At 65.5% G+C, this 57671-nt stretch carries 48 protein-coding genes and 3 pseudogenes (2 of these 51 running past the window's edge); 20 read left to right on the forward strand and 31 right to left on the reverse strand.

All coding sequences use genetic code 11. The features are described 5' to 3' along the window. Positions 1-168: the 5' end (the start) of an ABC transporter substrate-binding protein gene (locus tag U5760_RS10825; protein ID WP_322011641.1), read on the reverse strand. Its footprint begins 432 nt before the window's first position; 168 of the gene's 600 nt are visible here — the first part of the coding sequence; it begins with the start codon at positions 166-168; its stop codon lies off the left edge, out of view. A gap of 178 nt (positions 169-346) precedes the next feature. On the opposite strand from U5760_RS10825, the gene U5760_RS10830 reads away from it, so the two are divergent. The 3 genes from U5760_RS10830 (at position 347) to U5760_RS10840 (ending at position 4699) form a co-directional block, all read left to right on the forward strand. Beyond that, positions 347-2977 (forward strand): MMPL family transporter, encoded by a 2631-nt coding sequence (locus U5760_RS10830; protein ID WP_322011643.1) that lies wholly within the window; start codon positions 347-349, stop codon positions 2975-2977. Beyond that, positions 2974-3954 (forward strand): VacJ family lipoprotein, encoded by a 981-nt coding sequence (locus U5760_RS10835; RefSeq protein ID WP_322011644.1) that lies wholly within the window; start codon positions 2974-2976, stop codon positions 3952-3954. The genes U5760_RS10830 and U5760_RS10835 overlap by 4 nt, the downstream gene beginning before the upstream one ends. 397 nt (positions 3955-4351) lie before the next feature. After that, entirely contained in the window at positions 4352-4699 is a 348-nt protein-coding gene (locus U5760_RS10840) for an HdeA/HdeB family chaperone (RefSeq protein ID WP_322011645.1), read from the forward strand. A 199-nt stretch (positions 4700-4898) separates the two neighbouring features. Here U5760_RS10840 and U5760_RS10845 read toward each other — a convergent pair whose 3' ends face one another. The 12 genes from U5760_RS10845 to U5760_RS10900 form a co-directional block, all read right to left on the reverse strand. After that, positions 4899-6287: an MFS transporter gene (locus tag U5760_RS10845; RefSeq protein WP_322011646.1), complete on the reverse strand. Its 1389-nt coding sequence runs from the start codon at positions 6285-6287 to the stop codon at positions 4899-4901. 79 nt (positions 6288-6366) lie between these two features. Further along, positions 6367-8055, reverse strand: a complete 1689-nt coding sequence (locus U5760_RS10850; protein WP_322011647.1) for an alpha-keto acid decarboxylase family protein — start codon at positions 8053-8055, stop codon at positions 6367-6369. 17 nt (positions 8056-8072) lie between these two features. Beyond that, positions 8073-10148 (reverse strand): DUF4387 family protein, encoded by a 2076-nt coding sequence (locus U5760_RS10855; protein ID WP_322011648.1) that lies wholly within the window; start codon positions 10146-10148, stop codon positions 8073-8075. A gap of 135 nt (positions 10149-10283) precedes the next feature. After that, positions 10284-11210 (reverse strand): LysR substrate-binding domain-containing protein, encoded by a 927-nt coding sequence (locus tag U5760_RS10860; RefSeq protein ID WP_322011649.1) that lies wholly within the window; start codon positions 11208-11210, stop codon positions 10284-10286. 204 nt (positions 11211-11414) lie between these two features. Then, positions 11415-11903, reverse strand: a complete 489-nt coding sequence (locus U5760_RS10865) for an acyl-CoA thioesterase (protein ID WP_322011651.1) — start codon at positions 11901-11903, stop codon at positions 11415-11417. Positions 11904-12017: 114 nt separating this feature from the next. After that, a complete protein-coding gene (locus U5760_RS10870; RefSeq protein WP_322011653.1) occupies positions 12018-12731 on the reverse strand; it encodes a phosphorylase in 714 nt (237 codons plus the stop codon). Between the two features lie 2 nt (positions 12732-12733). Next, on the reverse strand, positions 12734-14767 hold the full coding sequence (gene shc, locus U5760_RS10875; RefSeq protein WP_322011655.1) for a squalene--hopene cyclase: 2034 nt from the start codon (positions 14765-14767) through the stop codon (positions 12734-12736). Next, complete coding sequence (gene hpnE / locus U5760_RS10880) at positions 14764-16035, reverse strand: hydroxysqualene dehydroxylase HpnE (RefSeq protein WP_322011657.1); 1272 nt, start codon at positions 16033-16035, stop codon at positions 14764-14766. Before hpnE ends, shc begins: the two co-directional genes overlap by 4 nt. Continuing rightward, positions 16035-16886, reverse strand: coding sequence for a presqualene diphosphate synthase HpnD (hpnD, locus tag U5760_RS10885; protein WP_322011658.1), 852 nt, complete (start codon positions 16884-16886; stop codon positions 16035-16037). The genes hpnE and hpnD overlap by 1 nt, the downstream gene beginning before the upstream one ends. Positions 16887-17237: 351 nt before the next feature. Next, positions 17238-18182: a diguanylate cyclase gene (locus tag U5760_RS10890; protein ID WP_322011660.1), complete on the reverse strand. Its 945-nt coding sequence runs from the start codon at positions 18180-18182 to the stop codon at positions 17238-17240. Further along, positions 18179-18802: a chemotaxis protein CheC gene (locus U5760_RS10895; RefSeq protein WP_322011661.1), complete on the reverse strand. Its 624-nt coding sequence runs from the start codon at positions 18800-18802 to the stop codon at positions 18179-18181. The genes U5760_RS10890 and U5760_RS10895 overlap by 4 nt, the downstream gene beginning before the upstream one ends. Continuing rightward, entirely contained in the window at positions 18795-19163 is a 369-nt protein-coding gene (locus U5760_RS10900; protein WP_322011662.1) for a response regulator, read from the reverse strand. The genes U5760_RS10895 and U5760_RS10900 overlap by 8 nt, the downstream gene beginning before the upstream one ends. Before the next feature lie 256 nt (positions 19164-19419). Here U5760_RS10900 and U5760_RS10905 point away from each other — a divergent pair, with 256 nt between their 5' ends. From U5760_RS10905 to U5760_RS10915, 3 genes are all read left to right on the forward strand, one after another. Next, positions 19420-19704 carry a hypothetical protein gene (locus U5760_RS10905; protein ID WP_322011664.1) on the forward strand — a complete coding sequence of 95 codons (285 nt, stop codon included), beginning with the start codon at positions 19420-19422 and terminating at the stop codon, positions 19702-19704. 47 nt (positions 19705-19751) lie between these two features. Then, positions 19752-22031, forward strand: coding sequence for a hybrid sensor histidine kinase/response regulator (locus U5760_RS10910; protein ID WP_322011666.1), 2280 nt, complete (start codon positions 19752-19754; stop codon positions 22029-22031). Between the two features lie 141 nt (positions 22032-22172). Continuing rightward, a complete protein-coding gene (locus U5760_RS10915; RefSeq protein WP_322011668.1) occupies positions 22173-22865 on the forward strand; it encodes a hypothetical protein in 693 nt (230 codons plus the stop codon). 3 nt (positions 22866-22868) lie between these two features. On the opposite strand, the gene U5760_RS10920 is transcribed toward U5760_RS10915, so the two are convergent. From U5760_RS10920 to arsC, 3 genes are all read right to left on the reverse strand, one after another. After that, positions 22869-23423, reverse strand: coding sequence for an NAD(P)H-dependent oxidoreductase (locus U5760_RS10920; RefSeq protein ID WP_322011669.1), 555 nt, complete (start codon positions 23421-23423; stop codon positions 22869-22871). A 294-nt stretch (positions 23424-23717) separates the two neighbouring features. Next, positions 23718-25094, reverse strand: coding sequence for a gluconate:H+ symporter (locus tag U5760_RS10925; protein ID WP_322011670.1), 1377 nt, complete (start codon positions 25092-25094; stop codon positions 23718-23720). A gap of 67 nt (positions 25095-25161) precedes the next feature. After that, on the reverse strand, positions 25162-25530 hold the full coding sequence (arsC, locus tag U5760_RS10930; RefSeq protein WP_322011671.1) for an arsenate reductase (glutaredoxin): 369 nt from the start codon (positions 25528-25530) through the stop codon (positions 25162-25164). Positions 25531-25999: 469 nt separating this feature from the next. On the opposite strand from arsC, the gene parA reads away from it, so the two are divergent. The 3 genes and pseudogenes from parA to U5760_RS10940 all read left to right on the forward strand — a co-directional run. Beyond that, on the forward strand, positions 26000-26662 hold the full coding sequence (gene parA, locus U5760_RS10935) for a ParA family partition ATPase (protein ID WP_028226940.1): 663 nt from the start codon (positions 26000-26002) through the stop codon (positions 26660-26662). Between the two features lie 24 nt (positions 26663-26686). Continuing rightward, positions 26687-26801: pseudogene (locus U5760_RS31645) on the forward strand (chromosome partitioning protein ParB); the annotation flags it as partial. A gap of 92 nt (positions 26802-26893) precedes the next feature. Next, a pseudogene (locus tag U5760_RS10940) lies at positions 26894-27754 on the forward strand (ParB/RepB/Spo0J family partition protein); the annotation flags it as partial. A 140-nt stretch (positions 27755-27894) separates the two neighbouring features. Here U5760_RS10940 and U5760_RS10945 read toward each other — a convergent pair. Next, a complete protein-coding gene (locus U5760_RS10945) occupies positions 27895-29250 on the reverse strand; it encodes a replication initiation protein (RefSeq protein WP_322011674.1) in 1356 nt (451 codons plus the stop codon). Positions 29251-31160: 1910 nt separating this feature from the next. Between U5760_RS10945 and U5760_RS10950 the strand changes: the two genes are divergently transcribed. Then, positions 31161-32363, forward strand: a complete 1203-nt coding sequence (locus U5760_RS10950) for a DNA-binding protein (RefSeq protein ID WP_322011675.1) — start codon at positions 31161-31163, stop codon at positions 32361-32363. An 85-nt stretch (positions 32364-32448) separates the two neighbouring features. Here U5760_RS10950 and U5760_RS10955 read toward each other — a convergent pair whose 3' ends face one another. The 3 genes from U5760_RS10955 to U5760_RS10965 all read right to left on the reverse strand — a co-directional run bounded on the left by U5760_RS10955 (position 32449) and on the right by U5760_RS10965 (position 34715). Further along, positions 32449-33444: a site-specific integrase gene (locus tag U5760_RS10955; RefSeq protein ID WP_322011676.1), complete on the reverse strand. Its 996-nt coding sequence runs from the start codon at positions 33442-33444 to the stop codon at positions 32449-32451. A 117-nt stretch (positions 33445-33561) separates the two neighbouring features. Further along, positions 33562-33957 (reverse strand): DUF2471 family protein, encoded by a 396-nt coding sequence (locus tag U5760_RS10960; RefSeq protein WP_322011677.1) that lies wholly within the window; start codon positions 33955-33957, stop codon positions 33562-33564. Positions 33958-34043: 86 nt separating this feature from the next. After that, on the reverse strand, positions 34044-34715 hold the full coding sequence (locus tag U5760_RS10965; protein ID WP_322011678.1) for a helix-turn-helix domain-containing protein: 672 nt from the start codon (positions 34713-34715) through the stop codon (positions 34044-34046). A gap of 144 nt (positions 34716-34859) precedes the next feature. Here U5760_RS10965 and U5760_RS10970 point away from each other — a divergent pair, with 144 nt between their 5' ends. Together U5760_RS10970 and tdh are read left to right on the forward strand one after the other, a co-directional pair. Next, entirely contained in the window at positions 34860-36059 is a 1200-nt protein-coding gene (locus tag U5760_RS10970; RefSeq protein ID WP_322011679.1) for a glycine C-acetyltransferase, read from the forward strand. Positions 36060-36077: 18 nt separating this feature from the next. Further along, the gene (gene tdh / locus U5760_RS10975) at positions 36078-37106 is read left to right on the forward strand and encodes an L-threonine 3-dehydrogenase (RefSeq protein ID WP_322011680.1); all 1029 of its coding nucleotides are present in this window, start codon (positions 36078-36080) and stop codon (positions 37104-37106) included. 10 nt (positions 37107-37116) lie between these two features. Here the strand turns inward: tdh and U5760_RS10980 are convergent, their stop codons facing one another. Continuing rightward, on the reverse strand, positions 37117-37776 hold the full coding sequence (locus U5760_RS10980; protein WP_322011682.1) for a YceI family protein: 660 nt from the start codon (positions 37774-37776) through the stop codon (positions 37117-37119). Positions 37777-37941: 165 nt separating this feature from the next. Between U5760_RS10980 and U5760_RS10985 the strand changes: the two genes are divergently transcribed. The 3 genes from U5760_RS10985 (at position 37942) to U5760_RS10995 (ending at position 39829) form a co-directional block, all read left to right on the forward strand. Then, the gene (locus U5760_RS10985; RefSeq protein ID WP_322011683.1) at positions 37942-38634 is read left to right on the forward strand and encodes a TetR/AcrR family transcriptional regulator; all 693 of its coding nucleotides are present in this window, start codon (positions 37942-37944) and stop codon (positions 38632-38634) included. Further along, entirely contained in the window at positions 38627-39106 is a 480-nt protein-coding gene (locus U5760_RS10990; protein WP_322011684.1) for a nuclear transport factor 2 family protein, read from the forward strand. The genes U5760_RS10985 and U5760_RS10990 overlap by 8 nt, the downstream gene beginning before the upstream one ends. A gap of 195 nt (positions 39107-39301) precedes the next feature. Beyond that, on the forward strand, positions 39302-39829 hold the full coding sequence (locus U5760_RS10995) for a hypothetical protein (protein WP_322011685.1): 528 nt from the start codon (positions 39302-39304) through the stop codon (positions 39827-39829). Positions 39830-39879: 50 nt separating this feature from the next. Here the strand turns inward: U5760_RS10995 and U5760_RS11000 are convergent, their stop codons facing one another. Continuing rightward, entirely contained in the window at positions 39880-40806 is a 927-nt protein-coding gene (locus U5760_RS11000; RefSeq protein ID WP_322011686.1) for a LysR family transcriptional regulator, read from the reverse strand. A 98-nt stretch (positions 40807-40904) separates the two neighbouring features. Here U5760_RS11000 and U5760_RS11005 point away from each other — a divergent pair, with 98 nt between their 5' ends. After that, complete coding sequence (locus U5760_RS11005; RefSeq protein WP_322011687.1) at positions 40905-42335, forward strand: aldehyde dehydrogenase family protein; 1431 nt, start codon at positions 40905-40907, stop codon at positions 42333-42335. 87 nt (positions 42336-42422) lie between these two features. Here U5760_RS11005 and U5760_RS11010 read toward each other — a convergent pair whose 3' ends face one another. Further along, positions 42423-43847: a PLP-dependent aminotransferase family protein gene (locus U5760_RS11010; RefSeq protein ID WP_322011688.1), complete on the reverse strand. Its 1425-nt coding sequence runs from the start codon at positions 43845-43847 to the stop codon at positions 42423-42425. Positions 43848-44166: 319 nt separating this feature from the next. On the opposite strand from U5760_RS11010, the gene cyoA reads away from it, so the two are divergent. The 4 genes from cyoA to cyoD are packed head-to-tail and all read left to right on the forward strand — an operon-like array spanning position 44167 to position 47990. After that, a complete protein-coding gene (gene cyoA / locus U5760_RS11015; RefSeq protein WP_415914084.1) occupies positions 44167-45027 on the forward strand; it encodes a ubiquinol oxidase subunit II in 861 nt (286 codons plus the stop codon). A 6-nt stretch (positions 45028-45033) separates the two neighbouring features. Beyond that, positions 45034-47025: a cytochrome o ubiquinol oxidase subunit I gene (gene cyoB, locus U5760_RS11020; protein WP_322011691.1), complete on the forward strand. Its 1992-nt coding sequence runs from the start codon at positions 45034-45036 to the stop codon at positions 47023-47025. Positions 47026-47028: 3 nt separating this feature from the next. Next, on the forward strand, positions 47029-47619 hold the full coding sequence (gene cyoC, locus U5760_RS11025; RefSeq protein ID WP_322011693.1) for a cytochrome o ubiquinol oxidase subunit III: 591 nt from the start codon (positions 47029-47031) through the stop codon (positions 47617-47619). Further along, positions 47616-47990 carry a cytochrome o ubiquinol oxidase subunit IV gene (cyoD, locus tag U5760_RS11030; RefSeq protein ID WP_322011695.1) on the forward strand — a complete coding sequence of 125 codons (375 nt, stop codon included), beginning with the start codon at positions 47616-47618 and terminating at the stop codon, positions 47988-47990. The genes cyoC and cyoD overlap by 4 nt, the downstream gene beginning before the upstream one ends. A gap of 333 nt (positions 47991-48323) precedes the next feature. Here cyoD and U5760_RS11035 read toward each other — a convergent pair whose 3' ends face one another. From U5760_RS11035 to U5760_RS11070, 8 genes and pseudogenes are all read right to left on the reverse strand, one after another. Then, the gene (locus tag U5760_RS11035) at positions 48324-49265 is read right to left on the reverse strand and encodes a DUF1571 domain-containing protein (RefSeq protein ID WP_322011696.1); all 942 of its coding nucleotides are present in this window, start codon (positions 49263-49265) and stop codon (positions 48324-48326) included. A gap of 60 nt (positions 49266-49325) precedes the next feature. After that, complete coding sequence (locus U5760_RS11040) at positions 49326-51101, reverse strand: AMP-binding protein (RefSeq protein WP_322011697.1); 1776 nt, start codon at positions 51099-51101, stop codon at positions 49326-49328. Between the two features lie 124 nt (positions 51102-51225). Beyond that, the gene (locus U5760_RS11045) at positions 51226-52272 is read right to left on the reverse strand and encodes an alpha/beta fold hydrolase (protein WP_415914075.1); all 1047 of its coding nucleotides are present in this window, start codon (positions 52270-52272) and stop codon (positions 51226-51228) included. A 74-nt stretch (positions 52273-52346) separates the two neighbouring features. Next, positions 52347-53270 (reverse strand): alpha/beta fold hydrolase, encoded by a 924-nt coding sequence (locus U5760_RS11050; RefSeq protein WP_322011739.1) that lies wholly within the window; start codon positions 53268-53270, stop codon positions 52347-52349. A gap of 8 nt (positions 53271-53278) precedes the next feature. Beyond that, a complete protein-coding gene (locus U5760_RS11055) occupies positions 53279-54178 on the reverse strand; it encodes a metal-dependent hydrolase (protein WP_322011698.1) in 900 nt (299 codons plus the stop codon). A gap of 59 nt (positions 54179-54237) precedes the next feature. After that, positions 54238-55167 (reverse strand): annotated as a pseudogene (locus U5760_RS11060) (SDR family NAD(P)-dependent oxidoreductase); the annotation flags it as partial. A gap of 36 nt (positions 55168-55203) precedes the next feature. Continuing rightward, positions 55204-56793: a flavin-containing monooxygenase gene (locus U5760_RS11065; RefSeq protein WP_415914076.1), complete on the reverse strand. Its 1590-nt coding sequence runs from the start codon at positions 56791-56793 to the stop codon at positions 55204-55206. Between the two features lie 277 nt (positions 56794-57070). After that, positions 57071-57671, reverse strand: the 3' portion of a protein-coding gene (locus tag U5760_RS11070; protein ID WP_322011699.1) for a MerR family transcriptional regulator. 347 nt of this gene lie beyond the right edge of the window; the window shows 601 of its 948 coding nt (coding positions 348-948); the start codon falls outside the window, past its right edge; the stop codon is at positions 57071-57073.

The following is a 57671-nucleotide window of genomic DNA, read 5'->3' on the forward strand; positions in this document are numbered from 1 at the left end:
CACCTGGGTGATCTTCCCCATGTCGCCGCCGCGCGCCTGCGGGTCGGCCTGCATCGCCTTCACGGTGCCTTGCACGGCATCCTTGACGATGCTGTCCGGCGAACTCTGGGCATAAGCCGCACCCGACACGAAGGCGGCGGCGAGAAATGCGGTGAAATAACGTTTCATACGCTCATCGGGACAGTAAGATTCAAGCGCCGGGACGCGGCGAGTGGCGACCCGGCGGACCCAGTATAACGGCTTTGCCTGCCCGCCTTGTGTGTACAAGGCGCGCCGGGAAGGGAGAGGCCGGTATACTGACGCGCTTCGCCAGAAAAACCGTCATGGACAGGGCCCCCTCGCCTGTATGCTGAAGCCATTCATCATCCACCTCGTCGCCTGGTCAGTGCGCCGCGCGGCGTGGGTCATCGCACTCGCGCTCGTACTGGCCGCGCTTAGCGGCGTGTACGTCGTCAAACATTTCAAGATCAATACGGATGTCAGCGGGCTCGTCGAGAACGACGCGCAATGGTCCGCGCTCGGCGACGCCATCGACAAAGCCTTCCCGCAGCGCGGCCAGTCGCTGCTCGTGGTGGTCGAAGCCGACGCGCCCGAACTCGCCGACGCCGCCGCCGACAAGCTCGCCGACGCGCTCAGGCAAGATCCGCGCGAATTCAGCGAGATCTCGCAGCCCGCGGGCGGCCCGTTCTTCGAGCACAACGGCCTGCTATTCCCCTCCACGGCCTCGGTGCTCTCGACCACGGGCCAGCTCGTGCAGGCGCGCCCGCTCGTCAACCAGTTGGCCAAGGACCCGAGCCTGACCGGCCTTGCCGGCACGCTCACGACCACGCTGCTGCTGCCGCTCACGATCGGTCAGGTGAAACTGCCCGACATGGCGCACCTGCTCGGCACCGCCGCCGACACGGTCGACGAGGTGCTGGCCGGCAAGCCGGCCGCGTTCTCGTGGCGCGCGCTCGTCGACAAGGACGCGGCGAAGAAACCCGCGTTCGCGTTCGTCACAGTGCAGCCGGTGCTCAACTTCGCGGCGCTGAAGGCCGCCGCGAGCGCCTCCCAGGCGATCCGCAACACCGCCGCCTCGCTGCACCTCGACAGCGAGTACGGCGCCCGCGTGCGCCTGACCGGCGAGCAGCCGCTCGCCGACGACGAATTCGCCTCGGTGGAAGACGGCGCCGCGTTCAACGGCGCGATCACGGCCGTCGTCGTGCTCGTGATCCTCTGGCTCGCGCTGCGCTCGGGCAAGCTGATCGGCGCCGTGCTCGTCACGCTCGTGATCGGCCTCGTCATTACGGCCGCGCTCGGCCTCATGATGGTCGGCTCGCTCAACATGCTCTCGGTCGCGTTCATGGTGCTGTTCGTGGGCCTCGGGGTGGACTTCGGCGTGCAGTTCGGCGTGAAGTACCGCGAGGAGCGCTACCAGGACGAACGGCTCGACGCGGCGCTCCTCAAGACGGCGCGCGTGATCGGCGTGCCGCTCACGCTGGCTGCCATCGCCGTGGCCGAGAGCTTCTTTTCCTTCCTGCCCACGGCCTACAAGGGCCTCTCCGAGCTCGGCCAGATCGCGGGCGTGGGCATGTTCGTCGCGTACTTCGCGAACATGACGGTGCTGCCCGCGCTCATCAGCGTGTTCAAGCCGCACGGCGAGAAGGCCTCGCCCGGTTTCGCGTTCCTCGCGCCCGTGGACAAGTGGCTGGCCGATCATCGCAAGCCGGTGCTCATCAGCACGCTCGTGGTGGTGGTGGGCGCCACGCCGCTGCTCCTGCATCTGCGTTTCGACTTCAATCCGCTGCACCTGAAGGACCCGCACACCGAGTCGATGGCGACGCTGATTGCGCTGAAGGATTCGCCGGTGATCTCGATCAACGACGTGAGCGTGCTCGCGCCGTCGCTCGACGCCGCGGACAAGATCGCCGCGAAGCTCTCGAAGCTGCCGGAAGTGGGGCGCGCCACCACGCTCAGCTCGCTGATCCCCGACGACCAGCAGCAAAAGCTGATGCTGATTTCGAGTGCGGCGCAGCAATTGCTGCCTGCGCTCACGCAGCAGCCGGCTGCGCCCGCCACCGACGCGGTGCGGGTGGACACGCTCAAGCGCGCGGCAAACCAGCTGGCGCTGGCCGCCGGCGATCATCCGGGTCCGGGCGCCGCCGAAGCGCAGCATCTCTCGGCCGCGCTCACGAAGCTCGCGAACGCCGACGCCGCCACGCGCGATCGCGCCGAAAAGGCCTTCAGCCTGCCGCTCAAGCTCGCGCTCGCGCAGCTCGCGCGTCTCTTGCAGCCCTCGCCGGTCACGCGCGAGACGCTGCCGCCCGAAATGGTGCGCGACTGGGTGGCGCCGACGGGCCAGGCGCTCGTGGACGTCGCGCCGCGCGTGCCCGCGGGCGTCGATCCCAACGACGACCAGATGCTCGCGCGCTTCTCGCACGCGGTAAAGGCGGCGGAACCGGGCGCCATCGGCGGCCCGATCTCCATCCTGCATTCGGCGAACGTCATCATTCTCGCGTTCCTGCAGGCAGCGGCGTGGTCGGTGCTGCTCATCACGGTGCTGCTGTGGATCACGCTGCGCCATTTCGGCGACGTGCTGCGCACGCTGATTCCTCTACTGGTTTCGGCGCTCGTGACGCTCGAACTGTGCGTCGTGCTCGGCATCCAGCTCAATTTCGCGAACATCATCGCGCTTCCCCTGATGCTGGGCGTGGGCGTCGCGTTCAAAATCTATTTCGTGATGGCATGGCGCTCGGGCCAGACGGGCCTGCTCCATTCGAGCCTCACGCACGCGGTGCTGTTTTCCGCCGCCACCACGGCCACCGCGTTCGGAAGCCTGTGGCTTTCGCACCATCCGGGCACCTCGAGCATGGGCAAGCTGCTCGCGCTGTCTCTCTTCTGTACGCTGATTGGCGCCGTGGTCTTCCAGCCGGTGCTGATGGGCAAGCCGCGCGTGACAAAACGCACAAGAACGCAACTCCAGGGGATCGACCGATGAACAAAAAACAAGCCGCGCTCACCATGGCGGCGGCGAGCCTGACGATCCTCGTGACGTCGGGCTGCGCCACGGGCCCCAACCGCAAGCCAGAGGATCCGTTCGAACCGGCGAACCGCGCGATCTTCAAGTTCAACGACGTGCTCGACACCACGGTCGCGCAGCCGATCGCCAAGGGTTACCAGAAGGTGACGCCGCAGCCGCTGCGCCAGGCGATCACCAACTTCTTCTCGAACCTGGGCGACGTGAGCAACTTCGCCAACGACCTGCTGCAGCTGAAGATCACCGACGCCACCGAAGACCTCATGCGCCTCGCCATGAACACGACGTTCGGCATAGGCGGCCTGATCGACTTCGCGACGCCTGCGGGCCTGCCCAAGCATCACCAGGACTTCGGCCTCACGCTCGGGCGCTATGGCGTTCCGGCGGGCCCGTATCTCGTGCTGCCGCTGTTCGGGCCCAGCTCGGTGCGCGACGGCATCGGCATGGGTGTGGACGTGAAGTTCAACGTGCTCAACTACATCGAGCCCGCCGTGCGCAATCCGCTGTACGTCGCGCAGTTCGTCAGCGCGCGCGCGGACCTGCTGGGCGCGACCGACCTGCTTTCGCAGGCGGCCCTCGACAAGTACTCGTTCGTGCGCGACGCCTACCGGCAGCAGCGCGAATCGCTGCTGCGCGGCTCGCAATCGGGCAACCAGGCGCTGCCGAACTATGGCGATCCGGGGCAGTCGGGTAGCTCGGGGAATTCGAACGGACTGCCGAATTATGAGGATCCGGGCGATACGGGCGGGGCGGGCGACAATAACGGCCTGCCGAATTACGAGGATCCGGGTGAATCGAGCGCCGCGGCGCCGGCTGCAGCTTCGGGAGCGGCTGCTCCACTGGCTGCGTCGGGCGCTGCGGCGCAGGCGCCTGCCGCCGCATCGACCGCCAACGCCATTGAGAAGCCCGCTGCGCCGGCTCCGGCCTCGGCGCCCTGACCTACGCGGCGAAGCATGCCCGGTCAGATCGCCCCTCAACGAATGTTGGGCGCCTGGCACGCCGGGCTCGAATTTGCAGCTCGCTGTTTGTCAAATTCCGGGGAGCGCGCCACCGCCTCCCCCTCTCCCCACTCGTAGAGACGATCTTCGAGTCGCTCGCGCCGTTGACCTCCCCACCCCGCGGCTGTTGAAACCAACACGACGCACCGCCTCGTAGATCCGCACATTTAGCGCAAAGTTAGCAATGCGAATCGTCAACTGCCCACACGATCTGGCTGGGCGTGACGACATCATTCTCAGCTAACTCTGGGTCTTTACGATAAGAACCCACAACGCACCCGCAAGGTTCCGTTGCTTCCATTCCCTGTTCCACTCACCGACTTTCAGGAGAACTGAAATGAAACGCCTTACCGCTGCTGCCCTCGTTACCGCCATTGTTGCCGGCCTCTGTGTTTCCCCACTCGCGCTCGCGGACACCACTCAACCCGGCCCGGCCGTTTCGCCCGCAAAGATGACCTGCTCCGACTTCCTCGCCGTGGACGACGCCTACAAGCCGGCGCTCGTCTACTGGGTCTCGGGCGTCGACAAGCTCGGCGTGAGCGAGACCGTGACGACGGTCGTGGATGTCGGAACGCCGGTGGCCGCCGTCGTCGGCGAATGCCAGAAGACACCCCACGCAACCCTGGCAAGCAAGGTGCGCGACCTCTACAAGAGCGGCCGCCTCGCGCTGTTCCAGCATAACTAGGCTGCGGGTACGCCCGTTTTCTCAGGAGCGCTCATGAAGCTCGACGATGAGCAGAAAAACGCCCTGATCCAGACCTCGAAGCAAACGCCAACTCCATCAAAGCGATGGCGTTTCCGATACGCGATATTCCGCCGTCGATAACGCGTATGGGTCGCTTCGAGTTCGAGTGGTGCTTATACCGGGCCGGCTGGCCCGGGACTTAATGGTCGGGCTTTGGCGCGGCATCGCTGCCAATCGCGTCGCCAGCCCCGCCGATATCCTCTAGCGGACGCGACAGGGTCTCCACATTCACCACGAGCACGGCCCCGATCAGGAGAACCAGCAGTCCGCATACGATCATCAGAACGCCGGTCAATCCCGCGTTGCGGTAGGCCACCACTGCCGCGAATGGCATCGCGATCGACGCGGCCCTTCCGCACAGGCTGCAAAAACCCGTGCCACGAAGCCTGATGGCGGTCGGAAACAGTTCCGGCACGTAGGTGTAGACACCCAACGCGACCAACGCATAAATGGCGGTCACGAGCGCAAATCCGACGATCAGAATGACCGCATTGCTCTCGAGTGTCGGATATATCGTGCCTAGTACGACGATCGAGACGCTCGTCGCCACAAGCGACTGCTTTCGGGGCACGCGGTCGGCAATCCAGAACGCGACAACGCCGCCCAGGGGCGCACCCAACGATATCGCCATTGAAAATCCCAGCGATTCGACGACGGAAAGCCCTTCCTTGACCATGAAGGTCGGCAGCCACAAGATGAAGTTGAAGACCGCGGCAAGCGTCGAGATGGCAATCAGCGCCCCCAGTATCGTGCGGGGCAGCAGGGTAGACGCGAACAGTGCCGAAACGGGCACTCGCGCGGGCGATGCCCGTTCGACGCCTGCGACCGGCGGCAGCGCCCCGCGCTCCTTTTGCACTGTGGCCTCGATGGCAGCGAGCGCCTGCTCGGCCTCTTCCTTGCGCCCCACGGATTCGAGCCAGCGCGGCGACTCCGGCATGCCCTTTCGGGCCACCCAGACGGCCAGCGCGCCCAGCCCCGCAATGGCGAACATCCAGCGCCAGCCGAACGCCGGGATCACGAAATAGCCGACCACCGTCGACGCGAGAAACCCGCTGTTGATAATGATCGCGAGCAATGCCATCGATCGCCCGCGATGCGACGGCGGAATGAATTCAAGTAGCGCACCCGACGCCACCACGACCTCGGCGCCCAGTCCAATTCCCATCATGAAACGCAGTACGGTCAGCGTTTCAATGGAAGGCGCGAACACAGCCCCGAGGGACGCCAGGCCGAATATCAGCAGATTGAACTGATACGAATACCGACGCCCAAAACGATCCCCGACGAGGCCCGCAATCAGGGCGCCGAACAACATGCCGGCAAAGCCCGCGGACAGAAACCCCGCATTGGCGTCGATTGTGGAAAATGCCTCGTCGACCATTTTGGCCATCGCGCCACCAGCGAGGTAGACATCGAAAGCATCCACGAACACGCCCGCGCCAATCAGGCAAAGCAATCTTCTGTGAAAGCCGCTGATGGGAAGCCGGTCGAGTCGCGGACCGGCATTCACGGTAGGTACGATGCTCATCGTGTGTCCTGTGTGCCGATCGAGCGTCCAGAACCATAGTAGGCGGATGGATCGGCGAATCGACCTTGGCGCGAACCGGCTATCGCCCCTGCCGCGCTGCAACCTGGTTCGCGACCCCTGCCGCACGGGCCAGTTCGCGCAGCAACGGCGGCACGTCGAGTTGCGGCACGACGGCCTCGATCAGCGTCAGCCGGTCGGGGAGCCGGTCGGCGTCCCGCAGCGCATTGCGCAGTTGCCCGACAGTCGACACGCGCGCGCTGAAGCTGTCACGCCCCTTGCCGAGCGCGCCCGGCAACGCGGTCCAGTCCCAGTGCGCGATATCGTTGTAGGCAGCTTCCGGCCCATGAATCGCGCGCTCCACCGTATAGCCGCCATTGTTGATCACGAGAACGAGCGCATTCACGTGCTGCCGGATCAAGGTGCCGAGTTCGGCGATCGTGAGCTGCGCAGACCCGTCGCCAATGACGAGGACGGGACGGCGTTGCGGCGCAGCGAGGGCAGCGCCCAGAAGCGCAGGCAGCGTGTAGCCGATCGACGCCCAAAGCGGTTGCCCGATGAAGAGCACGTTTTCCGGAAAACGGTGCGCCCCGAGGCCGTAAAACGACGTGCCTTGTTCGGCGATCACCAGATCGCCAGGACGCAGCGACTCGCTCACGACGCTCCATAGCGTTTCCTGAGAGAGCGGATCGTGCCCGGCCGCCTCGGGCGCGGCGCACGCCGGCACGTGACGGGCCTCGCGCGCGGCAAAGGGGCCACGTCGTGCACAAATCGTGCGCAGCACGTCAAGCGCGTCCGCCAGCTCGATCGGGCCGTAGGCTTCGCCCGCGACGCTCGACGAATGCGGTCCGACGTCGATCAATCGCTCGACGCGCAGATGCTGCGTGAAAAAACCGCTCGTCAGGTCGGTGAACCGCACGCCGGCCTGAATCAGCACATCCGATTCCTCGATCGCTTCCCGTACCGAAGGCGCGCTCGCCGCGCCGTTGTATATGCCCACGTACGCGGGATGTGCCTCGTTCACCACACGTCGCCCCCACAGCAGGGTCGCATGCGGTATGTTGCCCGCGTCGATCAGGGCGTGCAGCCTGTCTTCCGCTCCCAGCCTGTGAACCAGCACGTCGGCCAGCAGCGCCGCCGTGGATGCCTTGTCCAGCAATCCTCCGGCGGCATCGGCGAAGCGGCTCAACGCGCGGGCATCCGTCATTCTGGCGGCGCCCGCGAGCGGACCCGCGGGCCGGCTCGCCTGAACCTCCGTCAAGTCGGCAGGCAGCAACAGATAACCGGGACGACGATGCGCGAGAACGCTGTGCAGGACGCGATCGATCTCGGCACACGCGTTGTTTGCGTCGAGCGTGGCATGCGCACAGACCACCTCTTGCGTCATTCGCGCGAAGACGCCGAAATCGCCGGTGCCGAGACTATGGTGGGTTCGCGCATGGGCGGCTTGCGCCGCGCCGGACGGCGCCCCGACAATGTGAACAACGGGCACGTGTTCCGCGTAGCTGCCGGCGATCGCGTTGATCGCACTCAATTCGCCGACGCCGAACGTGGTGCACAGCGCGCCGATACCGCGCACGCGCGCATAGCCGTCCGCCGCGTAGCCCGCGCCGAGTTCGTTAGCACAACCAACCCATTCGATGCGCGGGTTCCGCTCGATATGGTCGAGCATGGCCAGGGTGAAGTCGCCCGGCACACCGAAGATCCGGTCGGCGCCAAGCCAGGAAAGACGGTCGAGAAGATAGTCGACTACGGTATAGATAGGGGACATGCGGATTCTCCGTCGCTTCACGCCGTCTGCTGCACGCTGTCGGCATACATCGGAACGACCATGCGCTCCAGCAGGGATTGCTGCTGGGCACCGAACACATCGCGCTCGTCGAGCGATCCCGAAATGATCGGCCGCTCCACGCTGATCTTGATCGCGTTGCAATGGTCGACGAAATAGGCGCCCACTACGGACGCGGGTTCGTAGCCGAGTTCCTCGGCCACGTTGCGCGCGCAGAACAGGTTCGATCGCAGCGCCGCTTCGTACGCCTCCCGCGACGAGAACAGCACGTCGAACGTCAGGCGGTTGATGCCCGCATCCTTGCTCCGAATCACGCGGGCGATGTCGAGCAGGCGCTGGCTGCCGGCGGGTCTGCCGGACGGCACGACGTCTTCGATCACCGAAAGCGTCCGGTCGTCGAGGTTGTTCGTGCCCGCCGGTTCGCCGATGTCGAAATAGTCGGCCCGGCGTTCTTCGACGTGGACCCACTTGCGGCCGTTCGCAAGGTAGCAATGCACGGGAAAGAGCCGGTTGCGGATCACCTCTTCGTTCTGCAGCAAATGGAAAAGCGTCCATTCGTACGCGTCGGACGCGTCGAGGTCGACGAGCGAGTCCGTGCCGATCGAGGCAATCGATGCCAGACGCGCGATTTCCGCGCGATGTCGACGCTCGAGTGCATCGGCATTTGTGTCTACCGTGCGCAGCAACGCGACAGGACATTCGGCGTGCGCTTCGACGAATTCATAGTCGGCCTCGGCGAGCGCATCGGGAAATTCGTGGCGCACGAGATCGATGACGCCGCAACGGATCGACGGATAGTTCGCGATGAACACCGGGTCCCGCGTGGCGCTCGGCACAATCGCACCGTAATGGCCGTCGGCGTAACGGAAGCTCACCAGATTCGGCGACAGCGGATACGCGATATTGCCCGCCGTCGACTCGCGGCCAGGATAGCCGTAGTGGACCAGGTAGTGGGTCAGCAAACTCGCTAGCTTGTCGGCGGCCTCGGCCGTGCGCGCCCGTGTCTGAACGATGATGCCGAGCTCCTCCTCCCCGGCCGCGACGGGCCTCTCCTGCACGCCATTGCGGCCGTAGACCAGCACGTCGTCGGGAATCGCGTGCAGATCGGCGGCATTCAGATGGATCAGCGACACCTTGCGCATGCCGACGCGGCGCGCGCCTTCGAGTTTGATGCTCAACGGCCAGGGCTTGCCGGTGCGGTAGAAGCGGCTCTTGCGAATCCCCGCGGCGCGCTCGCTGACGGCAAAGAACTCGGTGTCCTTCATGGCCAGCACGCCTTCGGGATAGAACTGCAACTGCGGATGCGTTTCTTCGTAGAGCGAATGTGCGGCAATCGAATAGGGGGTGCAGCGACGGTTCTTGTCCGGTGCGATGAAAACCGCGCTGCCATCGTCGTAGACTTCCGCCACGAGGCAATCGGACGGCGACCCGGGATCGCACGCGAGCGCGCCGCATTCGAGCACATGACCCACGTGATACGCGAGCCCCGGCGCAATGCCGCGCCGGATCATGTCCGCGGCAAAGAGCGCCACATCGCAGGAACGGCCCGCAAAGATGTACTTCGCGCCGCTCTCCAGCGCGGCAAGCAGCGGGTGAATGCCCATTTGCCCGACAATCGTGCTTTGGCGCAACGCCGCTTCGTCGAGCGCCGGACCCGCGCCGACCGGGCGCAACGCGCCGGCCCGCAATTCGTCTATCGCGATCGCCGGATCGAGATCCGACGGGATCACGGCAACCTTCGCATCGCGGACGTCGAGTTCCTCGAACACTTCTTTCGCGACCTCCAGCATCCATTCGAGATTGCGGCTGCCGCCCGCCATGCCGCAACTGCCGAGAATCACGGGTCCGTCGATACGCTTGCCGGCCTCGACCATGTTTCGGAAATCGTTTAGTACCGCTTCACGTTCGAAATACTGCTTGCCGGTGCCGAGATAATACGGCCCCGCATCCATCGAACCCGCATCCGAGATGACCGCGTCAATCCGGCCGGCCATGGCCTGTTGCAACGATTCCCGCGGAAATCCATAGCCCAGCGCACCGCACGCGGACACCACCCGATAGATCAGCTTCGCCATTCAATCTCTCCCGCAACGCATCGGACAACGACATGTCGCCCTTCTGATGTCACGGTCTTGAGTCTGCGCGAATTCGATCCTCGGGAAAAATACTGTCTCGCGATACGGCCATAAGCGGCGGCGATGGCCCGGAAATCAGCTCTCGATCAGCTCGGCGCCGGGGATGGGATGTTCCTGCAGAAATCTCGCCACGAAGGCGGCCATGAAGTCGCGGACCGCTTCACCCGCGGCGGTCAGCGGCGTGTCTCCGGATGAAACCAGCGAAGCCGTGAGGGAAAGCGGCGGCTCTATCGCAAGTGCGACGAATTCGCCGTTGCTCGGAAGCTGGTCGGTCCGCCCGAGCGGCAGGATGGTGTCGCCAACGCCCGCTTGAACGGCGGTCAGCACGCCCGTAATCAGGTCGAGCTCGGCTGCGACATGCGGCTCGATGCCGGCCCGCTTCAGTGCGCGGTCGACCGCAGCGCGCGTGACGTTGGGGGAATAAGGAAGAACGAGGGGAATATCGGCGAGTTCGGCCACGGTGATGCTCGAACGGGCGATGGCGCCGTTTGCACGACGCACGAGGAAGAGCCGTTGATGAAAAAGCGGCATGCGCACGCACGAATCGACGGGGTCGTCCTCGAAAAGGAGGATGAGGTCGTGCGTATGCTCACGCAGACTTGCCGCCAGCCGGGCGCTGCCCACCGCAGCGAGCTGCAGCCGCACCATGGGCAGGACCGCGGCACACGCGGCGATCATCGGACCGCCCATGATCGCCGCGAGCGTGGAGGACATGCCGACGCGCACATTGCCTTCAACCGCGTCGCCCTGATTGCGCACGATCTCGGGCAGGCGATCGACTCGCCGCAGAATCGCGCGGGCTTCGGCGTACAGCCGCTCGCCCGCCGCAGTCGCGCGAACGCCGCGCGCGCTCCGTTGCAGCAGCGTCACGCCGAACGCCTCTTCGAGCTCCGCGATCTGCTGACTCAACGCCGGCTGGGCGATATGCGCGAGCTGGGCGGCGCGCGATATGCTCCCGGCGTCCACGATCGTCACGAAATTGCGCAACTGCTTAAAATTCATGCCGCTCTCCTGCAAGGTGGAATCGCGCGCATTGCACAAGACTGCGACGGCCATGCAAGCTTACCGCATGATAACGTCGGACTCCGAAGCGGCCTGGCTTGCCCAATCCCGCGGCCGCGCCGCCGTTTCGCGAAAACAAAAAACCCCCGGCAAACACCTGTCTGCCGGGGGTTTTGCTTTCAGCCTTCGCGAGCGGCGACGGCGTTAATGCACCGCGTCCTGTTCGAGTTCCTCGTGCTCCTCGCGCTTCTTGCCCGGGCCGACCGCTTCGATCGCGTCCGCCGCCGTCTGCACACCCTGGCGATAACGCTCGTAGGCCTCATCGGCGTAGCGGATACGCTCGCGGCCGTGCGGCGCCGGCTTGCCGTCTTCGCCCAGGTTCACGAACACCATCTTTTCGATCGTCAGGATGCTCTTGCGCGTGATCTTGTTGCGCACTTCGCAGCGCAGCGTGATCGACGAGCGGCCGAAGTCCGTAGCCGTCATGCCCAGTTCGATGATGTCGCCCTGGCGCGCCGAGCTCACGAAGTTGATTTCGGAGATGAACTTGGTCACGACACGCTGGTTGTCGAGCTGGCAGATGGCATAGATCGCGGCTTCTTCGTCGATCCAGCGCAGGAGGCTGCCGCCGAACAGCGTGCCGTTCGGGTTCAGGTCTTCAGGCTTGACCCACTTGCGAGTGTGAAAATTCATGGCTGCCATTCCCTTCGAATGTGATCTGTCCCCGGACCAGAATGCGGACCAAGGGTTAACACCTAGATATTACCAGAGATAAGGGTTTTCCCTAGTTTTTCAATATCCAGGGGATCACACGGGAAAAAGCGCGCGGGAGGTCACCAGCACACGCCGGGCAGTGGCGAGCGTCTGGCGTGCGGCCTTCGCGTCGGCGGCGACGCGCAGCAGGCCGCCCAGCTGGGAGGGATCGCGAGCCAGCTCGCGCAGGACCGGCAGCACCGCCGTGGAGCCGTCGTCGCGCAGGCCGGCCATCGCGGCCTTCGGCAGGCTGCGCCAGGCCGGATCGACAATCGCGCGGCACACCGCGAACGGCAGGCCGCGCGCAGCGGCCGCCGCCGCGGCCAGATGCGATTCCATGTCGACGGCAAGCGCGCCGCCCGTCGATTGATGCAGCGCCGCCTTGCCGTCCGCGCCCGTCACTGGCGCCGCGACCGCGGCTTCCACGCCGCGCCGCACGCGAGCGGCGAGCGGCGAGTCCGCCAGCGCGCGGGCGAGCCGCTCGGCCCATGTGGCGTCGGTGGCGATGCGGCCGAACGGGCCGTCCACGGCATCGGCAATCACGAGCGTGCCCGGTTCCAGGTCCGGCGCCAGGCCGCCCGCCGTGCCGAAACTGATGACGCCCGAGGCGCCGCGCTCGAGCGCCGCCGTCAGCGCGCGCTCGAGCAGATCGGCGCGCGCCGCATAGACGGCGCTCACGCCGTCACGCCCGTCGCCTTGCGCGATGGCCGCTTCGAATGCCATGCCCGCGACCGCGATCACGGGCCGCGCGGACGCCGTTCCGGTCATCGTCACATCCCGACCGTGACGAGCGTCGTGCCGCTGCGCTTGAGGCTGCGGTAACGCGCGAGCGCCCACAGCGGGAAGAACTTGCGATAGCCGTGATAGCGCAGATAGAACACGCGCGGAAAGCCCGTGGCCGTGAAGCGCGTTTCGTCCCAGAGGCCGTGTTCGCGCTGGGTGTCCTGCAGCCAGGCGATGCCGCGCGCAACGGCCGGATGATTCACCTCGCCGGCCGCCATCAGGCCGAGCAGCGCCCAGGCCGTCTGCGAGGCTGTGCTCGCCGCGCGCTCGTAGCCGCGGTAGTCGAGCTTGTAGCTCGTGCCGTCTTCGCCCCAGCCGCCGTCCTCGTTCTGGATCTGCACGAGCCAGTTCACGGCGCGCTTCATGCGCGGATCGTCATGCGCGAGACCGGCCGCGTTCAGCGCGCACAGCGCCGTCCATGTGCCGTAGATATAGTTCATGCCCCAGCGGCCGTACCAGCTGCCGTCGGCTTCCTGATCTTCGAGGATGTAGTGATAGGCAAGGCGCGCCGGCTCGCTCGCGGCCGGCAGCTCGCCGAGCTGCGCGAGCATCGAGAGGCAGCGGCCCGAGACGTCGACCGTCGGCGGATCGAGCAGGGCGCCGTGATCCGAGAACGGAATGTTGTTCAGGTAATACTGCGTGTTCTCGGGCTCGAACGCGCCCCAGCCGCCGTTGCTGCTCTGCATGCCCACCACCCATTCGCGCGCGCGGGCAATGGGTTCGTCGTAGGACTTCGTCTTGTCGAGCACGTCCACGCGATGCATCGCCATCGCGACGACGGCGGTGTCGTCCACGTCGGGGTAGTGCGGATTTGCGTACTGGAACGCCCAGCCGCCCGGGCGGATGTCGGGGCGGCGCGAGATCCAGTCGCCGCGCACGTCGAGAATCTGCAGCGGGCGCAGCCATTCGAGGCCGCGGCGCGCGGCTTCCTCGGCGCGCGGCTCGCCCGTTTCGAGCAGGGCATGTGCGGCGAGCGAGGTGTCCCAGACCGGCGAGAGGCAGGGCTGGCAGTAGGCCTCGTCGTCGTGGATCACCAGCAGCTTTTCGACCGACTGGCGGGCAGTCGCGCGATGCGGGTGATCGGCGGGATAGCCCAGCACGTCGTACATCATCACCGAGTTCGCCATGGCCGGGAAAATCGCGCCGAGGCCATCCTCGCCGTTCAGGCGTTCGTCGACGAACGCCACGGCGGCATCGATCGCGCGCTGGCGCAGATAGTTCGGGAACAGCGGATCGGTCACGCGCAGCACGCCGTCCACGGCGCGGAAGAAGCCGAACCAGCCCTTGCTCTGATGGCCGGCGCGCTTGTTCAGGCCGGTGGAAACCGGTGCGCCGTGGAACAGCTCATCGATGCGCACGCCGCGCGGATTCTTCGCGACCGGCCGCTTCGCGTTCAGCACGAGCAGCGGCACGATCACGGTGCGCGCCCAGTACGAGACCTTCGAGAGATGGAACGGGAACCACTTGGGCAGCAGCATGATCTCGACCGGCATCATCGGCACTGCGTACCACGTCACCACGCCGAACAGCGCCAGCAGGATGCGCGTGAAGACGTTCACGGCCTCCGCGCCGCCCGCGGCCAGGATCGCCTCGCGCGCACGGACCATGTGCTCGGCGTCTTCCGCGTCGCCGATCATCTTCAGCGCGAAATAGGCCTTCACGCTCGCGCTCACGTCCATCGCGCCGTCCGTGAAGAGCGGCCAGCCGCCGCCCGGCAGCTGGATGCGGCGCAGGTAGCGCGCGATCTTCTGTTCGAGTTCGAGGTTCGGCGTCTCGCCGAGGTAATGCACCAGCAGCACGTATTCGGCCGGGATCGTGGCGTCGGCTTCGAGTTCGTAGACCCAGTGGCCGTCGGCTTGCTGATGGGCGAGCAGCGCGTCGGTCGCGCGCGTGATCGAGGCGTCCAGCGCGTCGGCGGGCGCGGCAGGCGTGGCGGCCAGCGGCGCGGTCGCCGGATCGGCAGCGGTGGCGAGGCCGCTCGCGAGGTCGTCGGTCGGCATGACTTGGGAGAGGTCGTTCATCGGTGTTCCATATGTTCTGTCAGCAGCAGATCCGCGGCCTTGCGGCCGGAGCGGATCGCGCCTTCGATCGTCGCGGGCAGACCGGTAGCCGTCCAGTCGCCTGCGAGCATCAGGTTGTTCCAGCGGGTGCGCGTCGCGGGCCGGCGCAGCTCCTCTTCGGGCACGGCAGCGAAGGTCGCGCGCGGTTCGGCCACGATCTGCCAGCGCGGCATCGGATCCACGGGCAGCGTCGCCGCCGCGGCCACGTCCGCCCAGACCTTGCGCGCCAGGGTTTCGGCGGGCAGGTCGAGCACGGCGTGTGCGTCGTGAATCGTCGTCGAGATGCGGCCATGCGAGACCACCAGCCAGTCGGCCGTGCCGTGCACGAAGGCCAGGGGCGCCGCGAGCGCCGGCGGCGGTTCCACCGCGAAATGCACGTTGACGATCGCGGTGTAGCGCCGCGGCGTCTGGATCGCGGGCACGAGCGCCGCTGCGGCCTCGGGCGGCACGGCCAGCACGGCTGCCTCGCCCTCGCCCAGCGTCACGCGGCCCGCGGCGAAATCGAGTGCGGCGACGCGGGCCGCCGCGTCGTCGTACACGATCTCCTTGAGCGGCGCATCGAGCCGGATCGCCGCGCCGCCGTGCTGCAGCATGCGCAGCGCCGGATCGACGAACGCGCTCGAAAGGCCACTCCTCGCGAAGAGCGGCCGGAAAGCCTCGCCGCCGGCCGCGAGCGTTTCGCGCAGCAGAGTCGCCGCCAGTTCGGCGCTCGCCACGCGCGGCTCGATGTTGAGCCCCGCAAGAAAGAACGGGCGCAGCAGCCGGTCCCACAGCGTGCCGTCGCAGCGCATGCTCTGCGCGAGCGTGCGGCCGGGCTTGGCGAACAGCAGCGGCAGCAGCGCCAGATAGTCGGCCGTCCGGGTGCCGGGCACGCGTGCATTCGCGTCGCCGATCCAGAACGGCACGCGCCCGCGCGAAAAGCGCACAGCCCAGCGGGCACGGGCCGCGACGTCCATGAACGCGAAATCCTGCTGCGCGGAGCCGACCAGTTCGTCGGCCGCGCCGATCGCCCGCGTGTATTCGACGATCGCCGTATGGCCGGCCAGCATCAGGTGATTGCCGCTGTCGAGCGTCGCCCCGAGCGTGCGGTCGTAAAACGACCGGCACCGTCCACCCGCCTGCGAGGCCGCCTCGTACAGCGCGACCTGCACGCCGCGCCGCTGCAGCCGCACCGCCGTCGCGAGCCCCGCGAGGCCCGCGCCGATCACGTGGACGAGCCTTGGGGGCATCAGAACAACGCGTAGCGCGCGACGATCCACATCAGCCGCGCGCGCGGCTTGCTGATTTTCGTGCGCGGCAGATCGAAGCCACGATCCAGCGTGCGTTCGAGCAGCACGCGATACACCCCCGACATGATGCGCGGCGCCTTCACCTGCGCGCGCGGCACGCCGTCCATGATCGCGTCGGCGCGCGCGAAATGCGCCTTCGCGCGCTCGGCGAGCGTGGCGCACACGCGCGGCAGCGACGGGTCGGCCGCGATCTCGTGCGGATCCGACGCCGCAATGCCCTCGCGCGCGAGCAGCTCGCGCGGCAGGTAGCAGCGGTTGATGTCCGCGTCCTCGTCGAGGTCGCGCAGGATGTTCGTGAGCTGCAGCGCGCGGCCCAGGTGGTGCGCCAGCGCGATGCCGGGAGCCTCAGCCATCCCGAATATCCTCACCGACAGGCGGCCCGCCGCGCTCGCCACGCGGTCGCAGTAGAGATCGAGCGTGTCCTCGTCGGGCGCGCAGATGTCCACGGCTGCGTCCATGGCCATGCCGTCGATCATCGCGTGGAAGTCCTCGCGACGCAGACCGAACGTGTGGATCTGGCGCGTGAGCGCCGCCAGCGCCGTGGGCGGCGTGCCGGCGTAGCAGGCGTCGATGTCGGCGCGCCAGCGATCGAGGCCGGCCGCGCGCTGGGCGCGGGGCAGGTCGCTGTCCGCGATGTCGTCGACGGCGCGGCAGAACGCGTACACCTGATACATGGCGTCGCGCTGCGCCGCCGGCAGGATGCGCATCGCCAGATAAAACGAGCTGCCCGACGAGGCGGCGGCAGCGTCGGTTTGTTGTGTATCGTCCACGACGAGGTTGGAAACGGCCAAGACGATCTCCGCAGGGGCGCCCGCACACGGGGCTTTTCAGATATTCGGGCCCGCGGGCGGCGGGTCGCCCGCGCGCGCGGACAGGCCGCGGACACACCGCGGACACGCTGAATGCAGCCGGCCGCGGGACGTCTTGCAGGATGTCACGCGCGGCCGGAAACGGGCAAAAGTATATCAATCTTTGCCTGGCACCGCAGTCGGAGCCCCCCGCCAGCGCGTGCCGGTAGGCGCCGTAGCCTGAGTTTCGATGGTTAAAGCGCGGAGAAAAGGCGCAAAAGCGGCAAGTCCGATCCCGTGGGCCGCGGCCCGCCTCGGGCGACCCTGTGCGACCCTACGCGGCCCGATACAACCTCAGGCGAGCGCCACGGAGCGGTTGCGCCCCTGGCGCTTCGCGCGATACAGGGCCGCATCGGCCTCGCTGACGATACCCTCGTAGCCAGGCGCGCCGGGCCGCGCAGTGGCGGCGCCCACGCTCGCCGTCACCGGCACGACCACGCCCTGCACCTCGACCGGCGCGTCGCCGATCGTCTTGCGGATCTTCTCGGCCACCCGCATGGCGTCGCCGATGGGCGTGCAAGGCAGGAGCAGCGCGAATTCTTCCCCGCCGAAGCGGCCGAACACGTCTTCCTTGCGCACCACGTTCGCGACCCGCTGCGCCATCACGCGCAGCACGGTATCGCCGGCAACGTGGCCGAACTGGTCGTTAATTTTCTTGAAGTGGTCGAGATCGAACAGCAACACCGACAATTCGCCGCCATAGCGCTGCCAGCGCGAAAACTCCTCGGCAAGGCGCGTCTCGAAATAGCGCCGGTTGGCGATGCCGGTCAGCCCGTCGCGGTCGGCGTAATCGCGCAGCTTCGCCACGGCCTCCTCGCGCTCGCGCTGCACGACGCTCACGTGCGTCACGTCGGAGATCGTCACGCATACCGCGATCACCTCGCGCTCGCGCGTGAGCGGCATGAAGGTGCAGTCCTGCTGCATGTAGTCCACGCCGCCCGTAATCGGCCGGTCGTGGTCGAACTTGAAGAGGTAGGGGCGCTGCTCCCACGAACTGAACGCGAAGCTGCCGAGCTGGAACACGCTTTCGATCTTGCGCGTGAGCCACGCGCGCGGCAGTTCGGGGAAGGTTTCGAAGATGGAGCGGCCGATCACCTCCTCGGCGGCCCGGCGGCTGTGGTCCTGCATGAAGCGGTTCCAGCTCAGGACCTTCATCTCCCGGTCCAGCACGAAAATGCCGAAACCGACCCGCTCGACCACGAGATCCGACAACGACGGCAAGCCAGCGTGTGCGTTCATAAGCTATGCAGCAAAGTGTCGATCGCCCGGCTCACGTGGTGGATGGATTCCTCGGCCATCAGCATGACGAGGTGCGCGCGGAAGCGATGGTCTTCCAGCGCGAAGTTCACTTCGACGAGCAGGGCGAGGTCCCAGGCGAGCAGCCCCGGCTGGAACACTTCGTCGAGCGTGACCCGCTCGCCCAGCAGGCCCGGCGCCGTGAAGTCCGGCAGCCGCCCGAGCTGGTCGAGCATCGACGACACGCACGCGCCCGTCAGCACGTTCGCGACGTCGAAAATCAGTTCTTCTTCGGTGAGCGCCTCGCTGGCCGATTCCGCGTAGGAGCCGCCGATCAGCGCGCCGAGTTCGGCGATTTCGCCGCTGCGGCAGATCACGAGCGCCTCGCCCTTGATTTCGGAGCGAAAGCCCTGGCGCACGGCCGTCACCGGGCCGTCGATGCCGGTCATCTCGCGCAGCGCCAGCGCCGCCTCGCGCACCGCGACCACCCGCACCCGCGGCACCGAAAGCTCGATGAACGCATCGAGCAGCCCCGACAGCCGCGTGGCCGCCTGACCCATGCCGAGATTGGCGATTTCCTGGAGCGCGTCGCGCTGCAATTCCGTGAAGACTCGATCAGGCATACAACCCGTACTCCTTGAGGATGGGTAGCAGCGCCTTCTGGGTGACCGGCTTCGCGACGAACGCCGCCGCTCCGAGCGCGCGCACGCGTTCCTGCGCGAGCGGCTGGATATCGGCGGACACCACGATCACGAAGGAATTCAGATCCTCTTGCTGCAAAGCCTCGAGGACCTGAAAACCCGTCATGTCGGGCATCGTGAGGTCGAGAAACATGACCTCCGCACGGCCGGCGCGATAGAGCGCCAGCGCCTCATGTCCGTTCGACGCGTACGAAATCTCGACGTCCCAATCCTCGGGGAGTGCCTTCGTGAGCACCTTCCGGGCAAGCAGCGAATCGTCGGCGATCACGATGGGCAAGGACATGAGTATGCTAATTGAGTGTGCGTTAGACGGAATGCATTGTGACGGTTTAACGGCGGCGCGAACGCTTTCTTTAGGCGCGACGTTGCAAGAGGGGGCCGGGCAGCAGGCGGAAGCCGGGCTGAACACGTGGAGGCAAGCCCCGCGCGGCGCATCTGGCGGCCGTTTCGATCCTGTCCGGCATGAGAAAACCACCCCGTACGACACCGTGCGCAAAACCGCACGATGAACGGCGCCCAATTTAGAGCACCTTAATGGCGTGAGCGAGATTCTCGATTCAATTGAAGTGAAATGCAACTCGCCGATAAAGATTAATCGAACAGAATTAACTCCATTTTCCCGATTCCTTGCAAATAAACGATCCTTCCCCGAAATAAAGACCGACGATTATGCTTTTGTGTACGTTTGCGCTTCGCGGATTTTCGCGAATTCGGCCAAGCAGGAGAAAATCTCTCCAGACCGCTGCCGCGAGCGAGGCGATGCCGTCTGCTGCCGCCGCGCCGGGTCCGGCGTAGCGTCAGTGCGCGGGCGCGCTCGTTTATGATGTCGTGAGCTTTTGTTGTCTGCCTGACCCATCCAGCCCTCCCGAAGATGACCCCTGACCGGCCCGCGCGGCCCGACGATCGCACCGCCACGCCGCACCGCAGCGACGACCCGCCGTTTCCGGCCGCGCCCGGACACGACTTCACGGTGCGCCGCCGCACGCTGATCGCGCTGCTGCTCGCCGCGATCGTGCTGCCGTGCGTGTACGTTGCCGCGATGGCCTACAACGACCTGCGCGCACGCGAGGCCGACGCCACCGACACCACGCTGCGCACCGTGCGCGTGGCGGAGGAGCACGCCCTGAAGGTGTTCGACCTGAACGAGGCGCTCGATGCGCGGGTGGTGGAACTCGTGGAAGGTCTCGACGACGACGGCATCCGCGCCAACGAAACCGAGATCCACGAAAAGCTCGACGCCATCGGCGGCGGTTATCCGCAGGTAGCGTCCGTGTCGATCTTCGGCCGCGACGGCGATCTGCTCGCGAGCAGCCGCTTTTCGCCGCCGCCGCCCGTCTCGATCGCCGCGCGCGAGGACTTCACCGGCATTCGCGACGGCCGGGCGGTCGACCACGTTTCGCGCGTGATGTTCGGCCAGGTGAGCCACGAGACCGTCTTCAACATGGGCGTCGCGCGCAACGACGACGCGGGCGCTTTCGCGGGGATCGTCTCCGTCGCGCTGCGGCCCGGCTATTTCAAGGACTTCTATCGCGACCTGCTGGGCGCCGGATCGCCCATGGACATGGGCCTCGTGCGCAGCGACGGCTCGATTCTCGCCTTCTATCCGACGCCGCACGCCAGCGCCGCGACCACCATCACGCCGGGCTCGCCGCTCGCCGCCGCACTCGCGCGCGGCACGGAAGCCGGCGTCGTGCGCATGCACTCGCAGCTCGTGGACGACGACGTGATCCTCGCCTACCGGCGCGTGGGCTCGTATCCCGTGTACGTGTCGTGCGGCTACCGCGCGCAGGCGATCTGGGCCGCCTGGTGGCGGCATCTGAGCGTGCTGGTCGCCTCGATGTTCATCCCCTCCATCGCGCTCTGGTGCGTGATCTGGCTCTCGCTGCGGCGCCTCGCAGCCGAAGAGGAAGCCTGGGAGCGCTGGCAGGCCGAAGCCTCGATGCGGCGCTCGATCGAATCCGCCTACCGGCAGGCGCGCAAGATGGAGGCGCTCGGCAACCTCGTCGGCAGCGTCGCGCACGACTTCAACAACCTGCTGATGATCGTCTCCGCGAACGTCCAGATCGCGCGGCGCCGCGGCGCGCCCGGGCTCGACCGCGAGCTCTCGGCGGTCGAGCGGGCGCTCAAGAGCGGACAGTCGCTCACGCGCCAGTTGCTCGGCGTCGCGCGCAAGCAGCCGTTGCGCAACGAGACCATCCACGTGGGCCGCTGGCTGCCGGCGTGCCGCGAACTGCTGCGCGCGTCGCTCGGCGCAAAGGTATCGCTCGTGCTGGATGTGGACGAAGACGTCTGGCCCGTGCTCGTCGATGTCGCCGAGTTCGAGCTCGCGCTCATCAACCTCGCCGTGAACGCGCGCGACGCCATGCCCAACGGCGGCCGCTTCACGGTGCGCGCGCGCAATATCGCCTTCCGGCCCGGCGAGGGCTTCCCGCTCGACGGCGACTTCGTGCAGATCACGCTTGAAGACACCGGCGGCGGCATGCCGCCCGAAGTGCTCGCGCGCGCCTTCGAGCCGCTCTACACGACCAAGCCGAAAGGCATGGGCACGGGCCTCGGCCTGCCGCAGGTGTTCGCGTTCTGCGAGCGCTCGGGCGGGCTCGCCGCCATCGACAGCGCAATCGGTGCGGGCACCTCGGTGCACCTGTATCTGCCGCGAGCGCTCCACGCGCCTGCGGCGCCGCGCCCGCCCGAACCGCGCCCCGACGAGGCAAGTCCGCGCGCGGGGCTAAACGTGCTGCTCGTGGAAGACAACGACGAAGTGGCGGCCGGCACCGAGGCGCTTCTCCAGATGATGGGCCACCACGTGACCTGCGCCAACGATGCGGCGAGCGCGCTGCGTCTCGTGGAAGCGGCGCAGGCCGGCGAGGAGGCTAAAGGGGGCAACGCAGACGCGCAGCACTTCGACCTCGTCATTTCGGACATCCACATGCCGGGCGAACTGAACGGCATCGACCTCGCGGAAGCCCTGCAGGCCATCGCGCCCGCCATGCCGATCATCCTCGTGACCGGCTACGCGGAGGAACTCGAGCGCGCGCGCCATGCCGACGTGCGGGTGCTCTCCAAGCCGTTCGATATCGCCCTGCTCGAAAAGATGCTGGAGAAGATCCAGCGCGCGCAGCCGGCCCGCCAGGCGCGCGACGCGGCGCTGTAAAGGCGGCGGCCCGGGACGGCCGGGCAGCGCAATAACCGAAGGACGCGGCACGAAGATTGCGGCGTCCGACTGCGCGCGGTGCGCCGTTGAGGCGCATCATGTGAGGCGAATGTTGCACGTCACATCATCGAGGAGGGCGCCATGAAACAAACCGTGACCGGCCGATTCAAGACCTGGGACGACGCGCGGCACGCGCAGGACGCGCTAATGCTCATGGGCTTCGCCGCCGGCGATATCGAGTTGCCGGCGCAGACGCAAGGCGTGCTCGCCGGGCTCGAAAGGCTCGTGGCGAGTTTCTTTGCCGCCGATCCGCTCGCGGGCGGCACGGGGAGCGGGCCGGCCGAGGCGTCGCCGCTCGCACCGGGCGATACGGTCCTGCTGGCCGTTCACGTCATGGACGACGCGCGCGCCGAACTGGCGCGCGCCACCTTCGTCGAAGCCCGCGCGATCGACGTCACGAATCGCGGCGATCCGTGGAACTGGGCGACCCGCGACAATGCCACGACGCGCGAGCATTCGGCCATCGACGAACTGGGGCTTGCCGACCTCGCCACGGCCGTCAGGCGGCGTGCGGCGGCCTCATCGGCGACGACGGGTGCTACACGCGAAGCTCCTGCGCCCACGGCCACGACAGCGGAATCCAGCCAGCGGCACCGGTCCGACGTCGTGGCCTCGGCCAGCGCGCCGGGCGCGGGTGCCGTCATGAGTCGTGGCGTCGAAGTCCCTGCCGCACCGGAAGCGACACAACCGGCGAAGGGTGCCGCGCCGCAGATCCCCGACGAGTTCCTCGAATACGAAGACGACACGCCCGCCCATCACCGGACGCTGCACTGACCCTCAGCGGCCGAGCTGGAGCTTGACCCAGTCGACGTAGCGATCGACGAAGGCCTGCAGGAACTTGCGGGTATCGTCGTTGACGATCTCGCCTTTCTCGTTGATCCGGCTCGCATCGTGCTTGATGAACATCTCGGGCTGGCCGAGCGTCGCGACGTCGAGATACGCCAGGATGTTGCGCAGATGCTGCTGCGCGAGTGCCGTGCCGATCACGCCCAGCGACGTGCCGAGCACCGCGCCCGGCTTGCCGCTCCACGAATTCTTGCCCCACGGGCGCGAACCCCAGTCGATCGCATTCTTCAGCACGCCCGGCACGGACCGGTTGTACTCGGGCGTGACGAAAAGCAGCGCGTCCGCCGCCTCGATCTGCTGCTTGAGCGTGCGCGCGGCTTCGGGGAAATCGGCGTCGTAGTCCTGGCTGTAGAGCGGCAACGAGCCGATATCGAGAAACTCGAACGAGAAATCGGCCGGCGCCAGCGAGGTGACGGCGTGCGCCAGCTGACGGTTGAACGAGTCCTTGCGCAGACTGCCGACCACGACCGCGATTCGATAAGCCATCTCAGTACCTCCGGTTGTGCGCGCGAAGCGCGGTGGAAGAAGGCTTCATCATAGGCGCGAGGCCGATCCGCTGGTCGCCGGATGGCCGCCCTGTGGATAACCTCGCCGCGACGAGATTTATCCACAATTTCCGTGGAAAACCTTGTGGACAACGTGGCTACAGAGCCCATAGCACCGGGGGTCGCGTGGGATTGCCGGTAAAAACCGCAACTGCTCAAATGTTGGGCGAAACTGACCCCCAATGCGTATCCGGCAGCCTTGCGGTAGCCGGACACGCCTGCCGGTCAACCGAAATCAGCCGAGCACATTCCACAGCACGAGCGTAAGCACCAGTCCGACGACGGAGACGATCGTCTGCAGGATCGACCAGACGTACACGGTCTGCTTGAGTTGCAGGCCGAAGTACTCGCGCACCATCCAGAAGCCTGCGTCGTTAACCTGGCAGAAAAACACCGAGCCGGCACCGATCGCAAGCGCCATCAGCGAGTTGTGCGTCACGCTCAGACCCGCGACGACAGGTGCGACGATGCCGGCGGTCGCCGTAGTCGCGACCGTCGCCGATCCCGTGGCCTGGCGCAACGCGACGGCGATGAGCCAGGCGAGCAGGAGCAGCGGCAGATGCGCGCCCACGGCGATCTTGCCGATTGTCGTGCTGATGCCGGCGAGCACGAGCGCCTGCTTGAGGCCGCCGCCCGCGCCGATGGTGAGGAGCAGCCCCGCGATAGGCGGCAGGCTTTTGCGCAGGATGCCGCCGACCCGCTCGCGCGGCATGCCGCGCGACCAGCCGAGCGCGACGATGGCGAAGAGGACGGTGAGGCCCAGCGCGATCAGCGGCTCGCCAAGAAAATCGAGCACTTCGAAAGCGAGCGTATGCGGCACGAGCATCAGCTTCGCGACGGTGCGGCCCAGCATGAGGAGGGCCGGCAACAGAATCGTGAACAGCGAGACGCCGAAACTGGGCGCCGCGAGTTGCGAATCGTGGCTTGAAAAGAGTTTGCCGAGATCCTCGGGTTCTTCGACATGCATGCGCTTCGACAGCCACGAACCGTAGAGCGGCCCGGCGAGCACGACAGCCGGCAGCGCGACCACGAGGCCGAGGCCGATCGTGATGCCGAGATCGGCGTGCAGCGCGCTCACGGCGATCAGCGGACCCGGGTGCGGTGGCAGGAGCGCGTGCAGTGTGGTCATGCCGGCGAGGGCGGGAATGGCGATGCGCAGGATCGGCTGCTTCGAGCGGCGTGCCATCACGAAGATGATCGGCACCATCATGACGAGACCGACCTCGAAGAACAGCGGCAGGCCGATGATCACGGCGACGAGCGCCATCATCCACGGCAACGTACGCGGCGTGGAGTGATCGAGGAGCGTGCTCACGAGCCGGTCGGCCGCGCCGGACTCGGCCATCAGCGCACCCAGCATGGCGCCGAGCGCGATGATGATCCCCACGTCGCCGAGCAAGGCGCCGGCGCCCTTGCTGAAGGCTCCCGCAATCGCGTCGAGCGGCAGTCCCGCGGAGAAGCCCGCCGCGAACGTGCCGACCAGGATGGACAGAAAGGGCGCGAGCTTCAGGACGCTGATGAGGACGACGATCAGCGCGAGGCCGAGCACGCACGACAGGATGAGGCGCGTGTCGTGGAACGACCAGGCCGACAGGGTGTTGAGGGATTCCACAGGGTTCTTCTCTTGGGTTGTCGTTCGGATGGTGACAAACGTGGCGCGCGGGCTGGCCGCGCGCGGCTCAGGATACCGGGTCGAAGAGCGCGGCGATGTTCTCGGGAGGACGGCCGATCACCGCGCGCGCGTTGCGCACCACGATGGGCCGCTGCAACAGGATGGGGTGCTGCGCAATTGCTTCGTAGAGCTGATCATCTGAGAGATCGCTGCGTTCGAGGCCGAGCTCGGCGTATTCGGTCTCCCCGGTGCGGATCATGTCGCGTACGGAGCCGCCCAGCATGGCGTGCAGCGATCGCAGTTGCTCGATGGTGGGCGGGGTCTTCAGATATTCGATGACCTCGACCGGTTCGTTGGCCTGGTTCCAGGTCGAGGCGACTAATTCGCAGGCGCCACGCGATTTGGAGCAGCGGGGGTTGTGGTAGATCGTGATCATGTCGTCGGTGCAGGTCGTGAAGGGCGGGCTGATCGGAGGTGGAGGCCGCGAGTCTGGCGGTTGTACGGTCTGTTGGCTGCGGGGCATTTTAGCCGGGGAAGGCGACAGTTCGAAGCCGGCCTCACAAGCAGTGGGTTTGTTCGCACGCGGTGCGATCGGGAAGATGGCGGCCCTGTCGATACGGTTCACAGGCTCATGTTTATCGGGCGGACATTTCGGCTTGAAGCGACGGACTTTATGCGCATAAAGGCGAGGCGGGTCGCTGTGATGCAGGACGATGCTGCTGGCCGTTTCCCCCAGATTCGATGCCCATACGACGCCCCCCAGCCCGTCCCAGCGACCCTGCGCAACCTTTATGCGCATAAACCTGGCCGAACGGCCAATTCGTCACTTCAATACGACGAAAATCGTTGAATTGAAATTCATTCCAGGTAGAATCTCAAGCAATTCGCAATAAGGAGAAAACCAATTGGCGGCAGAGATAATCGCAGTCACGCAGCAGAAGGGCGGGGTCGGCAAGAGCACGATCGCGATGCATCTCGGCGCTGCATTCCATGAGAAGGGCAAGCGCGTGCTCGTGGTGGATGCAGACGGCCAAAATACGCTGGTCCATTGGGCCAGTGCTTCGGGAGACGAAGAAGCGGGGATCCCGTTTCCCGTGGTTAATCTCTCAGAGGCCGGTGGCCAGATCCACCGGGAGATCAAGAAGTTCATCGGCGACTACGACATCATCGTCGTGGACTGCCCGCCGTCAATCACCGAGAAGGTATCGGGTGTCGTGCTACTCGCAGCGTCGGTCGCGGTGGTACCTACGTCGTCTTCCCCGGCCGATTACTGGTCGAGTGTAGGCCTCGTCAAGCTGATCCAGCAGGCCCAGGTCATGAACGAAGACCTGCGCGCGGTCTTCCTGCTCAACAAGACCGAGGAGAAACGCATGCTGACGCGCGAACTCAAGCGCGCACTGGAAGAACTCGGCTTCCCGCTGCTCCGGACGCAAATTCCCACTCGCGAAGCGTACAAGCAGGCCATGGCGCTCGGCCAGACGGTTCTGCAAATGAACGATCGTGGCGCACGACTCGCCGCGACTGAAGTGCGCGCCGTTGCCGACGAAATCGCGGCGATGCTCCCCTGACTTTATGCGCATAAAGGACGCTGAATGAAACCCTCCCAATTTGCCAAAGGCTTTCAGGCGCGGCCTGACACTACCAGCAGCGAAAAGCGTACGGCACTCGATCGGCTCAATGCGATCGACGGGCTCGTTGAGGACAAACCGGCAGCGGCGCGGCCCGTGACCGGCCGCTCGAGCCAGCCGGCCGTCGAAACACGGGTTCCGGCAGAGCCCCCGGTCGAGCCGGTCGAAAACGAATCCGCGGCCTATCGCGCGTGGCGTGTCGAGCATGCGTATCGGCCCGGCCAGATCATCGAATTGCCGCTCAAGGCCATCAAGCCTAGCCCCTTCAATCCCCGTCACTTCTATCTGAAGTCGTCGATTGCCGAACTCGCCGTCAATCTCGCGAAGCAAGGACAGCAGCAAGCCATCCACGTCATTCCCGACTACGCGACGCCGGGCAGCTACTACGTGAGCGACGGCGGACGACGCGTCCGGGCACTGAAGGAAGCGAACAAGGAAACGGTGAAGGCGATCGTCGTCGATCTGCCCATCGGCATCCAAAGCTACAAACTCGGCTACGACCTCAACGTTCAGCGCGACTCGCAGACCGTTTTCGATAACGCCGTGGTGTGGAAGCGTTTCATCGAAGAGAAGTTCTTCCAGAGCCAGCGTGAACTGGCCGATCATCTGGGACTCGATGAATCGACGGTGGCCGTAGCGCTCTCCATCGGGAAGCTTCCGGAAGCCGTCATGCAGGAGATGGTCGCCCGGCCCGACCGGTTCGGCTCGAACATGGCATATCAGGTGGGCCGCTATCACGGCGCGCGCGGCACCGAAGCCACGCTGCGGCTCATCAACCGGATTCTCGCCGACGACCTGAGCACCCGCCAGGTTGCCGACATCGTCAAGGGTCGGTCGAGCGCGCAGGAAAGCCCGAAGCCGGCCGGGCGGCAGCGTTACGCGCAACGCCTCGAGATCAAGCTCGACGGGGTCGCTGTCGGCGACCTGAAATCCTATGGCGACGATCGGATCGAGTTGCGCCTGAAAGGTCTCTCGAAGGACCGGCGCGACGAAATCCTGCATCAGATCGAACAGATCCTGCAGGCCAAATAGATCGTTTGGGAAAAACTTCGGTAGCGATCTCCAGCCGCGGCGGGCTGGAGATCATCGGGGAGCCGGCTCGCCACGGCCGGGTGGCCGGATTGCCCGGCAACGGCGGTGTGACTATTCAGTCCCGGTCGTTTTCAGCGCGCTCACGCAGCGCGTGACTGGCTCAGCGTGAAGGCGAGCAGATCGCCATCGGTCGGCTCACCCCAGGTCTTGCGGGCCAGCCAGTCGAAGAAGGCAGTTTCGCTCAGCTTCGATTCGATACCGCGACGGCGCCAGTCGTCGCGCAGATGCGCCCCCATCCCCGGCAGTTCGTCGCTCTCGAACGACTGGCGCGCCAGCTCCCGTTCCAGCTCACCCTGCTCGTCGTAAAGGGCGCGGGCTTCCTTGCGCCGCCATGCCGAATACTCGTCGAGCAGGCGCGCTTTCGGATCGTTCGCCGACAGCGCCGGGCCGCCCTTGCCGCTCACCGCACCGCCCGACTCGGCCGCTTCGACCGGCGGGGCATAGCCCTTCTTCAGCGCGTCCTTGAACAGGGCCGCGGCACTGCGCACCGGCGGCAGGCTGGTGCTACGCATACGCTGCTCGGTCAATTGCAGGGCGGCGCGAATGCGGTTTTCTTCGCTATCGGCATAAAGCGACTGGGCCTCCTTCAGCGGAATCCCAATCTTCACCATGCGATCCACGAGCGTGCTGTCGAACACGTTCGGGTGCTCGTCGAGCGCGAGCATGGGCTGCTTGCGCTCAGTGACGCGAAACTGGATTTCGGCCACTCGACGGCCTTCGCGATGCTCGATGAGCTCGACGAAGATATTCGTCACGGCGTTGACTTCCGCAATCGCCGGACGCAAATAATCGCGCTTGAAGTATTTGTATTCGCGCTTCGCCTCGTCGCCGGCTTCGGTATCCGGCGTACCCGAAAGGATCGGACGCCACCACTCCCAGGTCTCGCGCATGGTGAGATGGCTGGGATTCGTCAGATAGCGCACACAGATCTCATAGAGCGCGAGGCCCGCGCTGCTGCGCAGCTGGCTCTGGAACTGAAGGCTCAGGCGCGCGTACTGGACCGGATCCAGCAGTTTCTTCTTGATCTTCGGCGCAAACGAGAATTCCACCCAGACGCGCCGTGTTGCGGGATCTTCGAGAATTTCGGCATCGGCGATCAGCGTCGAGATCCCCCACTTGCGCCCCGGCTTCTGACTCGACGTCCCCTGGCTCCATTCGACCTGCACCGACACCATGCGGCGCAGATGTTCCTTGACGAGTGCCGTGTCGTTGGAATCGAAAGCGGAATTGGCGACGATATCGGAGAGGAGTGCGCGATACGTGTCGCCCGATTCGTCGGCCTGCTGGGCGACGGCGAGCAGCACATTGAACAGCTTGCGGGTCAGCAGCGTGATCTTGCCGCTCTTCGGCTGAATCGCAATCGCCTCGACGGCCTTGCGCAATTCCGCCGAACTGGGGCTTACCACATCGGTTTTTTTCACGCGCTTGGTGGCCATGCGTCGGGTCGAGGAGAGATTTTCGCGAAAGGATACCGCCTGTGGTGATAGGCGTCTATAGGGACGCTCTCACCGTTGGGGGTGATGCGGTCGATCGGTGTGCGACTCACCACCCGGTGTTCCCGAAAAGACTCACCCTTGGTCGCCAGGCCGATATCGCGCAGGCTTGACGGGCTAGGCCATCGGCACGGCAGGCCCCGATCCTGCAGTGCCGCAAGGCTTTCCGGTCGCTCCCGTATCATCTCACCTCAAAAAAATCTGACGACATCACCGAAATGCAACGGGGCGACGGGAACGCGTACAACGCCACCCAGGCGCACGAGCCCCGGCAGGTGCCGTGTGAACGGAACTGCACCGGGTCGGGCCGCAGGATCCCCTGGCGGCTACAGGGTCTGGGGCGAACGACCGCAACAACCCGCGTTGTCGCGGCCCTTGAAGGTCTTTTCTACCCGCGAAGCGTCCCACTTCCCCTCGTCGTTCTGTCGGTAGCATTCACCTTCGTCGCTCCCCTCCCGTAAAACCTCACCATTCGTGTCGCCGCAGGTAGCGCACGATGGGGCTGTGCTCCAAGCGCCGTCGAGAAAAGGCGCGTTAGCACTCCCGAAAAAGCTCCCCTTTTGAGAAGTCGTGCACGCACTGTCCTCTTCCCGAAAAGACTCACCTTTTGGCAAGACCAGGGAAAAGTCCAATAGATTCCGTGACTTATCCACATCCTCTTTCGTACCGCAACACGCCAACTGGTCCCCGAAAAGACTCACCGTTAGCCGAGACGGTCGTTTGCCTTCGGAAAATCCTGGGTGGCGTCACACTCCCGAAAAGCCTCACCTCAGAGAATCAAAAACCAGACAGGCAATCCAGATCAGCCCCGTCCTGTCGGTGTTTCCGGGTCAGTGAACACCAACTTGCTCCCGAAAAACCTCACCCAAGCGTTTTCGATACGGGTTCCAGGCTCCCGAAGAAGCTCACCTCAAGGCGATACAGCCGGCATCGCATCGGCATTTTCGACTCCATCCGGCAAAAGGCCGTCTGTTCCCGAAAAATCTCACTTCAAGCCCGGTAATCGAGGTTGAAACCAGAATTGGCCACCCAAGCCTGCCCTCCCGGTCGCGCCTAATGCCCCTGTAAAGTCTCACCTTAAGCGCTCCAGGAGGCCCCGCAGGCCTGAAATCGGCCATTCGCTCCTGAAAAACCTCACCTTGAGCGGGCTTTCTTTCCCGGTTCGGCTCACCTGCCTCTCCAGAGCGCCTGGTTTTCCGCCCAAAATCCGCTGTAATGACACTCCTGAATCCGCTCACCGTTGCAGTTCATGCAACATCGCCACGCATCGCCGGCTCACCGGCGATCCCACGCCCCTGGCTCCCGTAATCGCTCACCCTTGCCCTGAAGTCAAGAATCGCCCGGCTCCTGAAGCCGCTCACGTCCTTTCCCGAACTGCCTCACCGGCCTCCCCGAACCCCGTCACCGGCCTATCCCGCAGTTCCTCACCCGACATCCCGTAAAGCTTCACCCGACCCCGCTGTATCCCTTGCCTGGTAAGGGTTTGCCGTGGCGTTAACGTTTTTAACAGGTATCAAGGGTGTTTACTTTTATTACTCTCAAGCACAACAACCCCGCGAGTCCCCGGAAATATCCCTTTCTCCCACCAACCTGCGGCATGGTTACCTGTCTCAAATACCGTGAAACACGCCCCAAAATTCTGCCCACAGACGAAACCCATGCATTTACAATGGGTTATGAAACAAACTTCGATTTGTTTCACGGTCTTGAAACGCGAGATAGTCTCAGATATGGGATTCAGCTCAATTAGACGAGTGTTGAAGCAAGAGCGCATTGGGTAGAAGCAAAAACGTATCAAACAATACGTAATTTGTTATTATCCAGCCATTCTGCCTTGTCTCGAGATAACAACCATGCAAGACGAAGACCGCCAGACCCTCCGCAACGAGCTCGAAGCCCTGCGTAAAGACGGGGCACGACGTCAGGAGCTTTCGCTCCATGCCTGCAAGCGCCTCTTTTTCGACTATGGCATCCGGCCTTCGATGGCCGCCGTGCGAGACCTGACCCAGACGGGCAGTGCGAGCGACATTCCCAAAGACATCGAATTGTTCTGGCAGCGTATCCGGACGGCGTCAAAAGTCCGGATCGGCGGCGGCGCCATCCCTCCCCTGCTCGAAGAGCGTGCGGGAGAATTGCTGGGCGCCCTGTTCCAGGAAGCTCAGGTGCTCGCCCGCGAGGCGCTGGAAGCGGAACGTGGCGAAGTCGAATCGGAACGGCACGCGGCCGACCAGACGCTGCGCGACGCCGAGGCGCGCAATGCCGCCGCCGCCGAACTCCTGCAGCGCAGCGAAGCGCGCACGGAAGCCGCCTGGACCCAGGTGCGCGAACTGGAGAGTCGGCTCGCCGCCTCGTCGGCTCATGGCGCGGTTCATCAGGACAGCCTGCAAAGTAATGTGCACCGCCTCGAGGCGGAGAAGGATGTGCTAACCCGGCGGCTCGAGGCCGAACAGGCGACCAATGCCGGATTACGCGATCGGATCGATACCTTGCACGACGACCTTCGCCGCAGCACCGAGCACTACGCCCAGCAGATCAAGGATGCGCTCGCCGAAGCGGAGCGGCGTGTGAAACCCATGTTGGTCGAGCTCGATTCGTTGCGCACGATGTCGTCCACCTGGCAAACGGCGCAGCGCGAGGCAAGCCGCAAGGAATTCGATTTCATCCAGCAACTGGCCACGGCCAAGGCGCGCGCCGACCGGCTCGACGCGCTGTCGCGCGAACGCTCGGACGAAGTGGATCTCCTCACGCGCCAGGTCAACGCCCTGCGCGCCCAGCAAGGCATCGATGCTTCCGTGGCGGAAGTGCTGTGCGCGCTGGCCACGGCCGGCCGGCTCAGCGATGAAGAACTCGGCCGGCTCGGCACGGTCGTCGACGGCCATGTCAGCCTGCCGGCGCATTGCCCGAAATGTCAGGAAGGGGAACCCGAGCTTTCCCAGGCGGGCGACGGTTACGAACTCTCGTGTCCCGAGTGCGAGCACACGTCCGGAACGGGCGTATCGCGGCTTGCTGTCGTCAGCCGCTTTCTGTCGGGCAACCGCGCATCCGAAGTGGCTTGAGGTGAGCGGTTACGGGAGCCAGGCCTCGTACTTCACGTGAGGCTATACGGGAGCCGAGGCAGCGCCGGGGTCCACGTGGCGGCGCTCAGGCCGAACCCGGCAGGGTGTCGGCATGGGGCGCGCCGCCCTCGCGTTCGGCCCATAAACGCCAGGCACGATGCAGCCGACCAGCCGAAATCGGCTGCATGAATCCGAGCCACTGCCCCACCTGCTCGGCACTCACTCCGCGTTCGAACAAATCAGCCGCATAGGTATTGCGCAGCGTCTGGGGACTCGCCCGTTCCGCGCGCCGCTCGCCCACACCGCTCGTTTCCACGATCGCGTCGACCGCGCGCAGCACGGTCGCCTTGTGCATCGGCCGCCCCGACGGCGAGCCCGGAAAAACGAGTTGCCCCGGCAGGTCCGCGCGCTGACGCGCTTCGAGCCAGGCGCCGAGGACATCCACGGCGAAGGGGGCGAGCCGTGTAACGCGCGTGAAAAGCGGATTGTCGGCTTCGATGGTGAGCCATTCCGAACCCGGCTTCACGCAGTCCAGCGTGAGCGCAAGCGCATCGCCCGTCTTGAGACCCGCGCCGAGAAATACGGCGACGAGCGCCCGGTCGCGGCGTTCACGCCAGCGCTTCGCGGCCGATTGTTCTTCGAGCGGCGCGAACAGCTGGGCAAGTATCGCCGCCCGTTCGGTCGCATCCAGAAAACCGGTCGGCTCGTTTTCCCGTGCGTTGCGCCAGGCGGCCTCGCCGTCTTGCGCGATGAAGCGTGCCGGATTGGTCGAGGCGAGTTCGATTTCCCGAACATGGTCGAGCACGCGTTCGATGAGCCGCAGGTAGCGCAGCCGCTGCGGCTTCTTTACGTCGAGTCCGGCAACGAATTCGGAGATCGTGCCGGCGTCGACGGACAGTATCGTCTTGTGCCGCAGCGCCATCCATTCGAGAAAGCGTCCCCACTGAACGCGGTACACGTCCGCAGACGAATGGCGGAACTGTTGCGAAGCGAGCCAGGCATCGAAGGCGCCGACCGGATCGCGTTGCCAGTCTGCCCGCTGCTGGTCGAAGAGATCGTGTGGAGGGTGGGAAGACGCCATCACTCTCATTCCGTTAGTTGCATTAGCAGTCTGGATTGTAGCGGGAAGCGCGTGCTTCGGGCGGCATGTCCTGGCGCTACGGCGAGGGCAAGGGCAAGATCCGGCGGTCTGGTCTGTCTAGCCGCCCCAGGCGCGCGGGCGCCGCGGCGCGTTTTTCCGCTGGGTGGCACGGCGTGCCGCATCGGCGCTTTGCGCTGCACGCTCATAGGCGGAAACCGCGAAGGCAAATACGGCAGGCAACGCGTTCGACCGGCCGAAATCCACGGGATCGTCGGTTTCCGGGTAAGCGAGTTCGCCCGGGCGCTGAAAGAGCCCGAGCATGATGGCGTCGTGCCGGCTCGCAAAGCCGAGGTCGGCGAGCGCTTCGGCTTCGATGGCGTGCAGGAGCCGCCAGGTGAGCGGCACCTCCTGGGCGATGTAGCGCTGGGCAATGCTTCGCACGACGTGTTCGAGGTCGCGCGCGGCCGCCTGAAAACGCAAGGCGGCCAGATCCTGTTCGTTGGGGGTCGGCATGGCTGCTCCAGTCGATCTTGGAACTGTATAAATATACAGTATCGGAGCCGGCTGCGCAGCCTGCTTTTTGTGCGGCCGGTACCGCCTCAGCCGTGGATCACGACGAGGAGCGCCCGCGCCTCGCCCTTGCCGGCGTTGCGGATCGCATGCGGCTGGTCGGCGATGTAGCGCGCCGTGTCCGCGGCCTTCAGGCGTTGCGCCGACCCCGCCGCTTCCACGTCGATGGTGCCCTGCAACACCGTGAGATGTTCGCGCGTGCCCGGCTCGTGGGCGTTCGACACCAGCGCACCGCCGGGCTTCAGGGTCAGCTCGTACCATTCGAAGTGGCCGGCGAGCTCGATCGGCCCCCAGACGCGCAGCTGGTAACCGGCGTCCTGACCGAGCAGTGTCGGAATGTCGTGGGGGCCGGCTACGGCAATCGCGTCGGGTGCCTTCGGCGCGGCGAAGAGCGAGTCGAGCTTCACGCCGAGCGCATTGGTGAGTCGCCACGCCACGGCGATGGTCGGGTTCGCCTTGTCGCGCTCGATTTCCGATAGCATGGATTTCGACACGCCCGCCGCGCGCGAGAGGTCGTCGAGCGTCATCCGGCGTTCGTTGCGCAGCCGCTGGATCTGCTCGCCGACGCGCGGCGGCGCCACCGGTGCGGCGGTGGCCGATGCCGGGGCCGAAGCGGTGCCCGATACAGCGGCGGGCGCGGTGCCCGTCGTCTCCTGGGGCGCCGTCTGGGTTGCCGTGCGCGGTTTGCGGGTGCTTGCCATTTACTGCCCCATCGTTTAGAGTTTGTTCGACATATCGAACTCAAGTTCGAAAAAACGAAAATTTCCGGTAAAGCTGACGGCGACTATAGCAGGCGCCAGCCCATCCCGGTATCGCCCAGTATCGGATTGTCAGGAGCTAGACCCATGCGAACCCCCTATCTCGAGCATCTGCGCGCCACGCTCGCGCAGATCCGCGCCGACGGCTTCTACAAGAGCGAGCGCGTGATCGCCACGCCCCAGTCGTCGGCGATCCGTCTTGCGGATGGCAGCGGCGTGCTGAACTTCTGCGCCAACAACTACCTCGGCCTCGCGGACGACGCGCGGCTCATCGCGGCGGCGAAAGACGGCCTCGACCGGGACGGGTTCGGCATGGCGTCGGTGCGCTTCATCTGCGGCACGCAGACCGTGCACAAGCAGCTCGAAAGCGCAATCGCCCAGTTCCTCGGCACCGAGGACTCCATTCTGTACTCGAGCTGCTTCGACGCCAACGGCGGCCTCTTCGAAACGCTGCTCGGCGAAGAAGACGCGATCATCAGCGACGAACTGAATCACGCGAGCATCATCGACGGCGTGCGGCTTTCGAAGGCGCGCCGCTACCGCTACAAGAACAACGACCTCACCGATCTCGAAGCGAAGCTGCGCGAAGCCGACGAAGCCGGCGCGCGCTACAAGCTGATCGCAACCGACGGCGTGTTCTCGATGGACGGCATCATCGCGGACCTCAAGGGCATCTGCGACCTCGCCGAGCGCTACGGCGCACTCGTGATGGTGGACGACTCGCACGCGGTGGGCTTTATCGGCGAACACGGACGCGGCACGCCCGAGCACTGCGGGGTGGCCGAGCGCGTGGACATCATCACGGGCACGCTTGGCAAGGCGCTGGGCGGCGCGTCGGGCGGCTATATCGCGGCGAAAAAGGAAGTGGTCGAGCTGCTGCGCCAGCGCTCGCGCCCGTATCTGTTTTCGAACACGCTCGCGCCGAGCATTGCTGCGGCATCGCTCAAGGTGCTCGAATTGATTGCGAGCGACGAGGGCGCGCAACTGCGTGAGCGCGTGCGGGCCAACGGCGCGCACTTCCGCCGCGAGATGAGCGCGCTGGGCTTCACGCTCGTGCCGGGCGAGCACCCGATCATTCCCGTGATGCTCGGCGACGCGCTGGTTGCCTCGAAGATGGCCGACGCGTTGCTGCACGAAGGCGTTTATGTGATCGGTTTCTCGTATCCGGTGGTGCCGAAGGGGCGTGCGCGCATCCGCACGCAGATGAGCGCCGCGCATACCCCCGAACAGATCGAACGCGCGGTCGCGGCGTTCGCCCGCGTCGGCAAGCAGCTCGGCGTAATCTGATAAGGTATCCTGAATAAAATGAAAGCACTCGCCAAACTCGAACGCGCGCCGGGCCTGACACTCACCGACGTACCGAAGCCCGAAGTCGGCCACAACGATGTGATGATCAAGATTCATCGCACCGCGATCTGCGGCACCGACATTCATATCTGGAAGTGGGACGACTGGGCGCAGAAAACCATTCCTGTGCCGATGCACGTCGGCCACGAATACGTGGGCGAAATCGTCGAAATGGGCCAGGAGGTGCGCGGCTTCAATATCGGCGACCGCGTGTCCGGCGAAGGCCACATCACCTGCGGTTTCTGTCGCAACTGTCGCGCGGGGCGCCGCCACCTGTGCCGCAATACCACGGGCGTGGGCGTGAACCGCGAAGGCGCGTTCGCCGAATACCTCGTGATTCCGGCCTTCAACGCGTTCAAGATTCCGCCCGAAATCTCCGACGATCTCGCTGCGATCTTCGATCCGTTCGGCAATGCCACGCACACGGCGCTCTCGTTCAATCTCGTCGGCGAGGACGTGCTCATTACGGGTGCGGGGCCGATCGGCATCATGGCCGTGGCGATCGCGAAGCACGTGGGCGCGCGCAACGTGGTGATCACCGACGTCAACGACTATCGCCTGGAACTCGCCCGCAAGATGGGCGCGACGCGCGCCGTCAACGTCTCGCGCGAATCCCTGCGCGACGTGATGAGCGACCTGCACATGACCGAGGGCTTCGACGTGGGCCTCGAAATGTCCGGCGTGCCGAGCGCGTTCACGGCGCTGCTCGAAGCGATGAACCACGGCGGCAAGGTCGCGCTCCTCGGCATTCCGCCGGCGCAGACCGCCATTGACTGGAACCAGGTGATCTTCAAGGGCCTGGAAATCAAGGGCATTTACGGGCGCGAGATGTTCGAGACCTGGTACAAGATGGTGGCCATGCTGCAAAGCGGGCTCGACCTCTCGCCCATCGTCACGCACCGCTTCAGCGTGAACGACTATCAGAAGGGCTTCAACGCGATGCTTTCGGGCGAGAGCGGCAAGGTCATTCTCGACTGGACGGCCTGAGCGCCGGGCTTCACGTTCCCGCGGCCGGCTGCTCGAATTCGGCCTGAATCCGGACGTCGATCTCGTCGCCGACCGCGGGGAACCACGTCGTCAGGCCGAACTTCGCGCGGCTGAAATGGCCGCTCGCCGAGAAACCCACGGTGGGCTGCTTCGTCAGCGGATTCGGCGCGTAGCCGTTGAACGTCACGTCCAGCGTTACCGGTTGCGTGACGCCATGTATCGTCAGGTTGCCGGTGAGCGTGCCGCGTCCTTCGCCGGTGCGCTCGAAATGCGTGCTCGCGAAGCGGATCTCGCCATAGTGCTCCACGTCCAGCATCTGCGATCCCTTCACCATCCGGTCCAGCACCGGCACGTTGGTGTCGAGACTGGCTGCGTCGATGGACGCATTCACAACCGCATTCTCCAGACCGCCGGCCTGCTGCCAGTCGAGGTGGGCGCTCGCGCGGTCGAAGCGCATCACGAAGCGCGAATAATGCAGATGGTCGACGTCGAACACGACGCTCCAGTGATGCGGGTCGAGTTCGTAGCGGCCCGGCGGCACGGCCGTTTCGACGCTGCTCACGCTATGGGTGACGACACGCAGCGGCGTGCAGGCCCATAGCAGCCCCGCTACGCCGAGCGCCGCGCACACCGCCCTTCCTCTTGCTGTCCAATCGCGTTTTCCTGTCATGGCCTCTCCTTCGTCGCTCGATGTTAACGCGTCTGCGAGGCCGGCTATTCCCGACATGCCCCCACGCGGCACAGGGATTTTCCCTTGACTTGGGAGAATGATCGTTCTACATTGCAGTCATGGAGAATGATCGTTCTACCTCGTTCTGCCGTGGAGCACACCGCAATGAGTCTCTCTAGCCAGGCCGCTTCCGGCGGCGCCCAATCCGATGTCCGCGAACGCCTGCTTGAGGCCGCCGAGGCGTTGATCTATGCCGGCGGCATTCATGCCACCGGCGTGGATGCCATCGTTCGCGAGGCGGGTGCCGCGCGCAAGAGCTTCTACACCTGGTTCGAATCGAAGGATGCGCTCGTGGCCGCGGCGCTCGCGCGGCGCGACGAACGCTGGATGCGCTGGTTCATCGAAGGCACGCTCAAACGCGGGGCGTCGCCCGAAGCGCGGCTCTTCGGCATGTTCGACGTGCTGCGCGAATGGTTCGCCTCCGAGGGCTTTCACGGCTGCGCGTTCTTGAATGCCGCGGGGGAAATCGCCTCGCCCGACGATCCCATTCGCGTGGTTGCGCGCGAGCACAAGGAACGGCTTCTCGACTTCGTGCGCGAACAGTGCGATGCACTGATTGCCGAACGCGGCGCGGCGCGCCGGCATGTCGAACGCCTTGCGCGCCAGTGGCTGATCCTGATGGACGGGGCGATTGGCGTGGCGCTCGTGAGCGGCGACGCCGACGCTGCGCTCGATGCCCGCGCCGCCGCAAAACCCTTGCTCGATACGCTGCCAGGCGCGACCGCGCCGCGCAGTCCCCACCGTGCGCGGCCGCCGGCCCGGCGTGCCGCCCGTTCCCTGGAGAAAGATGATGAGTGATGTTGCCGAAGTCCGTCCGCCGCTGCCGCCCTTTACGCGTGAAACCGCTACCCAGAAGGTGCGAGCCGCCGAGGACGGCTGGAACACGCGCGATCCGCAGCGCGTTTCGCTGGCCTATACGCCGCAAAGCGTCTGGCGCAACCGTGCGGAATTCGTCACGGGCCGCGCGGCCATCGTCGAGTTTCTCTCGCGCAAGTGGGCGCGCGAACTCGACTACCGGTTGATCAAGGAATTGTGGGCCTTCACGGAGAACCGCATTGCGGTGCGTTTCGCCTATGAATGGCACGACGATTCCGGCAGCTGGTTCCGCTCCTACGGCAACGAAAACTGGGAGTTCGACGGCAATGGCCTGATGGCGCGCCGCTTCGCCTGCATCAACGATCTGCCGATCGAGGAGAAAGCGCGGCTCTTCCACTGGCCCCAGGGGCGCCGTCCCGACGATCATCCTGGTCTGAGCGACCTCGGTCTCTGAAGCGCGCGCCATCCTCGTTCATGGTCTCGACTCACAGGGCGGGCATAATCGCGGGCGGCGCCGGCTGTCCGCGTGGCCCGTTCCGGCATCCGGGCGGGACCTCCATTGCAGGGGCATCGAGTTGCGGTACAGTGCGCCATGACCTGAATCCCACAAACCCAGGCAAGCAAACGGCACGAGCGAGGATGGAGACCCATGCGTTTCTGGCGCAAGCACGGCGGCACGGCAGCGATAAAGACAATCAGAATAGCGGCGGCCGGTGCGCTGTTGCTGGGCACGGCGGCCGGTGCGCACGCCACCGACTGGTGTAGCGGCGGCCTGTGGGTCGACGCGATGGCGGGCTCGTATCACATCCATCCCGACAAGGACTTCGAGCAGTTCAATCCCGGCCTCGGCGTGGAATGCTGGCCGGGCGATACCTGGGCGCTCACCGCAGGCGGCTTTCGCAATTCGTTGCGGCGGCCTTCGTTTTACGGCGGCGCCGTATGGGCGCCGGAGTTCCTGCATTGGGGCTTTGTGCGCCTCGCCGCGATGGGCGGCATTATCTCGGGCTACAACTACGGCGACTGGGGCCTCGGCCGCAATCACACGATCGGCCCCGTTGCGGCGCCTATCCTGATGACGGCATACAAGCGCGTGGGCGTGAACTTCATCGTCATTCCGCCGATTCCCTCCGACGATCTGCCGTTCACTATCGGCTTTCAGTTGCGCGTGAGGTTTTGAGTGCGTGCCACAGGCGCACCAACATGACAGAGCCTGGCGTTCGCATCAGTTCAGTTTGCCCGGGTGTCTCGCAACGGCGCGCCAGCCAGGTTCAGCTCATGGACCAGATCGATCAGTGCCCGTAGCCGCGCGGGCATGAAGCGATGGCCGGAGTAATAGAGCCGCAATCCGCCAAACGATGGGCACCACGGCACGAGCACGGGTATCAGCGCACCGCTTTTCAGTTCTTCCCCGATAAACCATTCGGAGATGAAGCCGACGCCCAATCCCAGCAGTACCGCCTGCTTGATGGCCGGCATTTCGTTGAGCACCAGGCGCACGGGCAGATCCATCTGCAATTTCTTGCTGCCTTTCTCCAGTTCCCAGCGATAGATGCCGCCGTGCGACATGCGCATGCCGATGCTTTGGTGCTTGAGCAGATCGCGCGGGTGCCGGGGCGTGCCGTGGCGCGCCAGGTATTCGGGCGTTGCCACGACGAGCATGCGGATGTCGCGCGAGAGCGGCACGGCGATCATGTCCTGCGGCACGGACTCGGCGAGGCGAATGCCAGCGTCGAATCCCTGGGCCACGATGTCGACCATGCGCGACTCGCTCTCGATGTCGATCCGTATCCCGGGATAGCGCTGCGCGTACTCGTTGAAGAGCGGCTCCAGCAACAGGTAGGCCGCGCTCTGCGGGGCATTGATGCGCAGTGTGCCGCTGGGCACGCCGAGACCGGCACCGGCTTCTTCGCCGGCGCTCTGGATCTCGGCGAGCGCCGGCGCAATGCGTTCCACGTAGCGCTGGCCCGTATCGGTGAGTGCAACGCTGCGCGTCGAGCGATTGAAAAGACGCACCTTCAGGCGCGCCTCCAGCCCGGCGACGGCGCTGCTGACGGCCGTGGTGGACATGCCCAGTTCCTGCGCTGCGCCACGAAAGCTGTTGCGGCGCGCAACGGCCAGAACCACTTCCAGTTCGGTCATTCCTGTTCGGTGCATGGATTGTCCTGAATTTAAGGATACGTCATCAGCCATAAGGCGGCTTATTAGAACAATAAACCCATCCTAGACTACGTTGCATCTCCCAGGGAGCCACCATGCAACGCATTGAACAGATCTACATCAACGGCGAATTCGTCACGCCGCACGGCCAGGAATGGTTCGATCTTCACAACCCGAGCACCGAGGAAGTCATCGGCCAGGTGTGGCTGGGCGACGAGCAGGACGCGCAGCGCGCCATCGCGGCAGCCCGGGCGGCGTTCCCTGCCTGGTCGCGCACCACGCGCGACGAGCGCATCGCGGCCCTGCAGCGCATGCACCGGGCCGTGGCCGCGCGTGAAGAGGCCTTGATGGAGGCCATTCTTGCGGAATACGGTGCGCCTGCGGCGCGCGGGCGCTGGATGGCGACGTATCCGGCCGATGTCATCGCCCAGGCGATCGATGCGCTGAAGGCCTTCGTGTTCGAGGAACAAGCGGGCGCCGCCACCGTGATCCAGACGCCCGTGGGCGTCGCGGGTCTCATCACGCCCTGGAACAGCAATGCGGGCTTTATCTGCAACAAGCTGGCCACCGCGCTGGCAGCGGGTTGCACCGCCGTCATCAAACCCAGCGAGATGAGCGCGATGCAGACGCAGATCGTGACCGAAGCGCTGCATGAAGCTGGCCTGCCGCCGGGCGTATTCAACATCGTCAATGGTCGCGGCGACGTGGTCGGCGAAGAGATCGCGCGCAATCCCGGCGTCGCCAAGATCTCGTTCACGGGGTCGTCCGCAGTGGGGCAGCATCTGGTGGCCACGGGCGCCGCCACGATGAAGCGCGTGACCCTGGAGCTGGGCGGCAAGTCGCCCACGGTGGTGCTGGAGGATGCGGACTTCGCCGCCATCATGCCGATGGTGTTGCAGGCGGGCTTTGCCAACAGCGGCCAGGCCTGCATTGCGGGCACGCGCATCCTCGTGCCGCGCAACCGCCTGGCCGAATTCGAAGCGGTAGCGAAGGAGGCGGTCTCGCAGATCCGGTCCGGCGACCCGCGCCATGCCGATACCGACATCGGCCCGATGGTGAGCCAGAAGCAATGGGAGCGGGTGCAGCACTACATCCGTATCGGACAGGACGAAGGCGCGATGCTGCTGGCAGGTGGCGAGGGCCGGCCGGAGGGCTTGCACGCGGGCTGGTTCGTCAAGCCGACGATCTTCAGCCGTGCCGACAACCAGATGCGCATCGCGCGCGAGGAAATTTTTGGCCCCGTGCTCACCATCATCCCCTACGAGGACGAGGCTGACGCGATCGGCATTGCTAACGATACGCGCTATGGACTGAGCGCCCTCGTGTTGGGCAAGGACCGCGAACGCTGCGAGCGCGTGGCGCGGCAGATCGATTCCGGCCGTGTACTTGTCAATACACTGGCTCACGAGCCGCGTGCACCCTTCGGCGGGTTCAAGCACTCCGGGCTTGGACGGGAAATGGGCAAGTGGGGCATGGGCGCCTACCTGGAGCCCAAGACCTTGCTGAGCCATGCCGTGACGGAGTAATGGTCCAGGAGACCGGCGCAGCGCGCCGGTTCATACGGACTCCCTGGCGATGATACGGCGTGTGCAGCGAGTGAGCATGCGCCGGCACTAAACCACGATAGCGGTATCGCTATGAGGTCTGCGTTCAAGCATATCCGCGAGCTTGCGCAGCGCCGCGGTCAGCTCGGAACGCCCGGCGCATCCGCCCAATGAAATCCGCACGGCGTTGGGCGCCTGCCTGCCGCTATGGAAGGCCGAGGCGGGCGCCACCACCAGACCCTCGGAGCGGGCGAATGCCGTGAGTTCGTTGGCGGACCAATGGTCCGGCAACACGTGCCATACATGAATGCCGCCTGCGCTTCCCGTGCTTTTCACGCTTCCGGCGTGTGCCGCGCCGCCCAGAATGCGGCGCGCGAGTTGCTGGCGCGAGCGTGCCTCCGCCTGCACGCCGGCGAGCAACTGTGCGGCGGAGCCGTCGTGCATCCATTGCGCCACCAGCGCCGTGGTCAACGGCGTGGCCATGAGCGAGAGCGAGCGTAGCGAAGCGAGAAACGGCGCTTCGCTCTGCGCGTCCGGCAGGACGAGATACGCGGTCCGCAGTCCCGGCGAGAGGCATTTCGACAACGTGGAAAGGTAGTAAGTCTGCTGCGGCACGAGCCGGGCGAACGGCGGCGGCGCGTCTTCGGCGAAGCGCCAGTACGGGTCGTCTTCGACGATGCGCACAGCGAATCGCGCCGCAATGGCGCCGATTGCGAGGCGGCGCGATTCCGGCATGGTGGCCGCGGTCGGGTTTTGCAGCGTCGGATTCAGGTATAGCAAGCGCGCATCGTGCTCGCGGCACGCGGCTTCGAGCATGTCCGGCCGCATGCCGTCGGCGTCGGTGGCCACGCATTCCACGCGGCGCCCCAGTTGCCGTGCCACGAGCGGCAGGCCGGGATACACGAGCGGCTCGGTCAGGATCACGTCGCCCGCCTGCGTCGCCGAGAGGATCAGCGCCGCGAGCGCCGACTGGGCGCCGGGGCACACCACCACCTTCGCGGGATCGACCGCGCCGATAACCGGCCTGAGCCACTGCGCGCCGGCATGGCGGTCTGCCTTGCTGCCGCCGCCCAGGTGATAGGTCATCAGCAGATCGATGTCGCTGCGGATCAGCACCTGCGACATGCCATCGCGCAACAGCGCTTCGAGATCGACGTCCGCGGGCGGCGGCGGAATGTTCATGCTCAGGTCGACGAGCTGGGCCAGTTCGACCCGGGAAGGCGCCACGAAGGTGCCGAGCGGCCCGCGCGATTCGATCAGATGACGACGATGAGCCTCGTTCAGGCCACGCGTGACGGTGGTGAGATTCACGCCGAGCAGGTCGGCGAGCATGCGCTGCGGCGGCAGGCGGTCGCCGGGCCGCAGCGCGCCGGTGGCGATGGCGCGCTCGATGAAGGTGGCGAGCTGCGCATAGCGAGGCCCCGCGCCGGGCGTGAAGCCGGAGAGCCAGGCAAGCGTTTCGCCGGTCGATTCTGCTGAAGAGGTGCGCGTCATTTCGCCGCGGATGTCTGATCTATGTCTTACTCTAGCATGCCCAGAGTTAGGACGTAAATCCATACATGGTGTGCTTTGTATGCTAATGGCACAAAGCATGCTCACCGGGCCAGAGAGCCGAAACGACTCCATCGGGCGGTGGCCGAATGCGGTTTTGCATGGGTTTGCGAGAACCGCAACCTCGGGTTATGACATGCAAAAACCACCTACATTGGCGCAGGCAGGGGACACACTCCGTCCGCCGGCATTGCGGCAGGGCTTCATACGGAGTGCGAAGCTCCTCGCCCTCGGCGCTGCGGCGCTTCTTTCCGGCTGCAACATGGTGCTGCTCGACCCCAAGGGCGACATCGGCGTGCAGGAAAAGCACCTGATCCTCATCGCTCTCGGTCTCATGCTGCTCGTCGTGATTCCGGTGATCGCGCTCACGCTCTGGTTCGCGTGGCGCTATCGCGCGGGCAATCCGCGCGCGACCTATGCGCCGAAATGGGCGCACTCGACGGTCATCGAAGTCGTGGTCTGGTCGATTCCGTGCGTGATCGTGCTGACGCTCGGCGTGCTGATCTGGCGCACCACGCACGCGCTCGATCCCTACCGGCCCATCGAATCGCAGGAAAAGCCGCTGCGCGTGGAGGTGGTGGCGCTCAACTGGAAGTGGCTCTTCATCTACCCCGACTACGGCGTCGCCTCCGTGAACCAGCTCGCGATTCCCGTGGGCACGCCAGTGTCGTTCCGGATCACCGCCGAGTCGCTCATGAACTCGTTCTTCATCCCGCAACTGGGCAGCCAGGTGTACGCGATGTCGGGCATGCAGACGAAGCTCCATCTGATCGCGAACGCGCCCGGCGTCTATGCGGGCCGCTCGGCGGCGTTCAGCGGCCCGGGCTTCTCCGACATGCACTTCGACACCGTCGCCACGAGCCGCGCCGACTTCGACGCCTGGATCGCACGCGCCAAGGCTTCGCCCGAGCACCTCGACGTGGCCGCCTACACGCGCCTCGCGCAGCCCGGCGAGAAGGCGCCCGTGACGCTTTACTCGGGCGTGGTGCCGGGGCTCTTCGACGGCGTGGCGAACAAGTACATGCGCGACGCCAACGGCAATCCCATCTGCGGCGCCGGCGTGCCGGCCTTCACCCTCGACCGCCGCGGCGCCCGCGCGGGCGCCACCCTGGCAGCGGAGTAATCAACCATGTTCGGAAAACTCACGCTCGATGCCGTTCCCTGGCACGAGCCCATCATCATGGGCACGGGCGCCGTCGTGGCGCTTCTCGGCCTTGCCCTCTTCGCCGCGGTCACGATCGCGGGCAAGTGGGGTTATCTGTGGCGCGAATGGATCACCTCGGTCGATCACAAGCGCATCGGCGTCATGTACATCATCCTCGCGATCGTCATGCTGCTGCGCGGCTTCGCCGACGCGATCATGATGCGCGTGCAGCAGGCTCTCGCCTACGGCGACGCCGCCGGCTATCTTCCGCCCCATCACTACGACCAGATCTTCACGGCGCACGGCGTCATCATGATCTTCTTCGTGGCCACGCCGCTCATCCTCGGGCTGATGAACGTGGTCGTGCCGCTGCAGATCGGCGCGCGCGACGTGGCCTACCCGTTCGTCAACTCGCTGAGCTTCTGGCTTTCCGTCGTGGGCGCGGTGCTGGTGATGGTCTCGATGTTCGTCGGCGATTTCGCGGCCACGGGCTGGGTGGCGTATCCGCCGCTCTCGGAGCTGGGGTATAGCCCCACCACGGGCGTCGATTACTACATCTGGTCGTTGCAGCTATCGGGTCTCGGCACCACGCTCTCCGGCATCAACTTCATCGTGACGATCCTGCGCCTGCGCGCGCCCGGCATGGACCTGATGAAGATGCCGGTGTTCGTCTGGACCGCGCTCATCACCAACATCCTGATCGTCGCCGTGTTTCCCGTGCTCACGGGCACGCTCGCGCTGCTCACGATGGACCGCTATCTCGGCATGCACTTCTTCACGAACGAGCTGGGCGGCAACGCGATGATGTACATCAACCTGATCTGGGTGTGGGGCCATCCCGAGGTGTACATCCTGATCCTGCCCGCGTTCGGCGCCTTCTCCGAGATCATCGCCACGTTCTCCGGTAAGCCGCTCTTCGGCTACAAGTCGATGGTGTACGCGACGGCTTCCATCGGCATCCTCTCGTTCTTCGTCTGGCTGCACCACTTTTTCACCATGGGCTCGGGCGCGAACGTCAATGCCTTCTTCGGCATCATGACCACGATCATTTCGATCCCGACCGGCGTGAAGCTCTTCAACTGGCTCTTTACGATGTACCGCGGCCGCATCCGCTATCACAGCGCCACGCTCTGGACCATCGGCTTCATGGTGACTTTCGCCGTGGGCGGCATGACCGGCGTGCTGCTGGCCGTGCCGGGCGCGGATTTCGTGCTGCACAACTCGCTCTTTCTCGTCGCGCACTTTCACAACGTGATCATCGGCGGCGTGGTGTTCGGCTGTCTTGCGGGCGTGAGTTTCTGGTTCCCCAAGGTGTTCGGTTTCACGCTCAACGAGTTCTGGGGCAAGGTGTCGTTCTGGTGCTGGCTGATCGGCTACTGGCTCGCTTTCACGCCGCTTTACATCCTCGGCTTCATGGGCATGACGCGGCGCATGAATCACTACGACGTGCCCGAGTGGCATCCCTGGCTCGTGGTGGCGCTCGTGGGCGCGGTGTTCGTGGGCCTCGGCATTCTCGCGCTGATCGTGCAGATCGTGGTGAGCGTGCGCGACCGGGAAGCGAACCGCGATTTCACGGGCGATCCGTGGGACGGCCGCAGCCTCGAATGGTCCACGGCCTCGCCGGCGCCGTTCTACAACTTCGCCGTGCTGCCCCGGATCACGTCCATGGAGCAGCACTGGGACAACAAGGAAACGGGCCGCGCCTATGCGCAGCCGCCTGCCTACGAAGACATCCACATGCCGCGCAATACCGGCGCGGGTTTCATCATTGCCGCATTCAGCCTGCTGTTCGGCTTCGCGTTTGTCTGGCACATGTGGCCTTTCGTGGCGCTGGGCTTCATCGGCATGGTCGCCACGTTCATCCGGCGCAGCTACGACCAGGATGTCGATTACTGGGTGCCGGCCGCCGAGGTCGAGCGCATGGAGAACGCCCGCTTCGAACGGCTGGCGGAACTGGAACTGAAGGAGGTCGCGTAAGTCATGGCTCACGCTGCACTACATCATCACGGCCACGAGGACAGCACGAAGACCACGCTTGGCTTCTGGATCTACCTGATGAGCGACTGCCTCATCTTCGCGACGCTCTTCGCCACCTTCGGCGTGCTCGCGAACGCGACAGCGGGCGGCCCCGGCGCGAAGCAGCTGTTCGAGCTGCCTTACGTGCTCGGCGAAACGCTGCTGCTGCTCGCGAGCAGCGTCACCTTCGGCATGGCGATGCTGGGTCTTCACGCGAACCGGCGCGCGCAGGTGTTCGCGTGGCTCGCCGTGACCTTCGTGTTCGGTGCGGGTTTCGTGGGCATGGAGGTGAACGAGTTCGCCAAGCTCGTGGCCGACGGCACGGGCCCCGGCACGAGTGCGTATCTTTCGGCGTACTTCACGCTGGTCGGCACGCACGGGCTTCACGTGACGGCCGGTCTGCTGTGGATCGCGATCACGATGCATCAGACCATGAAATTCGGTCTCACCAGCACCGTGCGCCGGCGCCTCGCGTGCCTGAGCCTCTTCTGGCACTTTCTCGATCTCGTGTGGATCTGCGTTTTCACCTTCGTTTATCTGCGAGGCATGCTGTGACCCACCCTCACGCCACCCATCCGGCCGACCACGACGATGCGCACGGCAGCCTGAAAAGCTATCTGATCGGCACGGTTCTTTCGCTCGTGCTCACGCTCGCCTCGTTCGGCGTGGTCATGTTTCATATCGGTTCGCCCGAAGTGGGACTCGCGGCCATCGTCGTGCTGTGCGTCGCCCAGTTGGTCGTGCAGCTCGGGTATTTCCTGCACATCGGCTCGGCGCGCAGCCAGCGTTCGAACACCGGCATCTTCGTGTGCACGGCATTCCTGATCGCGGTGATCGTCGGGCTGTCGCTGTGGGTCATGCGCAATGCGAACGACAACATGATGCCCACGCAGTTGAGCGTCGAGCATGCGATGGCGCACGACTAGGCTTGAGGTGAGGGTTTTCGGGGGCTGGGCGGTGCGTGACATGGCACGATGCGCATCACCCTAAGCGTTCGACCGCGAAAAAGGGCAAAAGTGAGTAGTTCCAGGAGACGTTTCGAACGTTTCGTGGCCAAAACGTGAGGGTTTTCGATCTGCCAGGTTCACCTGAGCGATTGAAACACGTCGTTAGCGGTCCCGATCTCCTGGAAACACTCACCTGAACGAGCTTGAGTACCTGCGCGGCGCCTGTCGCGCAGGTCGCTTCCCGAAAAGGCTCACCTTTCTTCTTCAGCGCGCTGCCCGGCCTTGCCTTGACCGGGGGGCGCGATAAGCGACTCAGAACTTGTAATCGGGATTCTTCGGATCGAACACCGCTGCGTCGAAAGTCTTCGGCTCGATCTTGTCGATCACGATCCTCTCGAACATCTGGCCGCTGTCGTCATACGCTTCGACCGTGCGGAAATACGGATGCCGCAGATCGAGGCCCAGCGTCTGCTTCTTCGCGTAGTACTGCGGCTTGCCGGCCGGCGAGACGTAGGTCAGCGCCACCACGCGCACGCCGTTCATCACTTTCACCTCGACCTGCGGCGTGTACGGGGCCCCCACCTCGACGTACTTTTTCGCGTCGGTCATGAACTGGCTCGTGATGAATTCGGTGCCGAGGTCGGTGATCTTGTGATTCGACTGCGAGCGCGCGAGCGTGCCGTCGAGCGCCGTCCACATCGGCATCACGCCTAGCAGGCCGCCCAGGTGCCCGTACATTTCGTCGCTGCGCTTCGAGGCGTCGTAGATCACTTCCTCGCCCGAATGATCGCCGTCGGACAGCCACTTCGCGTAGATCCGCAGCGGGTCGTGCTCGAGCTTGACCTGCATGTGCGCGGGCTGGCTCGGCCACTTGCCGTTCAGTCGCTCCCAGCGCCACAGTTCGAACTCGTAGGACGGATAGCCTGAGGGGCCGAGCTTGATGAGCGTGGGCACCACGAGCGGATCGAGCGACTGGAAGAGCGAGGTCAACTGGGCGTCGTCCATTTTCTCGAGTGCGCCGCTGCGCTGGGCATGCTGAAGCCAGCGCACCTGTTGCTCGATGGGCAGCTTGCCGACCTGCGCGGGGGCCGTGGCGGCGACGCCTTGCGTCGCGCCGGTGTCGTCGCCGGCGGCAGGCGCGGGCGTGCCGCTTTGCGCGAGCGCGACGGCCGAAGCCAGCGCGAACGCCGCACAGGCCAGAGATCGGATCAAGCGGACTTTGGCGCGCGGCGCCGGCGTTTGTTGCGGTTTCATTTTTTGTCTCCCTGTTTGAAATGATGCGCGGGACCATGAACATCCGGTCCCGCGCGTTTGCTACCTGGTATTCGCGGGGCGTGCGAGCCTTGCGATCTCCTCGTCGCGCAGCGCACGGCGCAGGATCTTGCCGACGTTCGTTTGCGGCAGCGCGTCGCGGAACTCGACGGCGCGCGGCATCTTGTAGCCCGTGAGGTTGCGGCGGCAATGCTGGAGCAGGTCTTCGGCGGTGAGCGCGGGATTGCGCGAGACCACGAAGATTTTCACGCGTTCGCCCTGCACCGTGTCGGGCACGCCGATCGCCGCGACTTCGCGCACGTCCGGGTGCATGGCCACCACCTCTTCGATCTCGTTCGGATAGACGTTGAAACCCGAGACGAGGATCATGTCCTTCTTGCGGTCGATGATCTTCATGAAGCCCTGGGCATTCATCACGCCGATGTCGCCCGTTGCGAGCCAACCGTCGGCATCGAGCACCTTCGCCGTTTCGTCTGGCCGTCCCCAGTAGCCGAGCATCACCTGCGGACCCTTCACGCATAGCTCGCCCGCCTCGTCGATGCCCGCCCACGTGCCGTCCTCGCGGCGCAGGCGCACCTGCGTGGAAGGCACGGGCAGTCCGATCGAGCCTTCGAAGTCGCGCAGGTTCTTGAGATCGACCGGATTGGTCGAGACGATGGGCGAGCACTCGGTGAGCCCGTAGCCTTCGATGATCGGCTGGCCCGTCACGGCCTTGAAGCGATCGGCCACGGCCTTCTGCGTGGCCATGCCGCCTGCCATGGCGAGCTTGAGTGCGGAGAAGTCGCGCCGGCAGAATGCTTCGTTGTCGAGGAGCGCGTTGTAGAGCGTGTTGATGGCGGTGATGCCGGTGAAGGTCTCGCGGCGCAGGACCATCATCATGCGCTTCGTGTCGCGCGGATTCGCGATCAGGATGTTGCGTCCGCCCAGACCCAGGAAGATCAGTGCGTTCACCGTGAGCGAATAGATGTGATAGAGCGGCAGCGGCGTGAGAACCGTTTCGATCTCGCCGGTGAGCTGCGATTCGGACCACGCCTTCGCCTGCAGCACGTTCGCGATGATGTTGCGATGCGTGAGCATCGCGCCCTTCGCGACCCCGGTGGTGCCGCCCGTGTACTGGAGGAACGCGAGATCGCCGGGCGTGCGCGGCACGGGCACGAGCGTGCGCTTCGCGCCGGCCACCAGTGCGAAGCGCAGCCTGATGGCTTGCGGAAGGCGGTACCTGGGCACCATTTTTTTCACGTGCCGCAGCACGAAGTTCAGCAGATGGCCTTTGAGGTTCGCGCCATCGGCAAGCAGGTCGCCGAGCGCGGTGACCACGATGTGTTCGACCTGGGTGCCCGGCAGCGCCTCTTCGAGCGTGTGCGCGAAGTTCTCGAACACGACGATGGCGCGTGCGCCGCTGTCCTTGAGCTGGTGCGCGAGTTCGCGCGGCGTATAGAGCGGATTGACGTTGACCACCACGGCACCGGCCTTTAGTGCCCCGAAAAGCGCGACCGGATACTGGAAAGTGTTCGGCAGCATGATCGCGACACGCTCGCCCGCCTGCACGCCCACTCCTTGCAACCAGGCGGCGAACGCTTCGGCCTTGCGTGCGAGTTCGCCATAGGTGAGCGTCGAGCCGATGCTCACGTAGGCCACGCGCTCGCTGAACGTCGCCACGCATTCGTCGAAGTACTCGACGATCGACGCGTAGCGCGACACGTCGATCTCGTGCGGCACACCGGGCGGATAGGATGCGTACCAGATGCCGTCGGTCTCAGGTAGGCCGTCTGCGGGCGTGAAGGCGGACAAGGCCGCGCTCTGGGGTTGGGCTGCCATGCTTGTCTCCGGTTTTGTCGTGGGCGATACGTGCGCCATCTCCACAATAGCAAGGCAACCCTGTCTTGACATTTAGGTCTACAGAGCAGTCGCTCTAGTGCGTGTCGGGCGCGTGCAATGCCTGCTACGCGTGCTTGCGCGGGGCCTGAACGGCTTCGTCCAGCTCGGCGGAAGCGGTCTCGCGACCGCCGTCCACGCCGCGCGCCGTCGCGCCCGACACCACGGCCTGCAGCCACGCGGCCGTTGCCTGCGGCGCGGTGACGGGCAGCATATGGCCGCCTTCCACCACCTTCAGCGCGACCCGCTTCGAGCGCCGCCGCAGCGCATCGCCGTGGCGGATCCAGTTGAGCACGATGTCGCCGCGACCGAACAGCACGTCGGTGTCCACCTCCAGCTGCGCATAGCGCTGCTCCATGTCGGCGAGGTCGCCGGTGCCTTCGATGGCGACGAGATCCTCCGACGCGCCGAGAAACCCCTGGGGCCGCAGGCTCAGCATGCCGCCGCCGCGCTGCGGAAAGTCGGCCGGCACGGCTTCGGGCGCGAAGACCTGCTTGAGTACGGTCGCGCTGGTGGCGAGCGCAACGGGCGTGGCCAGCGTGCGCGCCACGATGCGGCGCACGAATGCCGAGCGGATCACGAGCGCGCGAAACGCCTTCGGCACTTCGGTCTGCACATGCGTGAGCGGCGCGATCAGCGCGAGCCGCGATACCGCCTGCGGATGATTGAGCGCAACGGCAAGCGCAACCGCCCCGCCCAGCGAGTGCCCCACGAGCACGGGCTTGTCGAGCCCGAGCGCCGCGAAGAAGCGCACGACCGTCTCCGCCTGGGCATAGACATTCGCCGCGGAGCGCGGGCCGCGCGTGGAGTAGCCGGTACCCGGCCGGTCGATCAGGATCACGCGATGGTGGCGTGCGAGCGCATCGATGGGCAGGTAGGCGAAGTTGCGCATCTGCCCGCTCAGCCCGTGGACGAACACGATGGGCGGTCCCTCGCCGCGCTCGACATAGTGAATGCGGTCGCCGCCGATATCGATGAGCTGGCCGTCCATCGGCACCGCCTGTTCGATGCGGCGCGCGGTGCGCCGCGAGAAGGCGGCGAGTCCCGCGCCGGCGACGGCCAAAGCCGCCGCGGCTGCGGCGATGGTGAGGGGAAGCGTTGCGATAGGGTTCACCGGCTGACCTCTTGATGTTGGAGTGGGTCGATCCAGGGGCGCCCGGCCCCTGTGTCTCTTCGTTAGGTTGTCTCTCAGGTGCCTTCGGGCAAAGCATGGGCCGCCGTGTGCGCGGCGGCCGGTACGGCGGACGGCGGCGATTCGCTCGCCACCCAGGCGGCAAAACTGTCGATGCGCGCGGCGATGAGCGGCGCATCGCGCACCACGGTCCAGTGCGTCGATGCGATCATCTCGCGCCGGTAGCGCCCAAGCCAGCGGTCGAGCCCTTCGGAGAGCGCGGGCGTGACGTAGCGGTCGAAGCGCGGCACGAGGAACTGCACCGGTATGCGCGTGCTGCGCTCGCGCGGTTTGCGCGCACGGGCGAGAAAGTTCGCGCGATACAGCTTCAACCCATTCAGGCTGTTGCGCAACTGGTGCGGATCCCGTGCTGCGCGCACGCGCTCGGTCTTCCAGAGCCACCATGGCCACAACCGCGCGCCCCCTGCGCGCCAGACGAGTTCGGGCACGAACGGCAGATGGAAGAACGCGATGTACCACGATTTCAGCGTCTGGCGCAGATCGAGCGGAGTGCGAAACACATGGTCGAGGCAGGGCCCGGAGATCGACGTGTACGACGCGATCCGGGCTGCATTGGCCGGATCGGTGACGGCTTCCCAACTCTGGATCGACCCCCAGTCGTGGCCAACCAGATGGAACGGCTGCGTGCCGCAGGTCGCGTCGGCCACTGCCATCAGATCGCGGGCGAGTTGCGCGAGCCGGTAGGCCGCGCGCTCGCGCGGCACTTGGGACGCGCCCGCGCCGCGCACGTCGTAGGCGATCACGCGATAGCGCGCGTCCAGTTCGCGGCGCAGCGGCTCCCACACGGCTGCCGAGTCGGGATAGCCATGCACGAGGATCACGGGCGGCGCGTCGGCGGGGCCGCTCGCATACACCGCGAGCCGCGCGTCGTCGGACTGCACCGCGAAGGTCTCGTGCGTAGTCTCGGGCCCCGGGCGCATGACGTCGCTCACGCGGGTTTCGCGTTTGCGCCCGGATGCAGCGGCACGCGGCGCGGTGCGGCTTGCGCCGCATATTGCGCATTGGTCGCGTCGATCTGCTCGATCAGGCCGTCGAGGCGCGCGAGATGGCGCCGGTTGTCCTGATCCCACGGATGGAAGCTGGGCTTGAAAAAGCGCAGCCATTCGAGCGCGATGCCGGGGAACACGCCGTGACGCGGACCATAGAGGAACTTGATGAGCTGCCACTTGCCCGTCACCTTGCCCTGGCGGCGGCCGTGCGTGCGCATGAGCGCCGTGTGGTAGTCGAACACGATGACCCAGAACAGCACGGTGGTCGCGAGCATGGTGCCCGTGCGCATCAGATAGCGTTTGAGGCCAGGCTTGATCGACACGTTCCATACGTCGAACGAGACGGACTTGTGCTCGGTCTCTTCGAGCGCGTGCCACAGCCACATCTGCTTGTAGCCTTCCACGGAGTCCCCGATGTGGCGTGCCGTATCGGCGAGCAGCAGGTCGGCGAGCATCGCCGTGTAGTGCTCGAGCGCCACCGTCTGCGCGAGTTGCAGCGAAGGCGGCAGGATCTTGCGGGCGAAGTTCAGGATCGCCCACAGGCGCTTGTCGAGCTTGTGCGCGGGCAGGCCCGCGGCCTGCAGCAGATCGTTGTATTCGATGTGCTCGCGCGTGTGCATCGCTTCCTGGCCGATGAACCCCATCACCTGTTTCTTGAGATCCGGGTCCTGTATGCCGTCGCGGTAATGCCGTACGGAGTCCATAAAGAAGCGCTCGCCCGCCGGAAAGAGGAGCGAAAGCGCGTTGAAGAAGTGGGTGACTGCCACGCCCTCGGCGTGCCAGTCACAAGCCCGGTCGGGCGGTAATGCAAAGCGTATGTCGCGCCGTATCGGCATCATGCTGTTTCTCCCTGTCGATTCGGAGTGAGTGCTTCAGCACTGGCTCCGATCCCATGCAACGACTGTTGCGGTTTGTTGCCTGCCTCGTTATGCGTTGACGTGGGTGCGAAATCCGCGGTACTCGCGCGGCCGGCCCTGCGCCGCGCCTTCGCCGCTTCGCGTCGCGCGCTCATTACCACGAGCGCCTGGTAGGCCGCAGGCAGCGTGCGCGCGAGCCAGTCGGCGGCGCGCGCGTCGCGCCCGATCAGCACGCGCCGGCTGTTGCGGCGCACGCCGCGCAGGATGGCGCGCGCGGCGTCGTCGGCCGTCGTGATGAAGAACTTCTCGAAGTCGTCCTTGCCTTGCTGCTCGCTCGCCACCATGAAGCCGATCATGTTGGGCGAGATTCGGCTCGACTGAGCGATGCTGGTACGGATGCCGCCCGGATGGACACAAGTGGCCGAGACGCCGCACCGCATCATGTCGAGCTCCTGGCGCAGCGATTCGGTGAAGCCGCGCACGGCATACTTGGTGGCGTTGTAGGCGCTCATGCCGGGCTGGGCGAAGATGCCGAAAATGCTCGACGTATTGACGATATGTCCTTCGCCGGAGGCCTTGAGATAAGGCAGAAACGCCTTGGTCCCATGTACTACGCCCCAGAAGTTGATGTTCATGATCCATTCGAGGTCGGCATACGCCATGCCCTCGATCGTGCTGGAGAGCGCCACGCCCGCGTTGTTGAAGATGAGGTTCACGCGGCCGTGCGCGGCGGCGGTTTCGTCGGCGTAGGCCTGCATCGCGTCGCGGCTGGCCACGTCGAACACGAACGTCGTCACGCGCACCGTGGGGGCGAGCGTGCGCACGATGCGCTCGGTTTCGGCAAGGCCGGTGGCGTTGCGGTCGGCGAGCGAGAGGTGGCAGCCGGCTTCGGCGAGCTGGATCGCGAGCGCGCGGCCCATGCCCGACCCGGCGCCGGTGATGGCTGCGACCTTGTTGCTGAAATCTTTCATGATCGGAGGTCTCCCTTTGAGTGGTACACCGCTCGTTCAGGCCGGTTCGATGGTGGAGGGGGCGGCGACGGCCACCGGCGCCTGCGCGTGCCCGGGCTGCCGGACGCGGTACACCTGGTAGTCGGCGAGCGAAAAGTGCGCCGTTGCCTGCCGGAAGCGCCATGTGAAGCCCGGCCACAGCGTGGTGTTCTTGCCGCTGCGCGGATCGAGATACCAGCTCTTGCAGCCGCCCACCGACCATATCGCCCGGTCGAGCTTCTTCTGGATGCGTTCGTTGTAGCGGGCTTCCACGTGCGGGCGCACTTCGATCGCGTCGGCGCGGTCGCGCTGCATGGCGTCGAGCGCGCCGAGGATGTATTCGATCTGCGACTCGATCATGAACACCATCGAGTTGTGGCCGAGTCCCGTGTTCGGGCCCACGATCATGAAAAAATTCGGATAACCAGGTAACGAGGTGCCCAGATACGCATGCGCGCCGTTGCGCCAGGTCTCGACGATATCCGCGCCGCCGCGGCCCACCACGGTGCCGGGCGGGAACGGATCGGCCACCTGGAAGCCGGTGCCGTAGATCAGGCAGTCCACTTCGTGGTGCACGCCGTCGGCCGTGACGACGCCAGTGGCGTCCACGCGTTCGATGGGGGCCGTCACGACGTTCACGTTCTTGCGCGAGAGCGCCGGGTAGTAGTCGTTCGAAATCAGCACGCGCTTGCAGCCAATGGTGTAGTCGGGCGTGACGGCGGCGCGCAGCGCCGGGTCGGGCACCTGATGGCGGATGTGGCGCAGCGCGAGCTTCTGCACGTTCTTCATGAGCGACGGATGGATCGCGAAGCCCAGCACGCGCGATTCGAGCATCCAGTAAAGGCCGGCGCGCGCGAGCTTCTGCGTGAAGGGCAGCGCGCGGAACATCCACTGCTCGAACTTCGAGAGCGCGCGATCGGGTTTGGGCATGATCCACGGCGGCGTGCGCTGGAAGAGCGCGAGCTGCGCCGCGCGCGGTGCAATCTGCGGCACGAACTGGATCGCGCTCGCGCCGGTGCCGATCACGGCCACGCGTTTGCCTTCGAGCGCATAGCCGTGGTCCCAGTGCTGCGAGTGGAACGCCTTGCCCGCGAAGGTTTCGATGCCGGCGATGGCCGGCAGGGCCGCGCGCGAAAGACCGCCCATGCCGGAGATCAGCACGCGCGCGGCGAGCCGCTTGCCGTTGGCGAAGACGAGGCGCCAGCAATGCGCGGCTTCGTCGTAGGTGGCGCTTGTCAGTTCGTGTCCGAAGCCCAGATAGGGCGTCAGGCCAAAGCGCGCCACGCAGTGATCCAGGTACGCCCGGATTTCCGGCTGCGGCGCGAACATGCGTGTCCAGCGCGGATTGGGCGCGAAGGAGAACGAATAGACGTGCGATTGCACGTCGCAGGCGCAGCCGGGGTAGTGGTTGTCGCGCCAGGTGCCGCCCACCGTGTCGGCTTTCTCGAACACGGCAAAGCGCGTATGACCGGTTTGCAGCAGGCGGATCGCCATGCCGAGGCCGGCAAAGCCGGTGCCGATGATGGCGATGTCGATGGCCTCCATGCCGATGGTCCCCCCAAGGCGGTCATCGCCGGCCGGGTCGAAAGACCGGGTGCGTGCGTTCATCCGGAGCGTCTCCCTATGGTTCATTCTTAACTGTTACATTGATGGATGTAAACATAGGCCGGTTTTGGCCGCGGCGCAAGCGTCTAGATGTGGCGCTCTAGGGGGAACGATCGGTCTGAAGAAAGCGTGCTGGAATGCGTCGAAGCCTTGGCTGGCGGGGCTTTCGGGCATTCAGGACAGGGGGAATGAGGCCGCGCGCCTGGGCGCGCGGCGAAAGACCGGGGGATGCCTGAGGAGATCGGCGGGGACGCGCACCGGCTGCGCCGGTGCGTTCCATTCAGGACTTGGTGGTGCCGGTTTTGCGCGTGGTGCGGATGGGTTTGGCCGCGGGCCGCGGCGTCTTGCGCGGCACCGCGCGCACGGCGGAGGCCTTTTTCGCGGGCGTCTTGCGCCCGGCGTGCGGCGTTTGCGCTGCGTTCGCCGCTTTCGGCTCGCGCGCGGTCTGGCTGCCCAGTTTCTTGTCGAGTATGGTCGCCACCCGGCCGCCCAGATAAGCGCTTGACTGTTCCTCCAGCGCGCGCAGGATCTCGTTCTCGACGAACACCGTGGCGAGCGGGCGCAGACGCCAGATGGCATCGACGAGCGCGGGCATGTCGGTGGGCGGCGGCAGCGCGCCCGCGTCGTAGCGGTCCAGATGCCGCACCACCATCTCCACCAGCACCTGGGCGATGGCGTCGAAGTGCGGACGCGTTTGTTGCAGCACTTCCAGCAGGTCGCGCGCGGGGATGCCCTCGCGCACGGTGGCCGCGGCCGCGTCCAGCATGGCCGGATTGCGTGCGACGAACGAGAGGCCGCGCCGCTCCACCAGCCCGAGTTCCGAGAGGCGCGTGAGTTGCCCCGGCGCCTGCGGCCCGAACATCTTCACGAGCTGGCGGATC

The sequence above is a fragment of the Paraburkholderia sp. J12 genome, assembly GCF_905220215.1.
Classification (GTDB): Bacteria; Pseudomonadota; Gammaproteobacteria; order Burkholderiales; family Burkholderiaceae; genus Paraburkholderia.

Bases quoted from the DNA above. Each gene is read 5' to 3' on its own strand.
- U5760_RS11040 (WP_322011697.1), bottom strand. From the start codon at position 51,101: ATGGCAGCCCAACCCCAGAGCGCGGCCTTGTCCGCCTTCACGCCCGCA.
- hpnE (WP_322011657.1), bottom strand. From the start codon at position 16,035: ATGCCCCCAAGGCTCGTCCACGTGATCGGCGCGGGCCTCGCGGGGCTC.
- shc (WP_322011655.1), bottom strand. From the start codon at position 14,767: ATGAACGACCTCTCCCAAGTCATGCCGACCGACGACCTCGCGAGCGGC.
- U5760_RS10845 (WP_322011646.1), bottom strand. From the start codon at position 6,287: ATGAGCATCGTACCTACCGTGAATGCCGGTCCGCGACTCGACCGGCTT.
- U5760_RS10945 (WP_322011674.1), bottom strand. From the start codon at position 29,250: ATGGCCACCAAGCGCGTGAAAAAAACCGATGTGGTAAGCCCCAGTTCG.
- U5760_RS10855 (WP_322011648.1), bottom strand. From the start codon at position 10,148: ATGGCGAAGCTGATCTATCGGGTGGTGTCCGCGTGCGGTGCGCTGGGC.
- cyoA (WP_415914084.1), top strand. From the start codon at position 44,167: ATGGTGCTGCTCGACCCCAAGGGCGACATCGGCGTGCAGGAAAAGCAC.
- U5760_RS11005 (WP_322011687.1), top strand. From the start codon at position 40,905: ATGCAACGCATTGAACAGATCTACATCAACGGCGAATTCGTCACGCCG.
- U5760_RS10960 (WP_322011677.1), bottom strand. From the start codon at position 33,957: ATGCCGACCCCCAACGAACAGGATCTGGCCGCCTTGCGTTTTCAGGCG.
- U5760_RS10995 (WP_322011685.1), top strand. From the start codon at position 39,302: ATGCGTTTCTGGCGCAAGCACGGCGGCACGGCAGCGATAAAGACAATC.
- U5760_RS10890 (WP_322011660.1), bottom strand. From the start codon at position 18,182: ATGAACGCACACGCTGGCTTGCCGTCGTTGTCGGATCTCGTGGTCGAG.
- U5760_RS10990 (WP_322011684.1), top strand. From the start codon at position 38,627: ATGAGTGATGTTGCCGAAGTCCGTCCGCCGCTGCCGCCCTTTACGCGT.
- U5760_RS10840 (WP_322011645.1), top strand. From the start codon at position 4,352: ATGAAACGCCTTACCGCTGCTGCCCTCGTTACCGCCATTGTTGCCGGC.
- U5760_RS10955 (WP_322011676.1), bottom strand. From the start codon at position 33,444: ATGGCGTCTTCCCACCCTCCACACGATCTCTTCGACCAGCAGCGGGCA.
- U5760_RS10830 (WP_322011643.1), top strand. From the start codon at position 347: ATGCTGAAGCCATTCATCATCCACCTCGTCGCCTGGTCAGTGCGCCGC.
- U5760_RS10835 (WP_322011644.1), top strand. From the start codon at position 2,974: ATGAACAAAAAACAAGCCGCGCTCACCATGGCGGCGGCGAGCCTGACG.
- U5760_RS10985 (WP_322011683.1), top strand. From the start codon at position 37,942: ATGAGTCTCTCTAGCCAGGCCGCTTCCGGCGGCGCCCAATCCGATGTC.
- U5760_RS10920 (WP_322011669.1), bottom strand. From the start codon at position 23,423: ATGGCTTATCGAATCGCGGTCGTGGTCGGCAGTCTGCGCAAGGACTCG.
- U5760_RS11065 (WP_415914076.1), bottom strand. From the start codon at position 56,793: ATGAACGCACGCACCCGGTCTTTCGACCCGGCCGGCGATGACCGCCTT.
- arsC (WP_322011671.1), bottom strand. From the start codon at position 25,530: ATGATCACGATCTACCACAACCCCCGCTGCTCCAAATCGCGTGGCGCC.
- U5760_RS11000 (WP_322011686.1), bottom strand. From the start codon at position 40,806: ATGCACCGAACAGGAATGACCGAACTGGAAGTGGTTCTGGCCGTTGCG.
- U5760_RS10900 (WP_322011662.1), bottom strand. From the start codon at position 19,163: ATGTCCTTGCCCATCGTGATCGCCGACGATTCGCTGCTTGCCCGGAAG.
- U5760_RS10965 (WP_322011678.1), bottom strand. From the start codon at position 34,715: ATGGCAAGCACCCGCAAACCGCGCACGGCAACCCAGACGGCGCCCCAG.
- U5760_RS10850 (WP_322011647.1), bottom strand. From the start codon at position 8,055: ATGTCCCCTATCTATACCGTAGTCGACTATCTTCTCGACCGTCTTTCC.
- U5760_RS10980 (WP_322011682.1), bottom strand. From the start codon at position 37,776: ATGACAGGAAAACGCGATTGGACAGCAAGAGGAAGGGCGGTGTGCGCG.
- U5760_RS11010 (WP_322011688.1), bottom strand. From the start codon at position 43,847: ATGACGCGCACCTCTTCAGCAGAATCGACCGGCGAAACGCTTGCCTGG.
- U5760_RS11035 (WP_322011696.1), bottom strand. From the start codon at position 49,265: ATGAAACCGCAACAAACGCCGGCGCCGCGCGCCAAAGTCCGCTTGATC.
- U5760_RS10895 (WP_322011661.1), bottom strand. From the start codon at position 18,802: ATGCCTGATCGAGTCTTCACGGAATTGCAGCGCGACGCGCTCCAGGAA.
- tdh (WP_322011680.1), top strand. From the start codon at position 36,078: ATGAAAGCACTCGCCAAACTCGAACGCGCGCCGGGCCTGACACTCACC.
- U5760_RS10970 (WP_322011679.1), top strand. From the start codon at position 34,860: ATGCGAACCCCCTATCTCGAGCATCTGCGCGCCACGCTCGCGCAGATC.
- U5760_RS10910 (WP_322011666.1), top strand. From the start codon at position 19,752: ATGACCCCTGACCGGCCCGCGCGGCCCGACGATCGCACCGCCACGCCG.
- U5760_RS10915 (WP_322011668.1), top strand. From the start codon at position 22,173: ATGAAACAAACCGTGACCGGCCGATTCAAGACCTGGGACGACGCGCGG.
- U5760_RS10865 (WP_322011651.1), bottom strand. From the start codon at position 11,903: ATGAATTTTCACACTCGCAAGTGGGTCAAGCCTGAAGACCTGAACCCG.
- U5760_RS11055 (WP_322011698.1), bottom strand. From the start codon at position 54,178: ATGATGCCGATACGGCGCGACATACGCTTTGCATTACCGCCCGACCGG.
- U5760_RS10860 (WP_322011649.1), bottom strand. From the start codon at position 11,210: ATGAATTTTAAGCAGTTGCGCAATTTCGTGACGATCGTGGACGCCGGG.
- cyoB (WP_322011691.1), top strand. From the start codon at position 45,034: ATGTTCGGAAAACTCACGCTCGATGCCGTTCCCTGGCACGAGCCCATC.
- U5760_RS10870 (WP_322011653.1), bottom strand. From the start codon at position 12,731: ATGACCGGAACGGCGTCCGCGCGGCCCGTGATCGCGGTCGCGGGCATG.
- U5760_RS10950 (WP_322011675.1), top strand. From the start codon at position 31,161: ATGCAAGACGAAGACCGCCAGACCCTCCGCAACGAGCTCGAAGCCCTG.
- cyoC (WP_322011693.1), top strand. From the start codon at position 47,029: ATGGCTCACGCTGCACTACATCATCACGGCCACGAGGACAGCACGAAG.
- U5760_RS11050 (WP_322011739.1), bottom strand. From the start codon at position 53,270: ATGCGCCCGGGGCCCGAGACTACGCACGAGACCTTCGCGGTGCAGTCC.